Source organism: Pseudoalteromonas sp. MTN2-4 (assembly GCF_042848605.1).
GTDB lineage: Bacteria > Pseudomonadota > Gammaproteobacteria > Enterobacterales > Alteromonadaceae > Pseudoalteromonas.
Map to the genome: position 1 here is coordinate 230,685 of NZ_BTGK01000001.1, position 57,671 is coordinate 288,355.

47 protein-coding genes and 1 tRNA gene (2 of these 48 cut by a window edge) are annotated in these 57,671 nt (G+C 40.8%); 8 read left to right on the forward strand and 40 right to left on the reverse strand.

What is annotated here, in order from left to right:
* Both ACGHEH_RS01120 and cysS read right to left on the reverse strand, forming a co-directional pair.
* Window positions 1-34: the start of a helix-turn-helix transcriptional regulator gene (locus ACGHEH_RS01120; RefSeq protein ID WP_349286229.1), read on the reverse strand. The gene continues 266 nt to the left of window position 1, outside the view; the window shows 34 of its 300 coding nt (coding positions 1-34); its start codon is at window positions 32-34; its stop codon lies beyond the left edge, outside the window.
* Between the two features lie 259 nt (window positions 35-293).
* Window positions 294-1,673 (reverse strand): cysteine--tRNA ligase, encoded by a 1,380-nt coding sequence (gene cysS / locus ACGHEH_RS01125; RefSeq protein ID WP_390441028.1) that lies wholly within the window; start codon window positions 1,671-1,673, stop codon window positions 294-296.
* A gap of 183 nt (window positions 1,674-1,856) precedes the next feature.
* On the opposite strand from cysS, the gene ACGHEH_RS01130 reads away from it, so the two are divergent.
* Window positions 1,857-2,348: a peptidylprolyl isomerase gene (locus ACGHEH_RS01130; RefSeq protein ID WP_058030227.1), complete on the forward strand. Its 492-nt coding sequence runs from the start codon at window positions 1,857-1,859 to the stop codon at window positions 2,346-2,348.
* An 87-nt stretch (window positions 2,349-2,435) separates the two neighbouring features.
* Window positions 2,436-3,176 (forward strand): UDP-2,3-diacylglucosamine diphosphatase, encoded by a 741-nt coding sequence (locus ACGHEH_RS01135; RefSeq protein WP_390441031.1) that lies wholly within the window; start codon window positions 2,436-2,438, stop codon window positions 3,174-3,176.
* A 61-nt stretch (window positions 3,177-3,237) separates the two neighbouring features.
* Here ACGHEH_RS01135 and ACGHEH_RS01140 read toward each other — a convergent pair whose 3' ends face one another.
* Entirely contained in the window at window positions 3,238-3,759 is a 522-nt protein-coding gene (locus ACGHEH_RS01140; protein ID WP_390441033.1) for a YdcF family protein, read from the reverse strand.
* Between the two features lie 35 nt (window positions 3,760-3,794).
* On the reverse strand, window positions 3,795-4,553 hold the full coding sequence (gene miaE / locus ACGHEH_RS01145) for a tRNA isopentenyl-2-thiomethyl-A-37 hydroxylase MiaE (RefSeq protein ID WP_390441035.1): 759 nt from the start codon (window positions 4,551-4,553) through the stop codon (window positions 3,795-3,797).
* Between the two features lie 231 nt (window positions 4,554-4,784).
* On the opposite strand from miaE, the gene ACGHEH_RS01150 reads away from it, so the two are divergent.
* Window positions 4,785-5,384 (forward strand): Yip1 family protein, encoded by a 600-nt coding sequence (locus ACGHEH_RS01150; protein WP_349286235.1) that lies wholly within the window; start codon window positions 4,785-4,787, stop codon window positions 5,382-5,384.
* Between the two features lie 102 nt (window positions 5,385-5,486).
* On the opposite strand, the gene purF is transcribed toward ACGHEH_RS01150, so the two are convergent.
* The 9 genes from purF to ACGHEH_RS01195 all read right to left on the reverse strand — a co-directional run bounded on the left by purF (window position 5,487) and on the right by ACGHEH_RS01195 (window position 19,524).
* Window positions 5,487-7,013 carry an amidophosphoribosyltransferase gene (purF, locus tag ACGHEH_RS01155; protein ID WP_390441038.1) on the reverse strand — a complete coding sequence of 509 codons (1,527 nt, stop codon included), beginning with the start codon at window positions 7,011-7,013 and terminating at the stop codon, window positions 5,487-5,489.
* A 32-nt stretch (window positions 7,014-7,045) separates the two neighbouring features.
* A complete protein-coding gene (locus tag ACGHEH_RS01160; protein WP_058030237.1) occupies window positions 7,046-7,540 on the reverse strand; it encodes a CvpA family protein in 495 nt (164 codons plus the stop codon).
* Between the two features lie 61 nt (window positions 7,541-7,601).
* A complete protein-coding gene (locus ACGHEH_RS01165; protein WP_390441040.1) occupies window positions 7,602-8,279 on the reverse strand; it encodes an SPOR domain-containing protein in 678 nt (225 codons plus the stop codon).
* A gap of 11 nt (window positions 8,280-8,290) precedes the next feature.
* Window positions 8,291-9,553, reverse strand: coding sequence for a bifunctional tetrahydrofolate synthase/dihydrofolate synthase (folC, locus tag ACGHEH_RS01170; protein WP_390441042.1), 1,263 nt, complete (start codon window positions 9,551-9,553; stop codon window positions 8,291-8,293).
* Window positions 9,554-9,576: 23 nt separating this feature from the next.
* Window positions 9,577-10,458 (reverse strand): acetyl-CoA carboxylase, carboxyltransferase subunit beta, encoded by an 882-nt coding sequence (accD, locus tag ACGHEH_RS01175; protein ID WP_138480922.1) that lies wholly within the window; start codon window positions 10,456-10,458, stop codon window positions 9,577-9,579.
* Between the two features lie 164 nt (window positions 10,459-10,622).
* On the reverse strand, window positions 10,623-11,420 hold the full coding sequence (gene truA / locus ACGHEH_RS01180) for a tRNA pseudouridine(38-40) synthase TruA (protein ID WP_138480924.1): 798 nt from the start codon (window positions 11,418-11,420) through the stop codon (window positions 10,623-10,625).
* 147 nt (window positions 11,421-11,567) lie between these two features.
* Window positions 11,568-17,099, reverse strand: a complete 5,532-nt coding sequence (locus ACGHEH_RS01185) for a FimV/HubP family polar landmark protein (protein WP_390441044.1) — start codon at window positions 17,097-17,099, stop codon at window positions 11,568-11,570.
* Window positions 17,100-17,371: 272 nt separating this feature from the next.
* The gene (locus ACGHEH_RS01190) at window positions 17,372-18,388 is read right to left on the reverse strand and encodes an aspartate-semialdehyde dehydrogenase (protein ID WP_390441047.1); all 1,017 of its coding nucleotides are present in this window, start codon (window positions 18,386-18,388) and stop codon (window positions 17,372-17,374) included.
* Window positions 18,389-18,399: 11 nt separating this feature from the next.
* Window positions 18,400-19,524, reverse strand: a complete 1,125-nt coding sequence (locus tag ACGHEH_RS01195) for a 4-phosphoerythronate dehydrogenase (protein WP_390441049.1) — start codon at window positions 19,522-19,524, stop codon at window positions 18,400-18,402.
* A 213-nt stretch (window positions 19,525-19,737) separates the two neighbouring features.
* Between ACGHEH_RS01195 and fadE the strand changes: the two genes are divergently transcribed.
* Window positions 19,738-22,188 carry an acyl-CoA dehydrogenase FadE gene (gene fadE, locus ACGHEH_RS01200; RefSeq protein ID WP_390441051.1) on the forward strand — a complete coding sequence of 817 codons (2,451 nt, stop codon included), beginning with the start codon at window positions 19,738-19,740 and terminating at the stop codon, window positions 22,186-22,188.
* 84 nt (window positions 22,189-22,272) lie between these two features.
* On the opposite strand, the gene ACGHEH_RS01205 is transcribed toward fadE, so the two are convergent.
* The 23 genes from ACGHEH_RS01205 to ACGHEH_RS01315 all read right to left on the reverse strand — a co-directional run bounded on the left by ACGHEH_RS01205 (window position 22,273) and on the right by ACGHEH_RS01315 (window position 45,646).
* Window positions 22,273-22,662, reverse strand: a complete 390-nt coding sequence (locus tag ACGHEH_RS01205; RefSeq protein WP_130255750.1) for a MerC domain-containing protein — start codon at window positions 22,660-22,662, stop codon at window positions 22,273-22,275.
* A 79-nt stretch (window positions 22,663-22,741) separates the two neighbouring features.
* On the reverse strand, window positions 22,742-25,219 hold the full coding sequence (locus ACGHEH_RS01210; protein ID WP_390441053.1) for a TonB-dependent receptor: 2,478 nt from the start codon (window positions 25,217-25,219) through the stop codon (window positions 22,742-22,744).
* 154 nt (window positions 25,220-25,373) lie between these two features.
* Window positions 25,374-26,447: a DUF6136 family protein gene (locus tag ACGHEH_RS01215; protein WP_390441055.1), complete on the reverse strand. Its 1,074-nt coding sequence runs from the start codon at window positions 26,445-26,447 to the stop codon at window positions 25,374-25,376.
* A gap of 5 nt (window positions 26,448-26,452) precedes the next feature.
* Window positions 26,453-27,037, reverse strand: coding sequence for an ATP-binding cassette domain-containing protein (locus ACGHEH_RS01220; protein WP_390441057.1), 585 nt, complete (start codon window positions 27,035-27,037; stop codon window positions 26,453-26,455).
* A 75-nt stretch (window positions 27,038-27,112) separates the two neighbouring features.
* Window positions 27,113-27,187: transfer RNA gene (locus tag ACGHEH_RS01225), tRNA-Arg, on the reverse strand.
* A 95-nt stretch (window positions 27,188-27,282) separates the two neighbouring features.
* The gene (locus tag ACGHEH_RS01230; RefSeq protein WP_390441059.1) at window positions 27,283-27,945 is read right to left on the reverse strand and encodes a FlgO family outer membrane protein; all 663 of its coding nucleotides are present in this window, start codon (window positions 27,943-27,945) and stop codon (window positions 27,283-27,285) included.
* Window positions 27,946-27,954: 9 nt separating this feature from the next.
* Window positions 27,955-28,629, reverse strand: coding sequence for a FlgO family outer membrane protein (locus ACGHEH_RS01235; RefSeq protein WP_390441061.1), 675 nt, complete (start codon window positions 28,627-28,629; stop codon window positions 27,955-27,957).
* Between the two features lie 13 nt (window positions 28,630-28,642).
* Window positions 28,643-29,266 carry a FlgO family outer membrane protein gene (locus ACGHEH_RS01240; protein WP_390441063.1) on the reverse strand — a complete coding sequence of 208 codons (624 nt, stop codon included), beginning with the start codon at window positions 29,264-29,266 and terminating at the stop codon, window positions 28,643-28,645.
* 54 nt (window positions 29,267-29,320) lie between these two features.
* Window positions 29,321-30,112, reverse strand: coding sequence for an SPOR domain-containing protein (locus ACGHEH_RS01245; protein WP_390441065.1), 792 nt, complete (start codon window positions 30,110-30,112; stop codon window positions 29,321-29,323).
* Entirely contained in the window at window positions 30,093-32,924 is a 2,832-nt protein-coding gene (locus ACGHEH_RS01250; protein WP_390441067.1) for a hypothetical protein, read from the reverse strand. Before ACGHEH_RS01250 ends, ACGHEH_RS01245 begins: the two co-directional genes overlap by 20 nt.
* A gap of 98 nt (window positions 32,925-33,022) precedes the next feature.
* Window positions 33,023-33,742 carry a molecular chaperone gene (locus tag ACGHEH_RS01255; protein ID WP_390441069.1) on the reverse strand — a complete coding sequence of 240 codons (720 nt, stop codon included), beginning with the start codon at window positions 33,740-33,742 and terminating at the stop codon, window positions 33,023-33,025.
* A 99-nt stretch (window positions 33,743-33,841) separates the two neighbouring features.
* Window positions 33,842-34,276, reverse strand: a complete 435-nt coding sequence (locus tag ACGHEH_RS01260; protein WP_390441071.1) for a hypothetical protein — start codon at window positions 34,274-34,276, stop codon at window positions 33,842-33,844.
* Between the two features lie 14 nt (window positions 34,277-34,290).
* The gene (locus ACGHEH_RS01265) at window positions 34,291-34,908 is read right to left on the reverse strand and encodes a hypothetical protein (RefSeq protein ID WP_390441073.1); all 618 of its coding nucleotides are present in this window, start codon (window positions 34,906-34,908) and stop codon (window positions 34,291-34,293) included.
* A gap of 162 nt (window positions 34,909-35,070) precedes the next feature.
* Window positions 35,071-35,634 (reverse strand): hypothetical protein, encoded by a 564-nt coding sequence (locus tag ACGHEH_RS01270; RefSeq protein WP_390441076.1) that lies wholly within the window; start codon window positions 35,632-35,634, stop codon window positions 35,071-35,073.
* Window positions 35,635-36,121: 487 nt separating this feature from the next.
* A complete protein-coding gene (locus ACGHEH_RS01275) occupies window positions 36,122-36,523 on the reverse strand; it encodes a hypothetical protein (RefSeq protein WP_390441079.1) in 402 nt (133 codons plus the stop codon).
* A 294-nt stretch (window positions 36,524-36,817) separates the two neighbouring features.
* Window positions 36,818-37,030, reverse strand: a complete 213-nt coding sequence (locus ACGHEH_RS01280; protein WP_390441082.1) for a hypothetical protein — start codon at window positions 37,028-37,030, stop codon at window positions 36,818-36,820.
* A gap of 646 nt (window positions 37,031-37,676) precedes the next feature.
* Entirely contained in the window at window positions 37,677-38,510 is an 834-nt protein-coding gene (locus tag ACGHEH_RS01285) for a thymidylate synthase (protein ID WP_390441085.1), read from the reverse strand.
* A gap of 15 nt (window positions 38,511-38,525) precedes the next feature.
* Window positions 38,526-39,314, reverse strand: a complete 789-nt coding sequence (gene lgt, locus ACGHEH_RS01290) for a prolipoprotein diacylglyceryl transferase (RefSeq protein ID WP_390441088.1) — start codon at window positions 39,312-39,314, stop codon at window positions 38,526-38,528.
* Between the two features lie 9 nt (window positions 39,315-39,323).
* Window positions 39,324-40,136, reverse strand: coding sequence for a sulfite exporter TauE/SafE family protein (locus ACGHEH_RS01295; RefSeq protein ID WP_390441090.1), 813 nt, complete (start codon window positions 40,134-40,136; stop codon window positions 39,324-39,326).
* 84 nt (window positions 40,137-40,220) lie between these two features.
* Window positions 40,221-42,494: a phosphoenolpyruvate--protein phosphotransferase gene (gene ptsP, locus ACGHEH_RS01300; RefSeq protein ID WP_390441093.1), complete on the reverse strand. Its 2,274-nt coding sequence runs from the start codon at window positions 42,492-42,494 to the stop codon at window positions 40,221-40,223.
* A gap of 15 nt (window positions 42,495-42,509) precedes the next feature.
* Complete coding sequence (gene rppH, locus ACGHEH_RS01305; protein WP_390441095.1) at window positions 42,510-43,037, reverse strand: RNA pyrophosphohydrolase; 528 nt, start codon at window positions 43,035-43,037, stop codon at window positions 42,510-42,512.
* A gap of 525 nt (window positions 43,038-43,562) precedes the next feature.
* On the reverse strand, window positions 43,563-44,591 hold the full coding sequence (locus ACGHEH_RS01310) for a methionine synthase (RefSeq protein ID WP_390441098.1): 1,029 nt from the start codon (window positions 44,589-44,591) through the stop codon (window positions 43,563-43,565).
* Window positions 44,592-44,671: 80 nt separating this feature from the next.
* On the reverse strand, window positions 44,672-45,646 hold the full coding sequence (locus ACGHEH_RS01315) for a DUF1852 domain-containing protein (RefSeq protein ID WP_390441100.1): 975 nt from the start codon (window positions 45,644-45,646) through the stop codon (window positions 44,672-44,674).
* Between the two features lie 479 nt (window positions 45,647-46,125).
* Between ACGHEH_RS01315 and ACGHEH_RS01320 the strand changes: the two genes are divergently transcribed.
* From ACGHEH_RS01320 to mutH, 4 genes are all read left to right on the forward strand, one after another.
* A complete protein-coding gene (locus tag ACGHEH_RS01320; protein ID WP_390441103.1) occupies window positions 46,126-46,932 on the forward strand; it encodes a sulfite exporter TauE/SafE family protein in 807 nt (268 codons plus the stop codon).
* A gap of 177 nt (window positions 46,933-47,109) precedes the next feature.
* Window positions 47,110-49,113, forward strand: coding sequence for a methyl-accepting chemotaxis protein (locus ACGHEH_RS01325; protein WP_390441105.1), 2,004 nt, complete (start codon window positions 47,110-47,112; stop codon window positions 49,111-49,113).
* Window positions 49,114-49,122: 9 nt separating this feature from the next.
* The gene (locus ACGHEH_RS01330; protein ID WP_390441107.1) at window positions 49,123-49,482 is read left to right on the forward strand and encodes a hypothetical protein; all 360 of its coding nucleotides are present in this window, start codon (window positions 49,123-49,125) and stop codon (window positions 49,480-49,482) included.
* A gap of 229 nt (window positions 49,483-49,711) precedes the next feature.
* Window positions 49,712-50,386, forward strand: coding sequence for a DNA mismatch repair endonuclease MutH (gene mutH, locus ACGHEH_RS01335; protein WP_390441110.1), 675 nt, complete (start codon window positions 49,712-49,714; stop codon window positions 50,384-50,386).
* A 6-nt stretch (window positions 50,387-50,392) separates the two neighbouring features.
* Here the strand turns inward: mutH and ACGHEH_RS01340 are convergent, their stop codons facing one another.
* The 4 genes from ACGHEH_RS01340 to ACGHEH_RS01355 form a co-directional block, all read right to left on the reverse strand.
* The gene (locus ACGHEH_RS01340; protein ID WP_390441113.1) at window positions 50,393-51,400 is read right to left on the reverse strand and encodes a glucokinase; all 1,008 of its coding nucleotides are present in this window, start codon (window positions 51,398-51,400) and stop codon (window positions 50,393-50,395) included.
* A 2-nt stretch (window positions 51,401-51,402) separates the two neighbouring features.
* A complete protein-coding gene (locus ACGHEH_RS01345; protein WP_390441116.1) occupies window positions 51,403-53,949 on the reverse strand; it encodes an exo 1,3/1,4-beta-D-glucan glucohydrolase in 2,547 nt (848 codons plus the stop codon).
* Window positions 53,950-53,953: 4 nt separating this feature from the next.
* Entirely contained in the window at window positions 53,954-55,201 is a 1,248-nt protein-coding gene (locus tag ACGHEH_RS01350; protein WP_390441119.1) for a sugar MFS transporter, read from the reverse strand.
* Window positions 55,202-55,327: 126 nt separating this feature from the next.
* Window positions 55,328-57,671, reverse strand: the 3' portion of a protein-coding gene (locus ACGHEH_RS01355; RefSeq protein WP_390441121.1) for a TonB-dependent receptor. The gene runs 614 nt beyond the window's last position; 2,344 of the gene's 2,958 nt are visible here — the last part of the coding sequence; its start codon lies beyond the right edge, outside the window — the gene reads right to left on this strand; it ends in the stop codon at window positions 55,328-55,330.

Consider the following 57,671-nt stretch of genomic DNA (forward strand, 5'->3'; position numbering starts at 1 on the left):
TAAAGGTTTTCCTTTTGCGCTCAGTTGCTTTCATTATTTCCTATCCATGAAAAGCTAGGTCCTAAGCTTTTCAATAAAACAATTTTAAGAGTTGAGTCACAGATGACTGAAATTAACAGCATAGTAACAGAGCAGTTTCATAATTGAAACACCCTTTAGGTACTTCATTAGACAATGATTTATCATACTAAAAAATAAAAAGAGTTCTTATTAACTTTAAGGCAAACATAAAAAAGGCTCAATATATCAATATCGAGCCTTTTTTATGTTTTTAGCTAATAGCTGATTTAGATTTATGCTTTACGCCAAGTTGTTTTACCTGCACTGTCTTCAAGTACAACACCCATCGCCGTTAACGCATCACGCGCCGCATCCGCAGCCGCCCAATCTTTATTGGCACGCGCTGTTAGGCGCTGCTCAATTAACGCCTCAATCTTAGCAACTTCTTCGTCGTCTTGGTCGCCTTGTAAGAATTGCTCTGGCTGTTGCTGTGCAATACCTAGCACTTCAGCTAACTTAACAAGAATAAACGCGTGCTCGCCCGCCGCTATTGCATCCTTTTCTTTTAGCAAGTTCACTTCTTTTGCTAATTCAAAGATGACTGGCAGCGCTTCTGGTGTATTGAAGTCATCGTTCATCGCTGTTTCAAAACGCTTGGCAAACTCTGTTTGCTTATAATCAACTTCAACGAGCTCTACACCACGTAACGCTGTATAAATACGCTCAAGAGAAGAACGTGCTTGATCTAGGTTTTCTTGTGAGTAGTTAAGCTGGCTACGATAGTGACCGTTAATTAAAAAGTAACGTACAGTTTCGCGGTCGTATTGCTTTAAAACTTCACGAACAGTAAAGAAGTTACCCAACGATTTAGACATCTTCTCTTTATTTACTTGCACCATACCTGTATGGATCCAAGTATTCACGTAGTTACCGTTATTCGCGCAGCATGACTGGGCAATTTCATTCTCATGGTGCGGAAACTGTAAGTCTGAACCACCACCATGAATATCAAAGTGCTCACCTAAATGTTTCTGGCTCATTGCACTACATTCGATGTGCCAGCCAGGACGACCTTCGCCCCAAGGTGATGACCAAGAAGGTTCACCTGCTTTGGCTTTTTTCCAAAGTACGAAATCTAGAGGGTCATCTTTGCCTTCAGCGACTTCAACTCGTGCACCCGCTTGCAGCATATCTAAATCTTGCTGAGACAATTGCCCGTATTGTTCAAATGTAGACACATCAAATAATACATCGCCGTTTTGCGCAACGTAGGCGTGTTTCTTCTCAACAAGGCGTTCGATCATTTCGATGATCTCATTCATATGACCCGTTACCGTAGGCTCAATATCAGCAGGTAACATATTCAATGCTTCGAAGTCTTCGTGCATTGATTTAGTCATACGCACCGTTAAGTCGTTAATCTCTTCATTATTTTCAGCTGCGCGCTTAATAATTTTGTCGTCTACATCGGTGATGTTACGTACATACGTTACATCAAACCCTAAATAACGTAGGTAGCGATTCATCACATCGAATGAAACATAAGTACGCGCGTGACCCACGTGGCAGAAATCATAAATGGTGATACCACACACATACATGTCGACTTTGCCTTCGACAAGAGGTTTAAACGGCGCTTTTTCACGAGTAAGTGTGTTGTATATCTGCAACATTGAGTCTGTTTCCTAATCCAATAATAGACATAAGCCGCAATCATAACACTTGAATTCGCCCTGCTCTATACCCGATTGCAGCTATTTCCCGATAAATACGCCATTAACACAAAGCTTTAACCTATTTATATTCTCCTATAAAATACATTCCTTTAATAAACATATATCGAATAGGTAACCACAATGGTTGTACTTCAAACAAACTTTGGTGAAATCAAAGTAAACCTTTTTGCAGAAGAAGCGCCTGCAACAGTTGAAAACTTTTTAAACTATGCAAAGTCAGGTTTTTATGACGGCACTATCTTCCACCGCGTAATCGACGGTTTCATGGTTCAAGGTGGTGGTTTCGCTCAAGGTATGGAACAAAAGTCTGTACAAGCTCCAATTCAAAATGAAGCAAACAATGGTCTGAGCAATAAAACTGGTACACTTGCTATGGCGCGTACACCAGATCCACACTCAGCAACAGCTCAGTTCTTCATCAACGTGAACGACAATGACTTCTTAAACTTCTCTAGCGAAACTTCGCAAGGTTGGGGTTACTGTGTATTCGGTGAAGTTGTAGAAGGCATGGACATCGTAAACAAGATCAAATCTGTTGCTACAGGTTCTGCGGGCTTCCACCAAGACGTACCACTTGAAGATGTGATCATCGAGAAAGTGACTGTTGCTTAAATCTGAGTGTTAAGCAATTAAGGCTAGGTATGCATCTAGCCTTGTCTTTTTCACTCTCACTATTCATTTTCTTTCTAGGCTTTTTGAATGGCATCTCGCAAAACCTACTTTATATCTGACTTACACTTAACCGAAGACCGACCTGATATCACCAATGCATTCAAGCTTTTTCTTGAAATGCACATGACTGATGACGTCGATGCTTTGTATATTCTTGGAGATTTTTTTGAAGTATGGATAGGAGATGATGGTCATACAGCCCTAACCGACGAAGTTGCCTCTCTGTTGAAATCTTTGTCAGACAAAGGCATTTCAGTCTTTTTTACCCATGGTAATCGAGATTTTTTACTTGGGAAGAAATATGCCAAGCAAGCAGGTATAACATTACTACCTGAACAACAAGTCATTGATTTATACGGTACGCCTACAGTGATATTGCATGGTGATGAAATGTGTACACAAGACATTGCCTATCAAAAATTTCGTAAGAAAAGTCGAGGCTGGTGGTGGCCTAAACTAATGCTAGCCATGCCACTCAGTTATAGAAGAAAAGTCGCCAAACAAGCGCGCCAAAAAAGTATTGAGAGCCAAAAAGGCAAGCCATTAGATATTCTAGATGTGACTGCTGATGCAGTTTTGGACATGTTTGCGAAACACCATGTAAAACACATGATCCACGGTCATACACACAGACCAAATGTGCACACAATTGAAAACAATGGCGACATCTTAACCAGAACCGTACTCGGTGATTGGTATTCGCAAAGCTCTTATTTAGTTGTCACTGATAATGAGCAAACGCTGTATCAAGGTAGCCCTTTTAACTGATAACTACCCTATGTAGAATCTGAATAGAGCGACCTAGGCTTTATCCTCGAGATGACCAAGGTTATTGAGCATTGGTATCAGCACTAGCCAATAATGTATCTATATTTTTAGCTTCTCTTTGTAACGCCTTTACTTCATGTGCTAATAACTTTTCTAGTTCATGATCACAAACAGGCGTTGGTGCTTCGACACATTCAAGCAAAAGTTCAGGACAAAGACGGTTGAAAATGTACTTTGCTCTTTTCATATGAAAACTCGAAGTGATCAGTACAACTTCAGAAATCGCTGCCTGTTTTAGGATTGGCTTTGCAAGCAAAGCATCTTCTAGCGTAAAACGGCTTTCGGCAATGGGTAAAAATTGAGTATCGGGGACACCCAACGCTGTTAAGTAAGCCTTTACGTAGTCTGCATGGGCCTGTTCAGTCACATTAAAATGCGCACCAAACCCGCCAGTACAAAGGATCTTTAACTCTGGATAATTTAAATGGTATTCGAAAGTTGTCTTACATCGTGATTTGACAATTTCAGACAACTCCCCTTGAGCATTATTTGGTCCGCCTAGTAAAACAATCGCTTTTGACATTTAGTCCCTTTAATCTGTCTTTTAATTAAGCCTTTTTAAGCTAACGTCGGCGCACCTGAATGGAATTTAAAGTCTTCATCAGGAGAGGCTATCAATTCAGCTTCTACTTCACCAAAAAATGCGACGCGCTCAGAGATGTCTTTACCTGCAATTTCTTCTGCCAGTGTCAGGTAGTCCTGATAATGACGCGCTTCAGAACGAAGTAAAGACACATAAAAATCACCGAGCTTTTTATCTACATGTGGAGCCAATTTTGCGAATCGCTCACAAGAGCGGGCTTCGATATAAGCGCCACAGATCAGTTTGTCGATGAGTTTTTCAGGCTCATAAGTGCGAACATGTTTAAGTAGTCCACTTGCGTAACGGCTTGATGCGCAATATTCGTATTCAACGCCGCAGTCATGCATTATCTCTAATACTTGATAAAAGTGATGTAACTCTTCTTTGATAAGCAAGACCATTTTATCAATTAAATCTTGGCCATAAGCGGTCTGTGCTTTAGGCACCATAGATTTATTCAGCTTATTGCAATCAGCTAAGTCTTGCCAACTGCCTGTTTTACGATAGGTAAAATCTTCATAGGGCTTAAGCCATTCTAGAAGCGCCGTGCCACTGTCTTTATCTACTGCATATTTACGAATTAAATACATAGCAGATTGCGCTGCTTTTAGCTCGCAGACCATATGGTCAATTAAAATGACTGGTAGGTTTTTAGGGTCTTTTGCTGCTTCAATCCAACTAGTTGGGGTTTCGCATTGCAAGAATTGATTTATTGGCTCTAAAAGCTTATCCAAGGCTGACTCTCAAAGTGACTTAAATAAAAATTATCGCCAATTGTATCATAAAACTCGCTCAGGCTAATGCATTGGATCAAAGGAAGATTATTGCGTTCAAAGAATTCAAAACTTTTCAATTAGACGAAAGTTTAACCATTCCTTGACAAAGAAATGCTTCTTACGCATAAATAACTATGAAAGATGTATAAAAAACACACACCCTTTGCCAAATTCTGATAAGGAGGCCTTATGATTTTAAATCATTTATGGGGCTTGTACGCTCACCCACTCGAAGAGTGGCAAACCATAGATAATCGTCATGAGAGCATGAAGTATAGTTTATCTCATATCGCGCTTATCGCATTAATCCCAAGTATTATGGGATACATTTCTTCTGTACACATTGGCTGGCGCATCGGCACATCAGACGTCGCATTTCTAACACATGAAAGTGCCTTATTGATTGGTGTCGCTATGTATTTTGCACTGATTATGGGGGTATTTGCTCTAGCCTATTTAGCGCATTGGATGGCGGTTACATTCGGAGCTAAGCCAACGTATACACAAACATTAGAACTTGCAGCTTATACAGCTACGCCGTTATTTATGTCAGCTGTTTCTGCTGTTTTTCCTGAGTTATGGTTTGTAGTGACTGTCGGTATGGCCGCACTGGCTTACTCTGTTTACTTACTTTATACCGGTGTGCCTATTTTAATGCACATCCCTGAGGAGCGAGGCTTTATCTATGCCAGCTCTGTAGTGACTTGTGGATTGGTCTTAATTGTAATTATTATGGCTGGAACGGCTATTTTATGGACTAATGGCATAATTAGCCCTACCTTTAGTTAGGGTACTCTGTTGAGTCCCTAAATTTTTGCTTTTATCCAAAAGTTAAAAGGAGCGAATAATCGCTCCTTTTTATATGTCTAATAAAAGTGAATAATTAAATAATTACTCGCCTTCTGACTCTTCTTGGTTATGTAACTCAAGTGAAGCAGACATTGCTTGCTCACGTGTCGATTTTGCAGAGTCATTACGTAACGCATCAATACGATTTAGGTATTCTTGATCGATATCACCTGTGATGTACTGACCATCAAATACTGATGTTTCGAATTCTGTTACATCTGGGTTTTCTTGACGAACTGCAGCGATAAGATCTTCAATAGATTGATAGATTAAGCCGTCTGAACCAATACTCTGGTTGATATCATCTACTTCACGACCGTGTGCAATTAGTTCTGCAGCTGATGGCATGTCGATACCATATACGTTCGGGAAACGAACTTCTGGAGCAGCTGAAGCAAAGTATACGTTTTTCGCGCCTGCTTCACGAGCCATCTCAACGATCTGAGCTGAAGTTGTACCACGTACAATTGAGTCATCTACAAGTAATACGTTTTTACCTTCAAATTCTCTGTCGATCGCATTTAGTTTACGACGAACCGATTTCTTACGCATTTCTTGACCCGGCATGATGAATGTTCGACCGATATAGCGGTTTTTAACGAAGCCTTGACGGTATGGCTTGTCTAAAACCGTTGCTATTTCTAGCGCAACATCACATGACGTTTCAGGGATTGGAATAACCACATCGATGTCTTTATCAGCCCATTCGCGTGCGATCTTCTCACCTAACTTTGTGCCCATATTTACACGTGTCGCGTAAACTGACATGTTATCGATTACAGAGTCAGGACGTGCGAAGTATACAAACTCAAAAATACACGGCGCATGTTGTGTATTAACAGCACACATTTGAGAGAATAGTTGACCATCTTCAGTCACGTAAATTGCTTCACCAGGCGCTACGTCACGGACAAATTCAAAGCCATCAGCTTTAAGTGCCACGCTTTCAGAAGCAAACATATACTCAGTGCCGCTTTCAGTTTCACGCTTACCATATACAAGTGGACGAATACCTTTCGGATCACGGAAAGCCACAATACCGTGACCAATGATCATCGCAATACTTGCGTAGCCACCTACAACTAGCTCATTCACATTTGAGATTGCACTGAACATATCTTCAGCCTCAAGTTTTAACTTACCTGATTTGCAAAGTTGATGCGCTAAGATGTTTAAAAGAATTTCAGAATCTGAAGTGGTGTTTACATGGCGGCGAGCTTGGCTAAATAATAACTCTTTAAGCGCTTCTGCGTTTGTTAGGTTACCATTGTGCGCTAAGGCAATACCAAATGGAGAGTTTACATAAAATGGCTGTGCTTCTGCAGAACTTGAAGAGCCTGCAGTTGGGTAACGCACATGGCCGATACCAATATTGCCTTGAAGGCGCTTCATATGGCGGGTATGAAACACATCTTTAACAAGACCGTTTGCTTTTCTTAAGCTAAACGTATTGTTATCGATAGTGATGATGCCTGCTGCATCTTGCCCACGGTGTTGCAAAACAGTTAAGCCGTCATACAAAGCCTGATTAACAGGAGATGTTGCGACTATACCAACGATACCACACATTAAATTTTTCCTCGCCGATTAACGGTTTCCGATTAACGGTTCACTGAATTTAAAAAGCTAGAGTTGTCTTCTAAGTAAGAGAAAAACCACTCAATAACAAAACTAAATTCAGGGATCAAAGTTGATGCTGTCCACCAAGGTGCATCGGGTGCACCGGTAAACGCATCCAGAAAAAACAGTAAGGCGCTAACGACTAATACACCTCGAAGTGCACCAAACACAATACCTATGATACGGTCGGTGCCTGACAGACCTGTACGTTGTACAAGTTCTGACAAAATATAATTAACAAGCCCACCCAACAGTATGGTCGCAAAAAATAATATGGCAATTGCGGCCGCATTTCTTAAAAGGGGTTCTGAAATGGATGTAAGGAAGGTTGCTAGATATTGATAGAATAAACTAGAAATGAAGAATGCGCTGATCCATACAACCAATGACATTGCTTCTTTTACAAAGCCTCGCATTAGTCCGAATAAGGTGGAAAGACCAACTATACCGAGAATCGCGTAATCAACCCAGTTCATAATAACCAACAAGTCGTTAATTTGGGGCGCATTCTATAAGAGCCAAGGGTCAATTACCAGATCATTTTGTTATATCGAATTGGGTTAGTCGGCCTTTTAGTTTTGTAAGCTTTTCTAACTCTGGCAATTTTTGTTCTAAATCAGTCTTATCTAACTGAGGACCAACGAATACTTTGGTTAACTCCCCATTGCGCGTTTTAATGGGTCGGGTAAATGCGGTAAAACCTGCGTTCTTTAGTTTTTTCATCAATGCTTCAACATTGGCTTTATGAGAAAAACTGCCCAGCTGTATGACGTACGCCATGCTGGTTAAGTTAGATTCCTCTGAACGTTGCAAAGGTGCTATTTCTGCCTCTACTACTTGCTGTTGAGATTTTACAACTTCAACCTCTGGTTTTGCCTCTTCAACAAATTGTATTGGTTGTGAGCTTGAATCGTTTGTCGCTGTGTTCACAACTTCTTTGATTTTTGAGCTATCCGCTTTTTCTGTAGAGGCTGCCTCAGCGTCAAGTGCAATCTCATCATACAGAGCTTCAGGTTTAATCTCAGGGGCAAACTCAGCTTTTGCGTCAATCTCTTGCTGAATTTCAATCGTAGTGAACTCAGGGCGTTCAGGAATAGTTTTAAAACCGTCTTTGAAGTGAACCTTTTCACCATCAAGAATATTCGGTATAAAAATGATGGCGGCAACCACCACAATACTAGTACCCACTAAACGGTTTAAAAATCCTGAGTTCACAGCTTATCTCTCTATTTTTGCCAATACTGAATTGCTTCTGCAACAGTAAAGAAGGAGCCAAATACAATCATTGCCGTTTGATCATCAAGTTGCGGTAACTGACTATCGAGTGCCATATGGACCGAATCAAACATGTTTGCGCTTTGCTGTTGTTCTTGCGATAGCAAAGGTAACAAGTTCGATGCTCGCTCTGCACGTGGACCATCTAAAGACGCTAATGACCAAAAATCAATTAGTTCAGACACTTCATTGATTACACTGGCTTTATCTTTATCAGCAAGCATAGCGATTAATGCATGTATTTTAAACCCTTGCTGCTTCAACTCTACTAATTTTTGCTTTAGATAGCGTGCTGATTCAGGGTTATGAGCAACATCAGTAAATACTATTGGTGAGTTACTTAGCTTTTGAAAGCGGCCTTCTACTTTTAAATCAGCTAAACATTTTTCAATCACTGATAGCTCAGGAAGTAACTCTAAACGAGCCAGTAATGTCAAAGCTGTGGCGACATTTTGTGCCGGAATACTTAGCTTTTCAAACTCAAACGAATGCGATTTATAACGCCAAACAAACGATGATTGTTTTGGTTCAAAGAAAAAGTCTCGCTTAGAGAGTATGAGCTCAGCTGAAATCTCATCACCATACTCTGTCACTGTATGTGGAATATTTAGATCACCCACTACCGCAGGTTTATTAGCACGGAAAATACCTGCTTTATCATAGCCAACTAATTCACGCGTATCGCCTAAGTACTCTTTATGGTCAAGGTCGATGGTTGTAATAACGCTTGCAATCGGCTCGACAATATTTGTAGCATCGAATCGACCGCCCAAACCCACTTCAAGTAAGACATAATCGACTTCGCAGCGTTTAAAAATCGCCAGAGCGCCAAGCGTACCAAATTCAAAATAAGTCAGGGGTGTTTCGCCCCGGCCTTTTTCTAACAAGTCAAAAGCATCAACATGATATTGATCGTCTAACTCTTTACCATTTACACGAACACGTTCGTTATAACGAATTAAATGTGGTGAAGCATACGTACCTACTGAGTAACCCTGAGAGAGTAGCAGACTTTCTAAGCAACGTGCGGTGGTACCTTTACCGTTAGTACCGGCAATCATGATGATTTTGGAGGAAGAGTTGAGAAGATTAACTGAATCAGCAACTTGTTTGATGCGCTCCAAACCCATTTCGATATGGGCAGGATGAACACGCTCTAAATAACAAAGCCAATCATCAAGGCTTGATGATTGGCAAGGTATATTTTGTGACATAAAAACAGCTTAAATTAAAAAATTTACGCTACTCTATGCTCTTGTTCAGTAGATGGCAAGTCCATAAACTTCGCTAAATTACGTGCTAGTGTGTCACGCATTTCACGACGGTCAACAATCATGTCGATTGCACCGTGCTCTAGTAAGAATTCTGAACGTTGAAAACCTTCAGGTAATGTTTCACGAACTGTTTGTTCGATAACACGAGGACCTGCGAAACCAATAAGTGCTTTAGGTTCTGCAACATTGATATCACCAAGCATTGCCAGTGAAGCAGATACACCACCCATTGTAGGGTCGGTCATTACTGAGATAAATGGTAAGCCTTTTTCACTCATTTTAGCCAATGCTGCACTTGTTTTAGCCATTTGCATCAATGACATAAGTGCTTCTTGCATACGCGCACCGCCAGATGCTGAGAAACATACTAATGGCATGTTGTGCTCTAAACATTCGTTTACTGCATCAACAAAACGTGCACCTACCACTGATGCCATTGAACCACCCATGAATGAGAATTCAAAAGCTACAGCTGCAACCGGCATACCTTTAAGACGACCTGTCATTGCAACTAGGGCATCTTTTTCGCCACTTACTTTTTGCGCAGCTGTGATTCTGTCAGAGTACTTTTTAGAATCTTTAAATTTAAGTACATCTTGTGGTTCGTGCTCAATGCCAATCTCTTTACGATCAGCATCGTCTAAAAACATTTCAAGGCGCTGACGTGCGCTAATACGCATATGGTGATCACACTTAGGACATACGTTGTGTGACTTCTCTAATTCTGCTTTATATAAAATAGCATCACATGATGAACATTTTGCCCAAACGCCCTCTGGGACTTCTTTTTTGTTATTACCTGATGATTTGGTGGTTCTAGGTAAGATTTTTTCTAACCAACTCATTTGCAATTCTCTTATGCTAATTCTGTGTTGTGGCGTCTGTATTTATTCAGACAAACTGCGCTCATTAAACCATGATTTATTAGACAAAGGTATAAAAAACTGGTCGTATAAGTCTTAAATAAGCCGCCATAATTCATTAACTAACCCAAGCTTTCGCTATAAAATTACTCAATCTCAGTATCTGGCAAGAATAAGGGACCAAGTGGTGTCGAAGGAATTTGCCATTGTTCAGGGTAGTCAACATCGACTAAATACAGCCCATTAGGCTTTGCTGTTGCACTTGCTTGAGTTCTATCTTTGAGTGCAAGTAATTCTGCCATCCATTCAGGTGGATATTTACCCGTGCCAATATCAAGCAAAGTGCCTGTTATGTTTCTCACCATATGGTGTAAAAAGGCATTGGCTTTCACGTCGATGATAACAAAGTTACCTACACGCTCGACACTTAAGTGCAGCATTTTTCTAAATGGCGTGTTTGATTGGCAATGTACAGCACGAAATGAAGTAAAGTCTTGCTCACCTAACATAACAGGACAAGCCGCTTGCATCAGTTTTTCATCAAGCGGATGGTGGTAATGCGTCACTCCACTTCTTAAAATGCCAGGGCGATAAGGATTATTGTAAATCACGTAACGGTAACGGCGTGCTGTCGCGCTAAACCGAGCATGAAATTCATCATCGACCACTTGCGCAAACTGGATCGCAATATCGTCAGGCAGTTGCGAGTTAGCACCTAGCGTAAATGCGCTCATATCTCGCTCTGAGTGAGTATCAAAATGCACTACCTGACCAGTAGCATGAACACCAGCATCTGTTCGACCTGCACACACCACTTCGACTTCATGGTTACAAATGCGAGACAGAACTGTTTCCAACTCTTGTTGAATACTGTTTACATGAGACTGTCTTTGCCAACCACTGTATTGAGCGCCGTTATATTCGATACCAAGTGCTACACGCATGAATTTATTACCTCTGTCTAGACTAGCGCAGCATTCTAAGCCATCGCGACTTTGAATTAAAGAGAGAACTGAGTGCTAGAAAAAATAAAGGAGGCTAACGCCTCCTTTATTACTGATTGTTTGAATGACCAAAACTCAGCGTATACATTAAGGCTGTATTTTGTCTCTTAGTGAGCTCGCTTCAGCTTGGACTGATTCAGGACCAGCGTTTATCACTTCTTCAATAATGGCGAGTGCACTCTCACTGTCTTCAATTTCAATATATGCTCTGGCTAAATCTAGTTTTGCAGAAAAACCGTCAGCTTCTAAATCAACATCAGCGGCATTCTCGCCTGCAAGCAAATCATCAAAATCACCTAAACCAACATCCATATTCGCTTCTTGATAAGGCTCTTCTTCTGTTTCAAAGTCGTCACTTTCTGCGAGTAAGTCATCAATTTCTAGATATTCTTCAACGTCTGGCTGAGAAACCTCATCGCTTTCAATTGCAACATCTAATGTGCCAAGATCTTTATTTAACTCTTCACTTAATAGCGCATCGAAATTAAGCTCAACGTCATCTAATGATGCTGTATCGATTGGATCTGGCTCAGCTAAATCATTGAGCAAAGCGTCAAAGTCAGTATCAGAAATCTCTGACATAAATTGATCTTCAATCGCCGCTTCATCAATGGTTAGTTCAATAGGTGGTTCAACTTCTTCGTTGTTAGCAAGATCATCAAGCTCGTTTAAAAACGCCTCTGGTGATATTGCTTCAAGAGCCGATAAAGCTTGCTCAGTTTGAATATCACCTTCAAGTTCATTTTCAATACTGTCAGCTATTGACGTATCGTCGCTTGGTAGCTCAGAGTCTTCCTCTTGAATGGCTTTATCTTGAGCTGGTGTATCTTGAATTTCTAGCGCTTGTTCTTCTGTTGCAGCTTCTAGCGCGGCATCTTCATCAAACTCCGGAAAATCTTCGATTTCATGCACATTTTCGGTGCCGTCAGCAAGTAACTCATCTCCAGAAGGCAACTCAACTTCTTCTTGAAGTACCTCTTCTTGAGCTGGTGCATCTTGAATTTCTAGCGCTTGTTCTTCTGTTTCAGCTTCTAGCGCGGCATCTTCATCAAACTCCGGAAAATCTTCGACTTCATGCACATCTTCGGTGCCGTCAGCAAGTAACTCATCTCCAGAAGGCAACTCAACTTCTTCTTGAAGTGCCTCTTCTTGAGCTGGTGTATCTTGAATTTCTAGCGCCTGTTCTTCTGTTGCAGCTTCTAGCGCGGCACCTTCATCAAACTCCGGAAAATCTTCGATTTCATGCACATCTTCGGTGCCGTCAGCAAGTAACTCATCTCCAGAAGGCAACTCAACTTCTTCTTGAAGTGCCTCTTCTTGAGCTGGTGTATCTTGAATTTCTAGCGCTTGTTCTTCTTTTGCAGCCTCTAGTGCGGCATCTTCGTCAAACTCTGGGAGGTCTTCGATTTCCAGCTCATCTTCGATGCTGTCAGCTAGTAACTCATTCTCAGAAGACAACTCAACTTCTTTCTGATGTGCTTCTTCTTGGGCTGGTGTATCTTGAATTTCTAGCGCTTGCTCTTCTGTTGCAGCTTCTAGCGCGGCATCTTCGTCAAACTCCGGGAAATCTTCGTTCTCAAGCACATCTTCGATGCTGTCAGCAGGTAACTCATCCTCAGTAGGCAACTCAACTTCTTCCTGAATTGCTTCTTCTTGAGCTGGTGTATCTTGAATTTCTAGCGCTTGTTCTTCTGTTGCAGCTTTTAGCGTGGCGTCTTCATCAAACTCAGGAAAGTCTTCGACTTCTTGCTCATTATCAGTGTCAGATAAACCAACTAATTCTGGCTCATTATCATCTTCTAACAAATCATCAAAAGAAAGTTCATCATCTGTGAGTAAATCATCGTCAAGTGCGCTATTTGATGATACACCTGCTTCTAATGCCTGCGATAATTCCTGCTCAGTTTCACTGATATTTAGAACATCCTCATCCAGTTCTTCATCTAAATCTAATTCTGGATAACTTTCTAATTCAGCACTAGGTGTAACCGCATCAATTTCTGGCAACTCTTCTTCAGATGATAAATCAATGTCATCTGACAGCGGATCATCACCCAGCTCCACTTCTGCGTCATACTCAGCATCATTTTGCCACTCAGCTTCAGACTCTAGCTCCTCAAGCATTTCATCAACGCTTTTCAAAGGGGCCTGTGGTGTTTGAGCTTCTGGCTCCATCGGTATGTCATCATCAACATCTATTGAAGTATGTTGATTCATCGCATTTAGCTCATCAACAATACTCTGCTCAATAGGTTTAGGCTCTAATATTTCGTTTTCAGACGTTGTAGATTCTTCGGCTTGTTTCTCTTCAATTGACTCTTGAGCTTCATCAACTGGTTCATCGATTAAATCACCTTTAAAGGAACCACCTAACTCATCAAGAGCAATGTCATCTTCTGAAGTTACAACTTCCCCAGTTGTTTCAGGTGTGGCTGTCTCTTGAATTTCATCAACGGTTTCTTCACTTAACTCTTTGTCAAAGTCTGGCTCGTCGATTAAGTCATCAAGGACTGTATCAAGCTCGCTTTCATCTGTTGATGTGGGTTCTGTTAATAAATCATCTTCAAGAAGGTCATCTAGATCATCGAGTGCGATATCATCTTCTGAAGTTACAACATCCTCTGTTGCTTCAGATGTATCTGTATCTTGAACTTCATCAACAGTTTCTTCACTTAACTCTTCTTCAAAGTCTGGCTCGTCGATTAACTCGTCTAGCGCTGCATCAAGCTCGTTTTCATCTGTAGATGTTGGTTCTGTTAATAAATCATCTTCAAGGAGGTCATTTAGATCATCGAGTGCGATATCATCTTCTGAAGTTACAACATCCTCTGTTGTTTCAGCTGTAGCTGTATCTTGAACTTCATCAACAGTTTCCTCACTTAACTCTTCTTCAAAGTCTGGCTCGTCGATTAAATCATCAAGCGCTGCATCAAGCTCGTTTTCATTTGTTGATGTTGGTTCTGTTGATAAATCATCTTCAAGGAGATCATCTAAATCATCGAGCGCAATATCATCATCTGAAGTTACAACTTCCTCTGTTGTTTCAGCTGTAGCTGTATCTTGAACTTCATCAACAGTTTCTTCACTTAACTCTTCTTCAAAGTCTGGCTCGTCGATTAAATCATCAAGCGCTGCATCAAGCTCGCTTTCATCTGCAGATGTTGGTTCTGTTAATAAATCATCTTCAAGAAGGTCATCTAAATCATCGAGTGCAATATCATCATCTGAAGTTGCAACTTCCTCTGTTGCTTCAGGTGTAGTTGTCTCTTGAAGTACATCAACGGTGTCTGCACTTAATACTTCTTCAAAGTCTGGCTCGTCGATTAATTCATCCAGTGCGATGTCATCTTCTGAAGTTACAATTTCCTCTGTTGCTTCAGGTGAAGTTGTCTCTTGAAGTACATCAACAGAGTCTACACTTGTGTCTACACTTAATACTTCTTCAAAATCTGGCTCGTCGATTAATTCATCCAGCGCTGCATCAAGCTCGCTTTCATCTGATAAAGATTCTGACACTAAGCCATCTTGAAGGAGGTCATCTAGATCATCGAGCGCGATGTCATCTTCTGAAGATGCAACTTCTTCGCTAGGGTCATTCGCTCCTGTAATTTCCTCAACGGCTTCTTCTTTTAATTCTTCTTCGAAGTCTGGTTCATCAATTAAATCATCAATATCCAAGTCATGTGATTCTGACGGCTCTTCATTAATCGATAAATCATCTTGGTTTGATTCTGCTATTAAAGAATCAATGTCATCTAAATCAACATCGGCTTCTTCTGTTTGCGCTTTATCAAGTTCATCTTGCCCTTGAGTTTCATCTAGTAGCGCGTCTATGTTATCGGCATCTAGGTCTTCTGAAGCGACATCATCAAGTAAACTATCAATATCGTCAGCATCTAACTGTTGCGATTCATCGCCTGTCGTATCTGGAGCCTCTTCAGCTGTACCGCCTACTTCGTCTAAAAGATCATCGATATTATCAATATCAAAATCGTCTTCATCGTTGATCTCAACGGCAGGCTCATCAGTTTGTGCAACTTCATCTAGTAGGTTATCGATATCATCCAGATCAAAGTCTTCATCTGTTCCATCAGAACTTTCATCCTTTGGGGGCTGATCTGCAACCTCATCAATTAGGCTGTCAATATCGTCTAAATCAAAGTCTTCGTCTGTACTTTCAGGCTCTTCTGTCGCAGCCTCGTCTAAAATTGAATCTATATCGACATCTTCTTGCTGTTCAGTGGCAAGTTCTTCACTTAACGCTGCCAAAGCATCATCACTCACGTCTAATTCGTCATCGGATGAGTCATCAGTTTCATTAAATAGATCATCAAGGTCATCAGAGCTCAAAATATCGTCGCTGTTTGAACTACCAACATCTAAGTCAACCATATCATCGAGCGAATCGTCAGCATCGAAGTTCTGCTGTAAGAAGTCATCTAGATCATCATCTTCAGAACCATCATCGAAAGCAACATCGTCTCCTAACAAGCTATCTAGCTCGTCTTGATCAAGCGTGTCATTGCCAGCTTCAAAGCTATCATCATCTAAAGAATCAAACATAATGTCATCATCTTCAGGCAAAATGTCATCGTCTAGCTGTACGCTCTCTTCAACTGGTACGTTACTATCTAACGGCGGTACATCTAAATCTAGTGGATCAGCCGCAGCCGCAGCTGCACCTGCGACTCCCGCGGCTGCGGCGGCTGCGGCGGCTCCTGCTGCAGCTGGTGCCTGGGGTAGGAAATCATCTTCATCATCCGTGCTATTAGCATTCTTACGTTTACGTAAGAACATCACTAAACCACCAATGACTAATAAGGCTGGTAAAGTTGCAAGCACCCCAATCATCACGGGGTTTGAAAGTAGATCAGCACTTTGTTCTTCTTGTTGCTGTGCTCTTTGACGCTCTATCAAGGCGTTTTGAAGTTCGATGACCGACTGTAGCTGTTGCTGAATTTCAGAATCTTGCCCAAGTTGATTGCGAACATTTTGCAGCTCTTCAGAAATGTTTGTTAGCTGGCCTTTTAGCTTGTTGTTTTCTTCTAGTATTTCTTCAACACTGCGAACCGAGTTCTTAAATTGTGATTGTAGCTCTTGTAACTTAGCATCTTGCTCCATTTGTAATGATTTAAGCTGCGAAGTGAGTTGCTGTTGTGCATTATCAACATCGATTTTTCGCGCTTGTGTAACTTTTTTTTGTGCTTCTTCAATGGTTTGGTTGTCGAGCATGCCGCTCTTTTTTAGCTCCCACAAGTCATCGTCTTGATCAGAGCGCTGCTTTGCAATGGCTGGGTTTTCACGACGCATTTCTGCAATGGTCGGTATTTTAAGATACGCGCCGTCGCGCATGTGATTTAGGTTTTTATCTAAAAAAGCATTGGGGTTTTTGCGATAAAGGGCGCTCATTACTTGATAAACAGTAACAGAGCCGTCATCAGGCCTAATTTTTTGCGCAATTCGCCACAAAGTGTCCGAGGGCTTTATTGGGCCAATAGAGCGACCCATTTGACCATAATCGGCATTCTTAGGGCCCTTTAAAATGGTACCGTCTTGTGTGTAGGCTGGTATGGTTATCAATGCAAATGCAAAGAAACAAATAAACACTAAACCGCGCATGTTGATCCTTTAGATATCATGTCCAACATCGTGCTAAACATTAAAATATTGCTAATGGTGGCTTTTGCAAGCTCTATTCCAACTGCAAACTATAAACCAGTTACATTGGAATATCTATGGCAAAGCTTTGATAAATAGTGCCTAGAGCGTACTAAAGTATGAGAAGATGTGAACAAAGAATATTGTTTATAGTCAATATATTGGCTGGTTTTTAAACGGGCAGCTGTAAAAAGCGGCAAAACCCTGCCGAAGCAGGGTTTTTTCATTGCGAATTATAGGTAGTTATTTACTAACTCTTCAGCTATTTGCACGCTGTTAGTCGCTGCACCCTTGCGAGTGTTATCAGAAACCACCCATAGGTTTAAACCATGTGGGTGAGATATATCAGCGCGTAAACGACCAACATACACAGTATCATTACCACTAGCGTTTGAAACAGGCGTCGGGTAATCGTTTTCGTCTTCAATGAGTTCAACACCAGAGGCATCGTTAAGTAACTGCTTAACCTGCTCTAGGTCATATGGCATACGCGTTTCTAAATGAATGGCTTCAGCATGACCAAAGAACACTGGCACACGTACCGCTGTTGGATTCACCATTACCGAGCTGTCACCTAAGATCTTTTGCGTCTCCCACACCATTTTCATTTCTTCTTTGGTATAGCCATTTTCTTGGAAGGCATCGATTTGCGGGATCACGTTAAACGCAATTTGCTTAGGGAAAATGTCGTTTTCCATCGGACGTGCATTCATTAGGTTAGCTGTTTGCTTTGCCAGCTCATCGACCGCTTCTTTACCAGCACCAGAAACCGCTTGGTATGTAGATACGTTAATTCGGTCAATCCCATAAGCATCGTAAATTGGCTTAAGCGCCACTAGCATTTGAATCGTAGAACAGTTTGGGTTTGCAATAATGTTACGATTTCTGAAGTCTGCCAAGTTATGTGCGTTTACTTCAGGCACAATCAGAGGAACGTCATAGTCGTATCTGAAATGTGAGGTATTGTCGATTACAACACAGCCCGCTTCTGCAGCGATGGGCGCATATTTTTCTGATACGCTGCCACCTGCAGAGAATAAACCAATATGTGCGTTCGAAAAGTCAAACTCTTCTACATCTAAAACCGTCACTTTTTCACCGTTAAAGTCAATTTCTTCACCCGCACTTCTGCTGCTTGCAAGCGGGAAAAGCTGATCAACAGGAAACTTACGTTCAGCTAATGTTTCGATGATTTGACGACCCACAAGGCCTGTTGCGCCAAGCACGGCGACATTAAATTTCTGAGACATTTGACCTCATCCTATTCTGAAACTTTAAAGCCAAGTGTTGCGAGTTGTTCCGCAAACTGACTACCATTATTTTTTACTGTCACTGTACTGAATTCTCGTCTTACAGGATAAGACTTACGAAGGTGATCAAAACCCTTCTCTGACAGTGACTTTCTTAAAATGCCATCATCTCGTCTAAGATCGTAAACCAGATGAACAAGTCGACCTAAGTCGCCTTGGATAAAATTATCTTGTAATGTGACTTCTGTGATCACAGGTTTTGGTAAAAAGTCACTTAACTGTTTCTCTGCTGGGATGCCTAATAACTCGCATACTTTTTGATAAAGCATTTGCGTACCACGAGCCTTGCCCTCAAGAGTATGCCCTGCGATATGTACACTGCTATAGCGTACAAAAGGCAATAACTCGGTTAAAATGTTTGGTTCGTTTTCCCATACATCTAACACCAGCTCCAAGTGCTTACCTGCTTGCATACTTTCAAGCAGTGCTTGATTGTCGATGACTTCGCCTCGGCACGCATTGATCACCAGCATATTATCTTTTAACTTCGCAATACGCGCTGAATCAATTAAATGCAGGGTCTTATGTTTACCTGTTTTAACTAATGGCACGTGAAATGACACTATGTCAGATTGCGCTAATAGGTCGTCTAACTCAATATGTTCTTCAAGTTCACCATTTTCAAATTTGATTGGATCACATAACAGTAAATTGATACCACTGCCTTGCAGTTTTTCACGTAAACACTGACCAATGTTGCCTACTCCGACAATACCTAACGTTTTACCTTGCAAGCTTGTTGATGTTTCTTGTGCATAGGCATAAAGTGCACTTATCACATACTCTGCAACAGCAATGGCATTACAACCAGGTGCGCTGCTAAACGCTATTTCTTTGTCATCAAGAAATTCAGTATCAATATGGTCGATACCTATGGTTGCAGTACCCACAAATTTTAGCTTTTTAGCATACTGTAATAGCTCAGCGTTTACTTTCGTCACTGAGCGAGTCAGCAAAATATCAACCTCTTCGATTTGTTCTGGCTTGGCATTGCGCCCATCAAATCGCGTTACACTGCCTAAATCAGCAAAATACTCCTCAACTAAAGGCATATTTTGATCTGCCAAAATTTTCATCTATTTTTTCCGTGGTAACTGCAAAAGCGCATTGTAACCGCGGTATCAATAAATTGCGACTCAGTGACTTTGATTAGGCTGCTTTATTGGCCAGATAACTGGACAAAACCACTAAATCGTGCAAATTTCAAACTCATCAGATGACTTGCAATCATTAGCAGTTAGAGCTAGTCTAAGACTTAGTGGTCAGACCACCATAACAAGGAAAACAATATGACTCTGATTTTTGTATTAATTTTAATCGCGCTACTCAGTGTCGCTAGCTATCATAGAGCTAGCTGGCATAGCTGTGTAGCGGTAGCTGGGGCAACCTTGCTAGTCGGTACTATTGCTGGTGCATTTGGTGCTTTAACTTGGCTAATTTTCTTAGCTATCGTATTGCCTTTATCACTAAGTAATATTCGTCAACAGTATATCAGTGGCCCGCTTTTCAAAGCATTTAAAAAGGTCACACCAACTATGTCAGAAACCGAGAAGTCTGCAATCGATGCGGGTACTACTTGGTGGGAAGCAGATTTATTCTGCGGCAACCCAGACTGGCGTAAGCTTCACCAATACCCTAAACCTCGTTTAACGCCTGAAGAACAAGCTTTCTTAGACGGCCCGGTAGAAGAAGTATGTGCCATGCTTGACGATTGGAAAGCAACGCACGAATTAACAGATCTACCAGAAGACGTTTGGCAATATTTAAAAGACAACAAATTCTTCGCGATGATTATCAAGAAGCAATATGGCGGTCTTGAATTTTCAGCTTATGCGCAATCTTGTGTGCTTCAAAAGCTAACCAGTAAATCGACCCTTCTATCTTCAATTGTTGGTGTACCAAACTCTTTAGGTCCGGGTGAGCTACTACAGCACTATGGTACGCAAGAGCAAAAAGACCATTATCTTCCTCGCCTTGCCAAAGGTGATGAAATTCCATGCTTCGCATTAACGTCTCCTGAAGCGGGTTCTGATGCCTCTTCAATTCCTGATTTCGGTGTGGTTTGTAAAGGCGAATGGAATGGCGAAGAAACGTTAGGTATTCGTTTAACTTGGAATAAGCGTTACATCACGCTTGCCCCTGTTGCGACTGTATTAGGTTTAGCGTTTAAACTACGTGACCCTGATGGTTTACTAGGTGATGACAAAGAGCCTGGTATCACCTGTGCGCTAATTCCAACTAACACACCAGGTGTTAAAATTGGCCGACGCCATTTCCCTCTGAATGTGCCATTCCAAAATGGTCCAACGCAAGGTGAAGATATTTTCGTGCCTATCGACTACATCATTGGTGGCGCAAAGATGGCTGGTCAAGGCTGGCGTATGCTGGTTGAGTGTTTATCTGTGGGTCGTGTTATCACACTGCCTTCAAACTCTACAGGTGGCATCAAGTCGTTAGCGCTTGCGAGTGGTGCATACAGCCGTATTCGTCGCCAGTTCAAGTTACCAATAGGTAAAATGGAAGGTATCGAAGAAGCATTGGCTAAATTAGGTGGTTATGCCTACAGCACTGACGCTGCAGTTACAATGTCGACAGGTGCAGTCGATCTAGGTGAAAAGCCATCTGTTGTTTCAGCTATTCTTAAATACCATTTAACTGAACAGATGCGCGACTCTACCAAGCATGCGATGGATATCCATGGTGGTAAAGGTATCTGTTTAGGTCCTAACAACTATTTAGGCCGTGGCTACCAAGGCGCTCCAATTGCGATTACCGTTGAAGGTGCAAATATCCTGACTCGTAATATGATTATTTACGGTCAGGGTGCTATTCGCTGTCACCCATTCGTACTTGCTGAGCTTAATGCAGTGTCAATGGAAGACAAACGCGAAGCGCTTAACAGCTTTGATAAGTCGCTAATGGGCCATATTGGTTTCACTATTTCGAACCTTGTGCGTACTAAGTGGCTTGCATTAACTGGTGCGCGTTTTACGAAAGTACCTTTCAATGACGAAACAGCTGATTACTACCGTAACGCAGCGCGCTTTAGTGCAGCTTTAGCATTCATGTCTGATATCTGTATGGCTGTATTTGGTGGCTCACTAAAACGTAAAGAACGTATCTCGGCTCGTTTAGGTGACTTACTAAGTTATTTATACCTAGTATCTGCAACACTAAAACGCTACAACGATGAAGGCCGTCAAATTGAAGACCTTCCGTTTGTGCAGTGGAGCTGTCAAGAACACTTATACCTATGTCAACGTGCATTAGCAGATCTGATCAACAATATGCCATTTGCACCACTGCGTTTTGCGCTTAAATTAATGCTATTCCCATTCGGTCGCCCTGTTCGCAAGCCAACCGATAAGCTAGAGCAAAAAGTAGCGCATTTACTGCAAACACCAAATAATGCTCGTAATCGTTTAGCAGCACACATCTACACAACTGATGAACCGTTAAACCTTATTGGCAAACAAGAACAAACGCTCAAAGATATCTTAGATATTGAGCCATTGTTCGATAAGATTTGTCGTGCAAAAGGTCAGAAAATACCATTCATGCAATTAGACAAAGTGGCTGCAGATGCACTTGAAGCAGGTATTATCTCTAAAGATGAAGCTGACAAGCTTGCAGCTGTTGAAGTTAAACGTCTTGCAGTTATTAACGTAGATGACTTTGACCCAGCTGACTTATTAGCTGGCAAAGCTCGCGTGACTGAGACGAACTCAAGCGCAGCATAAGTTTGCTACTAATATAAAAAACGCCAGCAAATGCTGGCGTTTTTTATATTTAATTCTTCGTTTACTTGTAGGTCTGGTTTCAGATTAGTGACACTTTCCAGTTTGGCACGCATTAAAGTTTTTATAATGACTGAAAGCGACGATTAAACTGCCAAAAATAGTTAGTAACTTCTCGCCTTCTGCAGGCATTAAATCGTGTGCAAAAAAAGCAGCAAATAAAAGGACAGTTATACCTAAAGAACCATATCCAAATAGCTGCCATTGTTTGTGCTTTTTACACCCTAAAGTAAGGCCTCCTAAGCTAGTCAGTAAAACCCCCAAAAGTAACCAACGATGGAACGACTCGTCACTGAAAAACATCGCGCTCACTGCTGGTAAAAGTGCCGTAATTAGAGGAAGTAGCAAGCAATGCACCACACAGAGTGCAGAAAAACTGATAGCAAACTTGTCTAACTTACTGGTTAAATCTCTCATTATGTATTGCCTTGTCCTATTTTCTAAAAACGATACCTAGCGGTTGAGTTTACACTAGGTACCGCAATCGATAGTTTACTTAAAAGACGCCTCTAACACCCAGAGCGAAACTTCTGCCAGGTCGTGGCGCTAACTCTTTCAAGAATGAGCTATGTACTCTCGCTTCTGTGTCTGTCAGGTTGTGACCTTTTGCATAGAAAGTAACTTCATGCTCACCAACTGGCAAATGGTAGGCAATAGACGCATCAACCATAGTGTATCCATCTGTGGCTGTCTCAAGGTAGGCAATCTTATCTTGCTTTTGATAGCGAATAACGTCTAGGTTTGCACTGAATTGACCTGTCTGATAGTTAAATTTAGTGCCAAAACGCAGTGGTGGGATCATAGGTAAATCACCACCTTTATCTAAACTCGCATTCACATAATCAGTGAAAAACTCAGTTTTTAGCTCGCTCGTTACTTGCCAAGCAAATTGTGCTTCGAAACCATATAAGGTGACATCATCTGTTTTGAATACATATACAGGTAATTCATCAGAATGTTCATCATGACCTTCATGATCGCCATGGTCGTGTTCACCATGTTCACCATGTTCACCATGTTCACCATGTTCACCATGTTCACCATGTTCACCATGTTCACCATGTTCACCATGTTCACTGTGATCATGATGTTCATGACCGCTTGGCGCAAAAAATTCTGTCGGTGTCTGATAATAGTAATTATCAACTTTGTTATAGAACACATTGACTACAACACCAAAATCTCCCTCAAGCTTTCTAAAAGTTAGATCGATGTTGTTCGCCGTTTCTAGCTCAACACTCTGTTTTGTATCAAAATCAAAGTGCACATTTTCTGTTTCGTGCAAATCAAACATTGCACCAACTTCAAAAGTACGAGTGCCGATGTGAGGCCCAAATGAGAATAGTTCAGCAGCTGAAGGTGCACGTTGAGAGCGAGAAACCGATACACCTAAGTTATACCCCGGCGTAAAGTCCCACACTAAGCCTGCAGACAGGCTAACAGGATTAAACTCTTGATCGACTGCGAAAACGCGACCCTCGGCGTCATGGTCATGGTCATGGTCATGGTCATGGTCATGGTCATGGTCATGGTCATGGTCATCATGCATATGTAGCTCGACTTCAGGCAACACTACTTTTGGTGCATCAAGAGTTACACGCTCAACTCGTGCTCCTAGCTGTAATAAAACATCGTCAAAATGACGCTCTTCCATCCAAGCAAAAGCCAGAGTTTCAGTTTCTGAAGGCGGCGTAAATGCTTCAGCACCCTGCGCTGAAAAATCACTGCGCTTATAATGAAGACTAAAGCCACCTCGCCAGCCATTCATATCACGATGAAGTGCATCAAACTTTGCTTCAACTGTTTCATTAGCGAAAATAGTACCCACTACTCCATGCTCTATTTCAGCATGTTCATAATCTGTGTAAGCAACACGTGTGTGTAAGCTATCAATGAGGCTATCTGTAAATTGCAGCTCACTTAATAACTGGATCCTGTCTTGATCAAGTTCAGCAAACACAGGCACTTCTTCATCACCATGGCTATGTCCAGGAATGCCATATTCACGTTCTAGCTTACCAACAGATACACCCACATAACCATTATCTAGGATATAACTTGCACCTGCTGTAGCACCTTTTGATTCTTCGCCACTATTGGCAATTTTATCGCTGCCTTGCTCATCTGTTACTGGTACTTTGTAGTCATCTGACTCTCTATAAAAACCATCAAAATGTACTGCGATATTATCGCTACCAGCATTAATATTTACCGATGCTAGTTTCTGATTATCTACTGAGTCATGCTCTATAAGCCACTCGCCAGATTGCTCGATATCTCTTGGCACACGCTTATCAACAACATTGACAACACCACCTATTGCGCCGCTACCATAAAACAAGGTTGCAGGGCCTCGAAGCACTTCAATTTGCTCAGCTGTTGATGCTTCTGATGACACTGAGTGATCTGGGCCAACACGAGAAGCATCACTAACATCTAAGCCATTTTGGGTAATTAAAACACGAGGGCCACTTAAGCCGCGGATAATTGGTGTGCTCGCCACGCCAGCATGGAAATTAGTATGTACACCCACCTCTTTGGCTAAGCTGTCACCTAAAGTTGCAGACTGTTGATTACGAAGCGCATCACCTGATAAAACACTCACTGGCGTCGCTGACTCCATGTTTGATGCATGAAATGGACTTGCAACCACGTCAATCACTTCAATAGCTGAAGGTGTCAACGACACTTTTATATTTTTTAACCCTGATTCAGTTAAGTCGTAGCTCGAGTTAAAATGTGCAAAGCCAGAAGCTGCTGCATGTAATTCTACTTTTCCAGGCTTTATGTCAGCTAAAACAAATTCACCTTTTGAATTAGTTTCAACAGTTTGCAAACTGCCCATAATAGAAACTTTAGCTTTAGCAACTGGTTGATTATTCTTATCTAAAACAGTGCCTGAAACTTGGTTTGCAATTGCATTATAAGGAAGTGCTGCTGAAAGTAGCAACATTACGGGTGATAACTTAAACATCAGTGCCTCAAGAAGAATTGGTTTAAAATTGATACAATATAACATATCTAAAATACACTATTTCTTGAGCTGCTAAAACCCGTTTTAAGAATTATTATTATTTAAAAACAATAAAGACCCTTTCGGGCCTTAAATTCAATTGCATAAATTCATATTAGAAGATGACCATTAGCATGATGAAACTAATTGCCAATGAAGCCCAGACCACAGCCATAAATTGCGGCCTATTCTTACAAAATATTAGCACAAAAGGCGTGATCAATAAGCTCATCCACATACTCAAATGCGATGAAAAAAGGCTAAGCATAGGTAAAGTCAACATGCTAGATAACGCAATCAAGTACATATACTGAGTTCGTTTTATTTGCGTGAACTGATTTAAACTCTTCCAAAATAGCTGATGCTCTCGAACATGCTGGTTCGTCTCTATAAATAAACTTGACCACCATAGCTGGTTTATTAATGCACCACCTAATGCATACCAATGCACAAGATCAGAACGCTCAGTCACTATTATAAAAACCGCCCAAAACACTAGGCCGCTCATAGTAAAGCGCCAAGTGAGTGACCAAATGTTGTCTTTAAAATAGCTCAGCCAAAATGTCCAGGGTGTGATAGTTATGTGATAAGAACAATTGAGCCGTTTTGGTAAATATAATGAAATTAATAGCAATGCATTTAGCACTAAAAAGAATGCCAAAGTTGATTCAAAAACGAATAGGCCAGAAAATGCGAGCATACTTGCCCAGATGACTGCTGCAGGTCTATACATTAATACAAGCGCAAAGCTAAGCTGAGTAAAGGCAAATGCAATATAATGTGGTGCACGGCTTAGCTTGTCCGCTCCCATTGATATCATTAAGAACACACTCAAGCCAAACAACAGATGGCACATCATTAAAGCTGTAATATCACTGAGTATTTGCGGCAACTTATTTTTAAGTAATGTGATATGAAAAGTGCGATGTTTTAGATCTAAAATCGCAGGTTTTAACACAGTCAGTAACAAAGACTGAAAAATTAAGTATGCCAAACCGACTTGCATACTGACCACTTCACTGCTGCTTTGTACAATTTTACCTAAGCCAAAAAATAAGCCCGCAATAAGCCCTGGTAAAAAAATATAAAACATTGTCATGAGCATAAGCACAAACTGCTGAAGCTGTTTAAATAGCTCACTTATGGCAAGACTAAATGCCTGATGGCGGTATGAAAAGTAATGCTTCATAACGCTTACTCTGCAAACAAAGGTTGTTTATCGAAGCCAATTTCAACGAAGGGTTCTGGCTCATGACAACTAATTATTAATTGCCCTTTATACTGCTCAATCCACGCAAGTAACGCTTTTACACTATCGGCATCAAGCGCTGCACTCGGCTCATCTAGAATTAAATAATCACAGTGACGCATCATGGCATTAATTAATTGCAGTTTCTTTTGATTACCCGATGACAGCTCACCCACTTTAGTATCGAGAAACTGATTGAAGTGTAACATCTCACAAAGCGTATCTGGCCATGCACATTTCCAACTAGATTGTGTGAGCGTTAATATTTGTTTCGCTGTTAAAAAGGTAGGAAAAGGGATTTTATCTGAAGCTATAGCAACCTGATTTTGTAATTGCACAACCTTTTCGCCATCTAATAAAATGTCTCCACTGTAATGTGGATCAAGGCCAGCAATAATGGTAAATAACGTTGTTTTCCCCAAGCCATTTTCGGCTTCAATACACAGCTTATTTGCTTTAAAAGCGCTTGAGTAATTTTGAAAAACGATTTTATTTGCAAAGCTCTTGGTAAGATTTTTTACTTCAATCACACGGTACTCCTTTTTGAAGAGCATGACTGTAGCATATTTCGGGATAAAAATACGGGAAGAATAAAAGAAGTTTACTGGCAGCCTCTACAGGAATCGAACCTGTAACTACCCCTTAGGAGGGGGTCGTTATATCCATTTAACTAAGAGGCCAAGCCATTGATATTTATCATATATAGCTAATCGATCAGATTCAAGCCCACTGGGCTTACTAAACTAATATTTTAGCGACCAGAATTCAATTTAGTTTATCGTGTAGACACCAAAATGTTTTCAGACCTTAAAACATACCAAGGGATCATTTTGCTTGATGTAGCGATGACTTTCTTACTTTCAAGTGACATAACACGCGCATTCACTCGCACCCCTTTCTCACGATAAAGCATAGTACCTGACAGCACGTATTCAGCATCATCAGAGTTAAACTTTGTTTTAGACTTTCGGCTGAATACGTAATCACCCGTACGAGAAATATGTCCGTTATCCATTAGTTTAGTATCGACAACTTGATAGCCAAAACGGTGAAGTTGATGCATAAATGTTTCAGCTAGTTGGTTTCCTAACTGATCACTGGTTTGCAACGTGCCATCTAAACGAACAAATGAAGCCACAGCGAGTTCTGTCGACATATTCTGTGTTTCACTCAGTAAATCAGATAACTCAATGGCCATCTGCTCCACATAATTGTCAAGTTTTACAAAATGGTTCATTGGCACATAATCAGGCTTGGTTTGCTGCATTTCTTCGAGTTCAGGCTCAGGCTGCATTTGAGCAGTCATCTCATCAATGGCCATTGACTGCTCATTCATCACAACTACTGATTGGCTCATGGTTGGCTGTCCCATTAATAAACTGCAGCCAGATAACATAAGTGATGCAATTGGCACTGAAAGCAAAATGAGAGATTTCATAAGGGTCCCCTATCGCGCGCTCGATTTCAGCATAATACCGTCAGTGCGCTCGCTACTACCTAGCGCATCTAATACGGCTTGAGGAATTAAACCTTGGGCTGAACCCACAACAGCTTTACTTTGCAAGCCAACCACACGGATGTTAACTAATACACCCCCTTTGTGATTGACTAAAGTGCCAGCCATCACATACTGAAAGTTTTGCTCTTCATCTAGTTCTAGATAATCACGACTGAATACGAAATCGCCTTTTGGCGTGACGCGCATGTAGTCAGTTGTTTTGAAGTCGATAACAGGAATGCCGTATTGATAAAGTTCATGCATAAAGCTTTCTGAGATCTGGTTACCCAGTAGCGTACCCTCGTCGTACTTATCATCCAAAAATACAAAACTGGCAACAGCCAATGGCGTGTTTTGATTTACATATTTTAAGTTCGACGCTAAGTCTTGCATCATGCCGCGAACATAATGGTTGATGTTTTTCTTAGGACCATTATGTGCGCCAAACATTTGCTTTTGATCTGGGGCTTCTGCTTGGAAAAACTGATTGGTATTGAGAGGTGACTGAATACTACGCGTTACTTTGCTCGAATGGATAGTTTGCGCATTACTTTCATAACTCTCTTGCATTGCAGCGCAGCCCACAACAGATAATGCTAATAATGATGTTAACAGTGCTTTCATGTTCTGCTCCTAATTAATACTCTGCTCGGTATAGTTTGTCGTTGCGCATTTGTACTTTTTCGTCTGTCCACATGACATTAATCGGCACCTCGGTGAAAGCTGCTGATATCACTTGCCCGTTAAGCACGTTAACCAAGCGTGCATTAATCATGTTTGCATGCTCTTGTCGTGTGATCGTACCAAGGATCACGTAGTCAATGTTTTGACGAGTTCGAAGGCTATTGAGATCTCGAGTCAGCATATCTTCATGATGTTCACTGACAGTGATTGAATTACTCAGTCTATGCTCAACCATGCTGTAACCCAATTGCGTCATTTGGGTTATCAGACTTTCTTGAATTTGCTGGCTCAAGCCACTGCTTTGTTGAACGGCAGTTTTTTGCCCCAACTCAGTTGCCATAGTGAAGCTCATTACGGCAATGCTGGCATTTCTCAATCTGCCCGCCTCACCTCTATATAACTGTGAAGCTAAGTTACTGGTATATTGATGAAGTGAGAAACTAGACATGCCCTTTACCTCCATAGGTAATGACCCCTCTACCCCCTTGGGGTTAGCTAGTTCTTCTTCTCGTTTAATTTCATTTAATAACTGGCAGCCACTTAATAACGTGAGCAGGGCTAATATACACAGGCGCATGACAACTCCGCATAACTCTTTTCTTTGTAAAAGCAAGAATCACGCCACAAGAAACTACAGCCAATCTCTTTGATTAAGGCCGCCAAACTGTGAAACAAAACAACTCACTTGATATTTCTGCCATTGCGAACAGACTGCTTGTGCTTGTTCTTTTGTTGCAAACGCACCAAATTTGAGTCGATAAAATTGTTGCTGACCAATTTGTTTAAGCTCAAGTTTCGCCACTTGTATTACTTCGTCATAACCTGCTAACTTTATTTTTAATATTTCATACACTCGTTTCGCTTTTTGCATGCTGGTTACAGACGCAACCTGCACAGAATATTTTGCAGTTAATAAGTTGTTGCTAGGTTTTTGGCTCGTAACTGTGCCCTGAGCAGGCTGCTTCAAAACCAATGCCTGTTCTCGAACAGGCTTATCTGCCTTGAAAAGAGAAATAACGACCTCTTCTTTTTTGTCTTTACCAGACACTGGTGATTGCGAAATAGCTGCACTGTTAGGCTTACGCGATGACGCTTTGCTTTTACCTTGCTTATGTTGATTCTTATCGGCCAAAGTGAAATTTGCTTTATCATTATTTGCAACAAGACGATTCAAATCACGAACTAACACACCCAAAGTTTGCTCATAGGCAAGTAAGCGGTCTATGCCAGCCTTGTTTTCTTGCCATTGTCGAGCCATTTCTTTTAGTTGCAAATACTCCTGCTGAGTTAAAGTGACTGTTTGACCGTTTGAGCTTGCTTGCTGCTCTTTGGACATTGAAGCACAGCCATTAAGCGTAATTGTACACACTAAAAGTAAGAAGCATGCCTTTATTTGCGATTTATTATTGTGTGAACTGAACATATTTAACCTCACAAGGTAACCCTTTACTTACTGCATCTACGCACAGTGCAGTGATTTTATCTTTATCGTCATGATCATATGAAACAGACAACAACCATGCACCATCGTTTTGTTTTATAAAAAACGGCGAGACACCCAGTATGTTGCGCCATTTATTTTTCACAAGCTGCCAGTACGCCTTCAAAATATCTAAATTATTGAACTGACCAACGACTGCAACGTAACCTGAATAGCGCTGTAAATTTTTGAGCTGAATATTAACATCTGAAAGTACATCACCACGCGGTGACAATGTCACTTTTGCTTGCGTGTTATACCCTAGCTGCTTTGTTTCTAACTTATGTTCATCAATAAAGATGTCGTACTCTCCTGGTCTAAGATCTGTGAACAAGTAATAGCCATCAAATTCAGAAATCGCTTCAGCCACGACTGTTTGATGCTTATCTTTTAATATCAGCTTAGTGTGCGCAACCGGTTTGCCATTTTCATGGTATAAAACACCTTCAATTTCACCGGAATATACGACTGGAATATCTAATGACGCCATTGCCCCAGCCCTCGGCGTAAGAGAGTAACCTTCATTAGCTGGCAACATGAAAGGATCTGTAAAACTGGTTTCGACGACTTCAATATCAGTGCGACGATTTGCCATAACACCAGCTAAAACAGCCACGCCCCGCTCATCTGTTTTTGCTTTTCGATACGACTGTATGGCTCTTACTGTGACATTTTCTAAAGGCGTTTCTGAGTCATCAAAGATGCCATTGTCATTTTCATCAAAGAAAACTCTAACAATAATGGTGCCTTTATCTGAGAGCCTTTGCTTAGAGCCAAAAAACTGTTCATTCATTTGGTTATAACCAAAGCTAAACCTAGTAGACAGTTGTAGCTGCCAATCGTCATCACTGTCATATTGCGCTGACATGTTTAAAATAAAGTCATCAAAAGAGAAGTTAAGCCCAAGCTCGGTGCTTTCGAGGCCTGAATCAACGGCGCGCTTAAACCTGAGTTGCCCTCTTAAGGTATTATTGAAGTTGCGAATAAAGTCAGCTGAGTAATTACTTACTTTCAACTCTGGGTAGATATAATAACCAAGGTTAAACCTGACATATGAACGTCTTAAATTAGCTTTAAAATTTAAGTTCCCAGTGCCATACTCATCTGTCCCACGCCAATACCAGTCAAGTTGATTACCCAAAGCATATTTTGAAAAGCGAAAGTTAATATTTTGACTCAACCGAGTTGCGCGCTTTTCATTCGTATTTGTCACTTCAAGACTAGTTAAATAATTTAATCGTGTGCGCTGTTTTTTATAAATATCACCAGCAAGGGTAGCCTTAAGCGTATTCACAGCGACCTCAGAAAAGCGTTCTCTGCTTAATGCGAATCTGAGGCGTTGCTCTGATACTAACAACCTCGCTGTGGCTTCACTCAAATAATTTTCAGAGTTACGACCTTGATGTGACAAATTGAACAACATCTTTCCATTGGGTTTATAACTTAACCCTGACGCAAATTCCTGAGTTACTTTAGCCTCTTCGGTAAATCTTGAAGCCCCGACATAAGCACTTAATTGATGAGAGAAAACATGTTCGAATCGACCTGAAAGTCTCACTTCACCGACATCAAAACCATTTTGTGTATCACTTAAGACACGCTTGCCATCTCTATTGATTGAAATAGCATAGGTGCTCTGTCCTACCTCTTCGACACCCTCACTGAAATAGCGCTCAGTGTATTTTTCAACTTGGCCTTCGGTCCCATACTTAATGACTTCAAAAATATTTTCACCGAACAAGAGTTCAATATTGTCGAAAAAGAACACACCAGCTTGAATATCAAGCTTTTGATCTATTAAGATGCCATTTTGATATAGCTCTATATCCCAGCCATCGTCTGCAGCTCCATTAATTGACACACGCCCTGAGCTCGTTTTTGCTAGCAGAGGAGCATTCGTTAAGCTCACCCCTTGCGATAAACTACCAATTGCACGCTCGCCAAATATGATAGGTTGAATATCTCCAAATTTAATTTCACTGGCATTCAAGCCAAAAAGTGCACCTTGAGGAGATTGACGACTAAAGGTAAGCCTTGAATCTTGAAGTAGATCTCCGCTCTCTCCAGATAAGAAATATTCCGACCGCAAATAAGCTAATTCGTTTGAGCCCGTCAGTGCATAACTTAATAAGTGATCATTATCAGAATATCGATAACGTGTATTTAAATCGAATAAAGGAGTTGATAGGGCTTGGTAACTACTATCAATCTCAGGAAATAAAGCACCACCTTGCGAAGACGTAGTGTTAATTTGCTGAGCTTGTCTGGCTAGTGCTTGTTCAACAGGAAAATAGCCTTTACCTTTGATTGTTAAAGACTGCTGAACATAGTCTGTGCTTAATTCAAAATCAAACCATGTTTGCAACTGGCGAATATCAACATAAAGTGACCCACTCTCAAACAACAGTGCGGTCTGCCCAAGCTGTTGCTTTTCACTATTAAGCACTAACTGAGATGATTCAGCGTCAAGTAAAAAGCTATTATCAGGATCTTTAAACCAGCCTTCAGCTTTATTGTTTGTATAAGATATTGGCAGAGAAAATAAATCTATAAAGCTCTCTAGCTCAACATAATACGCATGCGGGTTTTTAATCGCCGTTAGCTCGCCAATATAGTTTTGGTTTAAATTTGCTGATAAAAACAGCACTTCACCGACTGGAATATGCTCTCCTGATTGGGCATCTATTTGTTTGCTTGTCTTGGTGTTCTTTGCATCCGATAAGGTATTTTGTATAGAGCTCAGTAACTTGATCACTGAGCGTACATCAGTCGAGGCCTCAACTGATATAACAGAAGAAACCAATAACAGGATACTGAGATAAGGCAAATAAAAGCGCACGAAAGAGATGATGATTAGTTAATATCAATTTGCTGTTCGAAAAATACCTCTCCCTGATATTCTTTTTGTCCTGAGTACTTAAGCGTAAGTTTGCCAGCACCAGATAAACGATATCCATCAAGGAGTGTCATTTGTAATAAAGCCCGCTCAAGCTCTGAATGGATACTGTAATTTTCAATGATTCCAATTCGCTGTTTTTCAGCTTTCCCGCTTGGTGTAAAAAAAGCCTCGACCTTTCCAAAGCTGCTAAAGTGACCTTGCTTTACCATTGAGATTTTAAGTGTATCGTTTTCTTCTGCTCGCTTAAGGTCAAGCCCTGCCAATGAAACAACAGGTGTTTCTCTTCCGACTCGTAAAATAATGGGTAATGAATAATTAACTTGTATGTCTATATTAATGCCCTTTATACCCGCAGATGTCTGCTCAAGAGGTAAGGCACTCAATAATAAGTGAGAGCGGTATTCTCCCGGCGCTAGTGTTTTAGTTCGTCGCACTGAGAGTTTAATAATTTGTTTTTGACCTGGTGCTAAGCGTATTTGGCTTGGGCTCATTCTCACCATTGAACTTAAAGATTTATCATGCGTACCCTCTAGGCTTTTATACCCTCCTTCAGGCAAAGCAGCCCTTTCTTGCCAAGATAATCGGTAGCTCTGCACTTTATCTGAGTTATTCACCACTATTAATCGCTCTGCTCTTTGTCTTTCTTCGAAAGCGACTCTGGTGGGTGAAATCAAAATATTTGCACTCGCAGCAAACGAAGATGAAAGGCATGCTAAAAATATAAATAAAACTGAAAGGTATCTAAACAAGGTTATAGCCTTAAAATCGAGAAGTTAGTATGAGAGTTCAATACTGACAGAGCCTTGATACTCTCCGTCACTATATATAGCTCCGTCCCCGGAGGTTTGTAAAATTGCGCCGATAACTAGCTCAATCTCACCATATGCATTAGTCTGAACCGTAGGCTTGAATAGTAATTGGTTAATAGAAAATGATGCCACACTTCCCTTTAACTCATAATTCATATTTGAACTACTAAAGCTAATTAAGGTATTGGCCGGCAAAGCCTCAAAGAAGAGCCTTGCAGGATGGCCTCTTTCCATAATATGTATGTCATTGGTTGATGACATAGCACTATTAGTAGGCAATTTAAGGGTACTTACTCTGTCATTACTTGCGACAACTATGGTGCCAAAATCAAGTGATTCAAGCACATCAGCGAATACTGATGTGCTCACTAAAGAAAGCAAAAATATACTTCTAACCAATGACTGACCTTAAATTAATAACTTACCGTAACAGCAACTGTACCTGTATATTCACCATCTACGTATTCTCCATCAATATCATCAGTCGTCAGCGTCGCACCTAAGTTAAACTCTGCGTTACCTGTACCATCAGTAGTTATAGTGCCTTGGTTTGTCGTTATAGCGATGTCTTGGTTGGCGTTTTGCCCCACGGTGGCATAAAGCGTAAATGCGGTGATCTTAAACACTGGAGTTGTACCAGGTCCCGTTGTCGCAAGCTCTACCGGTGTCGTACCAACATCTGGCAATTCAATCGTTAATGGCGTATATTTCGTGGCCTCTGCGATTGTAAGCTGAGCAGGTTGTGCCGAGGCAGAATCTAAAATATCCATAATAGCTGGATCAGAGCCGCCAGCAGCCGTTGTTGAAATTTGTAAATTCGGATTAGCCGGTACACTTAATGCTGCCGCTGAAGATGCCTTTGATACGGCCCTTACTGTGCCGAAGTCTAACGTCTGCTTTACTTCAAGCTTAAAAGTGTTTTGAACGATTACTTTTGCATCAACATTTTGAGTCTGTGTGCTTGCGAACGATGAGATAGTGAAAAATGAAAGAGATAACCCTAATGAAAGAGCGATAAAATTTTTTGTCATAACCGTGTCCTTAATTAAATGCTAATAAGCGCCCTGTTAATCTAATGAGTTTTCGTTTTCCTTTAAACTCTTTGATAACAATCAAGAAAATAGTAATAGCTTCTTGAGAAGAATCAATATAACAGAAAAGAGCTATAATTCTAAATTTAGTACTTTAGTTTATTATCTATTTTCTTCAACTGTGCACAATACGCCAATGTTATTAATAAAGGCACAGAGCTTAGTTGCATCATCTCTGTTTTTTACAGTCATTAAAGTAGGCACAAACCTACTCTGTGACCTATGGGTTAGTTTTAATATTGAGCTAGTTAAAAGAGTATCTAATTTAGGTAGATGTGTATAAACCATATTAAGTTGCACTTGAGCACTGCTTTCACTGAATACCGGTTGTAAACTAAGCTTATATCCATGCAATTTTTTTGTGTCTGAAGTTTTTGAATAAAGGTTTTTATTTGTTTTGTGTTGTTCAATTTTTGGTTTGCTTCGCAAGGAGGCTGGAAGGCTTTGTAAATCACTTTGTTCAGATAATGCAGCTATTAAAATTTTAAGATCTTGTTCCATAGAGACCAAGCGCTTTAATTCTTCTTTGTTGTTCTGAAGCTCCATTAAAAAGGCATCATCAGCAGTTTTTTTATTTGATTGAGTTATTGAAATAGATTCGTTGTGAGAGCTTGTACAAGCAACTAAAACACAAAAAATAACAAATAACACCATGTGTCTCAGCATAAAACCTCTTAAGATCAGACAAAATTAAATCCCTTGATATTTTACAATGTCACAGCATCAGATTCTAGAGAGCGAGTTAAGTAGTACACAACTTAAACTGCTCATTCATATTATGATAGGAATGGAAGTGTGCCAACCGAGACTGAGGCATCGCACACCAAATTTCACCTATTCATTTCATCAACTAAAGTAATTAGTTAATCGATCAAAAGTACTCACTACACCAACCAACAAAAATGGCAATGCAACTATCAAGTTAACTTTTTTGTTTTTAATCGAAATAATTAAAACCAAAACGACTAAAGAAAATAAAAAAGAATAAATAGTATAAAAAACCAATTAATAAAAATTCACCATTGATTTAAAAAATACACTTAAACCATAATAAACAAGACATCATAAATTAGTAACTTATTTATCTCATCATTTTCTTAGCACCGCCTCTCCCAAGCACAATTAGGTACTCTTAACAATTAAAACTTAAAATCTAGAGAATATATTTTTTAGTAAACAAAAAGCTAAATAAAGTAGAAAAAGCAATACAGCCTAACAGTAGCAGGAAATGCCTTACTGTCTCTCCAAATAAAAGAAAAGAAGTAATCATAGATATTCCAAATACAGAACTTGCTAATAAAACGTTTAAAGAGGCTTGATTTTGGGAGGATGCAATATGTTTATCATTGAATAAAAAAGATAAGAACATGAGTATGGGAATAGCCTTATATGAATCTTTTAACTTCTGTCCTTTCTGAAATTTATAAACCTTAGAACTCACAAACAGCATAAAAATGAATATAAAAAAAGAAAAAAAGTAATTATAACCTTTTAACGCATCATACATAAAAACCGAAAAAATCAACAATGTAACATAACAATATATTTTATTCATTCCTTAACTCCTAATTAAATAGGTGAGTTGTTTTAACAACTCACCACAATTATTCTAACTTTCTTCGGTATAATCCATTACAGCATCCGCAGCGCCCACAATCGCTCCGACTCCCATTCCAATTAAACCACCTACTAGTGCTCCAGGTGGTCCGCCAACGGCTCCACCAATAGCAGCTCCAACTCCAGCCCCAGTAACGGCACCTCCAGCTCCTCCTTCACCAGCGGCCTTACTGATACTTCCACCTGTGACAACATGTAATTCTTCTACTTTAAGTTCTCTCATGACAACATCTCACTCTGAAAACCAGCTATAAACAGCACCGACAGCTGCACTGACTGCTATTACACCTATTGTTACTGGTGCTGCTACTGTTGCACCAACTGCAACCGCAACCCCTACAGCCCCAGCGCCAACACCTGCACCTGTTAAACCTCCACTAGCTGCATCCCATCCATCACCACCACCATTCACAGCTTCAATTTCTTTTACGTTTAATTCACGCATAGTATATACTCCGTATATCCGAGTTTTGTGATAGACTCGGAACAGTTAAGTGCTATCCTTATTTAATAGCGTTTAATTTGGCTAGTTTTAGTTTCATTCTACGCTGACTAAAACTAGCCTCCCTTCTCCTAGACTCGCAAAAATATAACGAGTAAAGAAAATCCATTTTTGAAAAAAATAACTACTTTCCTCAAAAGTCATAAATAACTAGAAACTCAAGAATAAAGTAATAATGTAAAAAGCTTTTTCTTGAATAATAAAAAGGTAGGATGGTGTAACAAAAACGTCAAATTAGCATTTAAATAAAATCTTTAAATAAAACATAAAAAGCGCAAACACGAGAGGCAAACCACTGAAATAAATAAACTTTAAAATACTATGAAATATTTACAAGATGAAATTTAAAAATAAAATCTAGGGACTTAATATAAAGGAAAACAAAAAATTATTTAATAATTTTTAACAAAGAAAAATACAGATTAATTAAACAAAATCATTATTGCCATTTACCAAAAAAAACTTTTTAAATTATAAGGGACATATTTCTTTAAAATAGATAATTAATAATCTTTGTAGATTTTACTTTGAGGTAATTTCAATAATTTGAATAATAAAGCTAGGGTATTGTAACCCTAGCTTTGTTATTTTAAATAGATACTGGTGCTTTGATATGCGGGTGAGCTTGGTAATCAACTAGCTCGAAGTCATCAAACTTGAAGCCAAAAATATCTTTTACTTCTGGGTTAATTTTCATTGTCGGTTTAGGGAAAGGCGTACGACTTAATTGCTCATCAACCTGCTCTAAATGATTAAGATATAAATGTGCATCACCGAAAGTGTGGATAAAGTCACCAACCTCTAAGTCACACACCTGAGCAATCATCATGGTTAACAGCGCATAGCTTGCGATGTTAAATGGCACACCTAAGAAAATATCAGCACTGCGTTGATAAAGCTGGCACGACAACTTGCCGTCTAATACGTAAAATTGGAACAGTGTATGGCATGGCGGCAGAGCTTGCTTACCCATAGCCGCATTTTCACTTGGAGAGTACTGAGTATCAGGCAATAATGCCGGGTTCCAAGCACTTACGATTAAACGACGTGAATCTGGGTTTGTTTTAATTTGCTCTATCAGCTCTTTAATCTGGTCGACTACTTCACCATTTGGGCCAGTCCATGAACGCCATTGAGCACCATATACAGGGCCAAGTTCGCCTTCTTCCGTTGCCCAACCATCCCAAATACTTACGCCGTTATCTTTTAAGTACTGGATATTTGTTTCACCATTTAAAAACCAAAGTAACTCATGAATAATTGAACGTAAGTGACACTTTTTAGTGGTGACTAACGGAAAGCCTTCTTGCAGATTAAAACGCATCTGATAGCCAAACACACTGATTGTGCCTGTGCCTGTTCTATCTTCTTTTTTAGTGCCATTCTCTTTAACATGGCGCATTAACTCTAAATATTGTTTCATAGCGTTTTATAACTCTTACTTTTGTGCAACGGGTTGGGTTTTATATGCCCAAATCATAATACCAAGGCCAGCAATGATCATTGGCATTGATAGAATTTGACCTTGTGAAATCAGGCCGCCATATAAACCAATATGGGCATCAGGTTCGCGGAAATATTCGATACAGAATCTAAAGAAACCATAACCGAATAAGAATAGACCAGCGACACTGCCCGTTGGGCGTGGCTTTTTAGCAAACCAGATGAGCATAATAAATAACACTAGACCTTCGAAGAAAGCTTCGTATAATTGCGATGGATGACGCGGTAATGGCCCACCAGTTGGGAATACCATCGCCCAAGGCACGTCTGACGTACGGCCCCATAATTCACCATTGATAAAGTTACCAATACGGCCTGCCAATAAGCCAACAGGAACCAATGGCACTACAAAGTCGCCAACCGCAAAAGGTGAACGTTTAGTACGCCAAGCGAAAATAAAAATGGCAGTAATTACGCCCAAGGCGCCACCATGGAATGACATGCCGCCTTCCCAGATTTTGAAAAGGTAAAGTGGGTTTTCTAATAAATAGGAGAATTGATAGAAAAGCACATAACCAACTCGACCACCTAAGATCACACCTATCATGCCGTAGAATAATAAGTCATCAACTTCTTCTGTTTTCCAACCTGAGTTTGGTTTTGCTGCTTGACGCTTACCAAACCACATTGCAAACGCAAAGCCGATTAAATACATGAGTCCGTACCAACGGACACTTAAAGGCCCAATCGAAAAAATGATGGGATCAATTTGTGGAAACTCCATAGCCTTTCCTTAATTAACAATCATGTTGGCAGCGATAACCATGAGTAGCGCTGCAAAGATTTTTTTTATTGTTGAAACAGGTAAATATTGCGTCGACTTTGCGCCTATTGGCGCCATAAACCAAGAGGTTGAGACAATGCCTATGAGAGCCGGTAAATAAACAAACCCAGCAAAGCCTTGTGTCAATTCAAAATGCTGACTTCCTGCACTGATATAGCCAAGCGACCCAAATAAAGCGATTACGATACCACAAGCAGATGCACAGCCGATGGCTTTTTTCATATCCATTGAGAAAAACGTCAACAAAGGTACAAGTAACGCCCCCCCTCCGATACCTATCATCGCAGAAAGGCCACCTGTAATACTGGTAAAAAAAGTTAAAATAGGGCCATTTGGTAAGGCTCTCGAAGGCGGTGTCGCTGCTTTCCTGCTGCTGTAGAGCATTTTTAAAGCAATTAGAACTACACAAACAGAGAAAATAATTCTAACCACCGCTTCAGGTAGAAGAGAGGCCATAAAGCCACTCACTAAAGCCCCTAATGCCACACCTGACATGATCCAAGGTGCGACTTGCCACGGTACATTACCATTTTTATGATGAGCTAAAGCCGAAGACGTCGAAGTAAATAGAATAGAAGCCAAAGAGGTAGCGATCGCTGCAATCACTACCTGTTCTGCTGGAAGAACATCAAAATGCAACAAAATAGCACTTAATACAGGTACTATGATAAGACCACCACCTATCCCTAATAACCCGGCTAAAAAGCCTACACCACTGCCCAAAATGGCACAGTAGAGGACAAGCAGTAACAAGTCATTCATGAACGCATTCTCTTATTATAATTTGCGCGCTATTTTACCCGATTTGAAATTGATTAAACACCTGAAATAAACCTTAACAAACAGTTAGTGTTTAGATTGGTAGAGCAGTTCACTAAACTCATTCTCAATCATAAAACTCTTAAGTAAACGGTGAACTTGTTTGGTGGTCGATTGCTTTAAACATTCACCTAAAAGCGCTTCCATGTCAGCGACTTTTAAACGCCTGAGTACCCACTTCACCTTACTCATTGTTGAAATGTTCATACTTAATCGGCGATAACCCATTGCTATCAATAAAATAGCGCCTTCAGGTTCACCGCCTAACTCGCCACATAAGCTAAAAGGCAGTTCTAGATTTTGGCATTGCGTAGCCACTTGGTTAAGTACACGTAGTACACTTGGGTGGAATGGGTCGAAGAGATCAGCCACTTGTGCGTTATTTCTATCAACTGCAAGCAGATATTGCGTTAAATCATTACTACCGACCGAGCAAAAGTCGACTTTATCAGCCCACTCAGGAAGTAAATAAATGCTAGAAGGCACTTCAAGCATGACGCCGATTTCAGGTTTCTCGATTTGAATAAATTGATCAGCCCACTCTTCTTGCAACTCGAAGTAAGCTTGCTCCAGCAATTTAAGTGCTTCATCCACTTCTTCAGTATGGCTGACCATAGGTAACATGATTTTTAAGTTACCTAAGCCCGTATTGGCCTTTAACATGGCTTTGAGCTGATCTAACAACAGCTCAGGATGATCTAGAGAAATCCTGATACCTCGCCATCCCAGAAATGGGTTTTCTTCGGTAAAATTGAAATAGTCGAGTACTTTATCACCGCCAATGTCGAGGGTTCTCATCACCACATTTTCAGGGTGATAGCGAGTTAATACTGCTCTGTACCATTGCTCTTGTTCTGCTTGCGTCGGAAATTGGCCTTTTTGCATAAACCAAGCTTCAGTTCGGTATAGGCCAACCCCATCACAATATTTGGCAATTTCTTGCTCTGTCGATAAATCTAAACCTGCATTCACTAACAAGCTAATATGCTCACCGTCGAGCGTTACTGCTTCTAAATGGTGCTCTGCTTCAAACTTATCGTGTAGTTTACTTTCTTGAAGATGTAACTGTTTATATTCTTTTTTAAGCGCAGGCGTGGGCGAAATATAAACTCGCCCAGCATAAGCATCTAGAATGATGTCTTTGTTTTCAAATTGTAATAGCGGAATGTCTTCAATACCCCAAACAGCTGGAATACCCATGGCTCTGGTAAGTATAGAAGCGTGTGAATTTGCAGAGCCATTCACACTGATCACCCCTTTTAAGCGCTCTTTTGGCACTTCAGCCAACATGGTCGGGGTCAATGTGTGCGTAATTAAAATAGTATCTTTTGGATAGGATTTAACAGCTTGCTCTGTACTCATAAGGTGGTGCAAAACACGTAACCCTATTTCTTTTACGTCTATTGCCCGCTCTTTTATGTAAGGGTCAGACATAGCATTAAATTGGCTCACCAAACTTTCAATGACATATTTAAGTGCGCTTTTTGCACTCCAGCCTTGCTCAAGCTGCGCTTCAACCTGTCGGCCTAAACTCCGGGCATCCAATAATTGCTGATACACTTCAAAAACCGCGACGGCTTCTTTAGGCATAGAATCGCTAAATGTTGAAGCCATAATATGAAAATCTTGCCGTGTTGCAGAAACCGCTTGTGCAAAAAGCTTTTTCTGTTGCTCCACATTATCGCTTTTTTGCATATCTATGCTTTCAAAATCAAGCTTCGGGATCACAACAAACCCGCGCCCTAAAGCAATGCCCGGAGAGCCAGAAACCCCTTTCAAAACAGAAGTTTTCTTAGCTGTCGTTTCTACAGATAAAATTGATTTTGCCTCGGTGTTAGCAAGTTGAGATGCTAATTGAGCAGATAAAGTAATTAGAAAAGATTCTTCGTCGTTACTGAATGAACGCGCTTGCTTTTGCTGTACAACAATAACACCAATGACTTTTCTTTGGTGAACAAGCGGCACCGATAAAAAAGCATTGTAGCCTTCTTCATGAACTTCAGGAGAGAGTTTGAATCTTGGGTGAGACTGCGCATGGGCAATATTGATAGGCTCTTCACGTTGTGCAACTAACCCAACCAAGCCCTCTGTAAAGCCAATTCTAAAATTACCGATTGCTTGAGGGTTGAGTCCATCACTGGCCATCAAGATAAAATTATCTTGGCTGTAATCAGCAAAATAAATAGAGCAGCACTCTGTAGCGAGTGCTTCTTTGACCATGGCGACAAAACGATTAAGTGCTTCAGTTAGTGTGGGCTGTTGCGCCACCGCTTCAACAATGGCTCGTAATGTCGCAAGCACAATCTTCTCCTTAATTTAACGGCGATGTCGCCAATGATTTTGCTCTTTTGATGTATGCTCTTTTCGATTAAAAGGCATCGCAAATGGCGCAAACTCTTTCATTACTCGGCGATATACATCACGCTTAAAAGACACCACTTGACGAACCGGATACCAATAACTCACCCAACGCCAATCATCAAACTCAGGGTGATGCGTATGTAGTAAGTCTACATCTTCATCTTTACAACGGAGTTTCAATAAAAACCATTTTTGTTTTTGACCGATACAAACCGGGCTTGAATCTTTCCGGATCAAACGCTTAGGCAGTTTGTACCTTAACCAATGTTTAGAGCTCGCAACAATCTCAACATCTTCTGGTTTTAACCCAACTTCTTCATGTAACTCTCGGTACATGGTTTGCTCTGGGGTTTCACCATCGTCTACTCCACCTTGTGGAAATTGCCATGAATGTTGTCCATAGCGTCGTGCCCAAAAAACCTGACCTTGATTATTACAGATCACAATTCCGACATTGGCACGAAATCCTTCGGCATCAATCACCTTAGTGCCTCATTTCTTAAGTCGATATTTTTTGATTGTTCCACAACTTAGTGCCTACAGCAAATATAATTCCAGCTTTCTACCACCTTATCCACAGGTTAACCTTAAAATTGAACAACTTTTGATTTTTATAAATTAAGTCCACAAAAATACTGTATAAAACTCACTTTCTCCACAGATTCTGTGGATAACTGTGTTTATATTACTGTATTTATCCAAAGGCACAAACTAAAGCAGCGCAGCAAGTAAAAAAACAACTAAAAAAAAACCATATATTTCAGTTAAGTAGAACAAACCACTGTATAAACAAGCGGTTTTTTATTGAGCAAAAATCAAAAAAATAGCACCTTTTGAATCCTGCTCACTTTTCAAACAAACCTATCATATAAGTTAAAGATCAAACGTTTCAGCAAGTTGCAAGCGTTATATGGTGAGATTAAAGAAGAGGTTTACGAGGTATATTAGACTAGAAATTTAAAAAACCTTTCTCACAAAGTGAGAAAGGTTTTTATATTGAGTATTAATTTATGCTTGTAATTCTTTGCGAACAATTTCAGCGCCTTTAGCAAGTGCTGCTAACTTGCCTCTTGCGACTTCTCTAGCAAGCGGCGCTAAACCACAGTTTGTACTGGGGTAAAGTTTGTCGGCATCTACGTAACGCAACGCTTCACGTAATGTGTTGGCCACTTCTTCTGGCGTCTCAATGGTATTGGTTGCCACATCAATAGCGCCAACCATGACTTTTTTACCGCGGATCAAAGAAAGCAGTTCTATTGGTACACGAGAGTTATGACATTCAAGAGAGATAATATCTATGTTTGATTGCTGAAGCTTTGGAAATACCTCTTCATATTGACGCCATTCTGAACCCAGAGTTTTCTTCCAATCAGTGTTGGCTTTAATGCCATAGCCATAACAAATATGTACTGCCGTTTCACAGTTTAAGCCTTCAATGGCACGTTCAAGGCATTTAATGCCCCATTCATTTACTTCTTCAAAAAAAACATTAAACGCAGGCTCATCAAACTGGATAATATCGACACCAGCCGCTTCAAGCTCTTTGGCCTCTTGGTTAAGGATCACAGCAAATTCCCAAGCCAATTTTTCGCGACTTTTGTAGTGGTCGTCAAATAAAGTATCAACCATGGTCATTGGACCCGGTAAGGCCCATTTAATCGGCTTATCTGTTTGCGCACGCAAAAACTTTGCGTCTTTTACAAATACAGGTTTTTGGCGTGAAACAGGTCCATAAACCGTCGGCACGCTGGCATCATAACGGTCACGAATTTTAACTGTGCGGCGGTTTTCGAAATCAACACCGTCAAGATGTTCAATAAAGGTCGTGACAAAGTGTTGTCTGGTTTGCTCACCATCACTTACAATGTCTAAGCCAGTTTGATACTGCTCTTGTAATGACACACGTAATGCATCGTGTTTGCCATCAATTAATTCTTGTCCTGATAACTTCCATGGTGACCAAAGCACTTCTGGTTGTGCTAACCAAGATGGTTTTGGCAAACTGCCTGCTGTTGATGTCGGTAATAATGTTTTCATTTTACTAATTCTTTTCTAGGGTGATTAAGCACTCGACCTTACCTGTGTCTAAGGTCGTTATTTTTTAAGCAAATAAATAATTAAGCGAAGTTTGCCGACCACTGAGCCAGAATATTTTGGTAAGGCTTTATAAAATACTCTTCAGCAAACTTACCTTGCTCTTTGGCTAAACGACTGCGCTCTTCACGGTCATAGATGATTTGTGTCAGCGAGTGATCAAGGTTTTTTAGGTTCGGTTTATAAACCTTGCCAGCAACCGCGTTGGCGTTATAAATCTCTGGACGATAAATCTTCTGAAACGTCTCCATCGTGCTAATGGTGCTTATAAGCTCGAGGTTACTATAGTCGTTTAGTAAGTCACCAAAGAAGTAAAATGCAAAAGGCGCAACACTGTTTGGCGGCATAAAATAACGCACTTGCAAGCCCATCTTTTGGAAGTATTGCTCAGTCAGTGACGACTCATTCGGTAAATATTCAAAACCTAGCACTGGATGCTGGTTTTCTGTTCGACGATACGTTTTATTATCTGATACTGATAAACAGATCACTGGTGGCTTTTTGAAATTGTTTTTATAAGTCTGTGAACTTACAAAATACTGGAACAACTTACCGTGCAGGTCGCCAAAGTCTTCAGGGATGCTAAATTGAGGCTTATCTTTATTATGATTTAGAAGCAACACGCTAAAGTCATAGTCACGTACATAAGACGAAAAGTTGTTGCCCACTATGCCTTCAATTCGCTCGTTGGTTTGCTTATCTAAAATGTAGGTTTTCAGTACCTCAATCGACGGGAATGCCTCATCACTTCCCGTAATATCCATATCTACTGACACAATTTCTAACTCAACAGCATAACGGTCGGCATTGGGGTTATCCCAATGGGCAAGTGCGTTAAAGCGGCTGTCAATCATGGTTAAGGCATTACGTAAGTTTGCCTGACGACTTTCGCCACGGGCTAAATTTGCAAAGTTCGTAGTGATACGTGTGCTGGTTGATGGCTCATAATGTTCATCAAGGCGCTGCGTTTTGATGCTGAAGTTAAAATCGTGACTCATGTGTTCTGTATCCTTTTTAGTGAGATAAATTGCTGCTCCCCTTACTTACCTAGCCTTTGATGAATATCTAAGTAAATCATGCTTATCTTTTACAAACTTAAAAACAACCTACTAAGGAATACTTAAATTCGTTTGGTCTTGCGTTCGGAGCCCTATTAGTTATACGTATTCTGCAACTTGAAGAAAAACGGTTTAATTTCACCTAAAACTTGAGTTTGATTCACGTTGCAGGGGTCATACTTACCCTTGTTGAACAATGAAAAGTCAGATTAATGATAAAATCACAATAGAAATCCAGACGTCTAAAAAACCTTCATTCCTATATCTATTTCTTTCATACAAAACATGAGGATTTTTCAAAGCTTATCTCTCATTTAAGAAAAACAAGCCATTAAGATGTTGATATACTCGCGAGAAGTCTGGATGTCTATTTACCAATCACATCTAAGCAATGGTTAACTTTAATAAGAGAAAATGGAATGAGTGAATTAATACTATTGGTGTTGTACTGCGCATTACTTGGTAGTGTTGTGGGCTTTTTAGCGGGATTATTAGGTATTGGTGGCGGTTTAGTTATCGTGCCAATATTGAGTATTATCTTACTGCATTTTGAGGTGTTGCCTGCTGAACAAGTGGTTGTAGCAGCTATTGCGACTTCTTTGGCTTCAATCTTGTTCACCTCGACTTCTTCGGCTATTGCGCATCACAAAAATGGTAACGTGCCATGGGAATTAGCCCCTTGGATCATGACAGGTGTCGCCCTTGGCGCGCTAATAAGCGGCTTTATGGCAGCGCTTTTACCTGAACACATTGTCAGAATTGTATTTGCAGTGAGTGTAGTACTTATTGCACTAAAAATGTTTTTAAGCAGTAAAACTGACGCCCCAAGCGAGCGTACTTTACCAAACAAAGGTGTATTAACTATATTAACTACCATTACTGGGGGCCTTTCAGCCATGATAGGTATTGGCGGCGGTGCCCTTTTAGTGCCACTTTTGAGCTTTTTTTCGGTCGATATGAAAAAGGCCATTGGCTGCGCATCAGCTTGCGGCATCGTTATCGCTCTATTTGGGTCAATTGGTTATATCAGCTCAGGCAGTAGCCATTTTGCAATGACTGATGGCTTTGCCGGGTTTGTATATTTACCTGCGCTACTTGGTATTGTTTGCACGTCTTGGTTTACCGCCCCCCTTGGTGCCAAGGCTACTCAGAGCTTACCGGTATCTACCATTAAAAAAGCGTTCTCAGGGCTGTTAGTCATAATGGCTGTAAACATGGTCGTTTAATCATTTTAGGGGCTTAAAAGCCCCTAATTACAGCATCATCACAAAACCAGTCATTGCGAAAGCTAGAGTTCTACAGGCTATAAATCCAGCTCAAATTTATCACCAATTAAAACTTGTTCGAAAAACACACAAATTACTGCTATACGTTAAACAATCTCTGAAAAGTGTAGAGTTAATATGAAACTAACAGTATCACTTCGCATATTTGGTGGTTTTGCAATATTACTTTTGCTCTCCATAGTTATTTATCTAGTTGCCTTAATGGGAATTCGCTCGATTGGTATTGGGGTGGAGCAAGTGAGTGAAAAAAGCGTGCCGACACTTATTGCTGGTGCAGATCTGGCACAAAACATATTAATCACTGAGTTATCACTGATAGAGCTTTCCACGACTGAAAATGAGCAAGAAGCTACTCGATTACGTGATTTAATAAAGCAAGCAAATCAAAGTAATAACTTAGCCATTCAATCACTCAGTCAATTTATTGAACCGAATAGTGACTCATTCGCTATATTAAAAGAAACTAAAGCATTAAACACTACCTTCCTTGAAGCGAGTGTTCAGGTTATTACTGATTACTTTAAGTTACTTACGTTACTCTCTATTACACAAGAACGCGCTCGAGAGTTTGGAGACATGGGTGACGAAAGTTTAAGCCTTGCATATGATTTAGAAGGGTTAAGTGAAGATGAGAGTATCAATGACTCTATCACTGAATTTGTCACGCTCATAGAAAGCAGTGTAGATGAAGCGAACGCTGCTTTAACTTCAAATATCACTTTTGAAATACTCAGTATCGAATCTGCTTTAAAAGACTCTAAGGAGGAGTTAAAAGGTTTATTTAATAAATTTTCACAATCGTCAGAACTCAAAGACGATGAGTCTGTTTCTTTGATGGCTGACAATTTAGAGCGATTTTTAGCTGCACTTGTCGGTGACAAAAGTGCTATCAAAGCAAGGTTGGATAGCCTAAATCGCCAAAAAGAAGTGTCAGAGCAGCTTAAACAAGCTAAGCAGCTAGGTGACAATGCCAGAGAAGTACTGATTAGGTTAAACGACAAAATTAAAATAACCACCAACGAAATAAAAAATGATGCGCTTGAATCGGTAAGTCAAAATCAGTTAATTACCACTGTTTTAACGCTGATCACTCTATGCTTATCTGCATCTGTCGCCTATTTTGTGACTAACTCCATCAAAAAGCCTCTACATCATGCAGTTACACAAATAAAGCAGGCTGCAACAGGAGACATGACCGTTCACTTCACAAAAATGCGTGATGATGAATTAGGTGAACTCGCTGATAATATGCAAAGTTTGGTCAATACCTTAAGGCAGACATTAAAAGAAATAGCCCATAATTCTAATAGCCTAGCGACCACAGCAGAAGAAACTAATACCATCGCAAAACAGAGTTTTGACAGCGTCTCTTCTCAAAACAACAAAATGCAGGTAATGACTCACTCAATTGCAGAAATGACTGACACTGTGCAGTCAGTGTCTAATAGTATTCATCACACTTTGGAACAAGTTGAAAAATCGAATAATGATGCTGAACAAGGACAAATATTACTTAGTCAAAATATAGACAACATTCACTTACTTGCCGATGCCATTAAGCAATCAGCGACAGTGATAGAAACCCTGAACGATGACACGAATAACATCAGCTCTGTGTTAGACATTATTCGGGGCGTTGCTGAGCAAACTAACTTATTGGCTTTAAATGCAGCCATTGAGGCAGCTAGGGCTGGAGAACAAGGTCGAGGCTTTGCTGTTGTTGCCGATGAGGTGAGAACCTTGGCAAGCAAAGCCCATGATGCAACACAAGAAATTCAACAAGCGATAGAGAACCTGCAACAAGGTGCCAAGCAAGCTGTTGCAACCATGTCTAAATCGCAGCAAGAAACTCAGCAATGCGTCGATGGCATTCAAAATGTAGATGAGATGCTTGGTTCAATTTTAAGTGGCATCACGAACATTAAAGATATGAGTCAACAAATCGCGACCGCCGCAGAGCAACAGAGTATTGCAGCTGTCAAGCAAAATGAAAATATGAAAGAGATGCAACACATCACGGAGCTTTCTGCTTCTCATGCTGAAGAAAATAATCAAGCAAGTCAGCAGTTAGCTTCTATGGCCGAAACCCAAAGAGAACTTTTGAGTAAATTTAAAACCTAGGAGCAACCCATGCGATTATTTTTATTATGTTTAATCATTGTCGTCCCTTCTTTTACCTACAGTGGCGCAACACAGGCCGGTACTTGCGAAATAAAGTACACGCGAACGGCTTGCCCTGGCAAAGAGAAAATTAGTTACAAGAAATGTAAAGGGAAACAAAAATGTTCAAAATTCAAAGAAGCCGCAACTGCAGCTGAGTGTGGCACAATGGCTGTTAAATCATGTCGAAATAAGCGCCTAACGGTGACGAAATCTAAAGTCATCAATGCACTGTTTGATGGGCAACAAATTAAAGCAAGTAATGGTAGTGATGACTTTTGTACGGTTTATGAAAAAGCCAGCGAAGAATTTAATAAGTGTGATGGGTAATAAAATACCTAAGCTTTTTATCGCTTTTCATCGCTTTTTAAAAAGACTTTTCGAGTAGGCATGGTGCCTGAGTGAATCTGGGGCGTATTTATCTTTTAAGTTAAATTTGGACACAATTCAAACTTTAAAGGCAAATACGCCTTAGCATTATTGGTTTCAATAAAATTTAAATTAGCTGCTTGTCATAGCATTAGTTACAATAGTTTTGTTATAACTAAGAGATATTTCAATGCTAAAACCTTCTCCGCCACTCACCATTAATGAACTCATGCAACGCGTTGAGCAAATTGCGGGGCTGACCCTAGGCGAGATTTCAGCTGAGTTTAACTTTAAAACCCCAGAACATTTATTGCGTGAAAAAGGCTGGCAAGGTCAATTATTAGAATATGTGCTGGGCGCCACAGCAGGCTCAAAACCTGTACCAGATTTTGAGCACTTAGGCATTGAGCTTAAAACCATACCTGTAGGTTTTAATGGCAAACCACTCGAAACGACCTATGTGTCAATTGTTCCGCTCACTAACCTGACAGGTATGACTTGGCAATCGAGTACCGTAAAGAAGAAGCTAACCCATGTTTTATGGCTGCCGATTCTTGCTGAAAAAACCATTCAACCGATAGATAGAACTATAGGATCTGGATTTTTGTGGCAACCAAGCTTAGCACAAGAGCATCAATTGCAAAGAGACTGGGAAGAGCAAATGGAGCTGATCGCACTTGGTCGAATAAATGAAATATCTGGCCATTTAGGTGAGGTGATGCAAATTAGACCAAAAGCCGCGAACAGCAAAGCGTTAACTGATGTCATTGGGCCAAATGGTACAATGACGCAAACTTTGCCGCGCGGTTATTACTTGAAAATTCCATTCACTGCCCAGATCCTAGCAGAACAGTTTGGGCTTTAAGCTCAGCTAGGTTATTTCCTGATTCAAGAATACAGCCGCGCCTAACAAGCCCGGTTGTGGCTCTGTGATCACAAACACAGGTGTCTGCTCCGCAATATGAGAAAGGCGCCCTTTTGCAATAAAACGTTCGCCAAAGTCACCTTGTTTTAAAAATTCGATGAACCTAGGCACAATACCTCCAGCGATATAGATCCCACCAAAGCTACTATTAAGTAATGCAAGATTGCCTGCAAAGCTGCCTAGCACTTTACAAAATTGTTGAAGTGCCAAACGACATAAACCACAATTTACTGTAATAGCATTATGCGAAATCTCAGCCGCGCTCAAACTGGTTTTGTTTACCGCAGCATGACTCCCCTCTATAGTGTTTTGGTAATCTACAATCGCACTATAGATCTGCTCTAACCCATAGCCTGATAATAGTTGCTCATAAGAGATCCGTGGTTTTCTGCTATCGAGGTAGTTGAAAATGATCAAGTCCAGCTCATCTACCGGCGCAAAATCAATATGCCCGCCTTCTGAGTTAATACAATGCCAGAAATGATTGCCTTGCATTGTAACCGATGTGAGGGTCGCAACCCCAAGCCCAGTACCTGGCCCACAAATCGAAATGGTGCTATTGGCTCGGCCCTGCTGTGGCCCTCGAATATGACACTTTTGCTCATCATTTAAAATAGGTACTGACATCGCGATGGCTTTGTAGTCATTAATTAAATACAAGCTTTGTAAGCCCAACTCTGCCTTAAGCGCAGTTTGCGAAAACGCCCACGGCAAGTTTGTCATTGAGATCCAATCTTCATCAGTTGGACAGGCAATCGCAAGACAAGCATGTAAAGACTTGCCTGCGATTTCTAGTTCAGCAATATACAATTTAAGCACATCTGACAGTTCAGCAAAGTCAGCACATTTATACGTGCTGACATGCGATAACTGATTGTCTTTCGTTGCTTGCGCAAGGCGGATATTGGTACCACCAATATCCGCAACAAGTCTAATTTCAGTTACATTATCCATAATCACTCACACTGAATGCTGGCAGACTTTCCTTGCTCAGGCGCAAAGTGAATGTCACTGATAGAAAGATTTGCCTTACCGCTAGTGGAAATTGCAAATGGCATAATCACTTGGCTATATTTCAAACCTTGTTTAGCAAAGCAATTTAAGTCGATTGATAAGTTCTGCCATTGCGTGTCTGGAAGTCTATTTAACTGCTCAGTGATATCTACCTGTGCTCGACAGCTACCTGGTTTATCGCCTTCACTTTCACAATGACTTGAAATAATCACAGGCTGCTCTGCAAGGCCATCGCGCATGAGCTCAATCACTAGTGCGGCATTACCGGCTTGCATCATAGATAAGTCTTCTCTAAACCAGCTTTTGCTGACAAACTCCATCCCCGCACTTTCAAGGCCTGTCCAAACCAGTTTGAAAGCGTCTTCTTGGATATGTTTATCTATTGTGCGGTACTCAAGGCCTTTTAGAGCGATACTGCTCGACATCACAGCTTGATTGTTTGCTCCTGAGAACAAACGCATTTGCCAAGGCGCGAAAGTCTTCCCTTTGAATACATAGCTGTTTGCATCTGCACCGTTATCAAGCTCAACTGTTTCACTCAAGCTATTCGATAACACAGACTTATCACCGTACTGCAAGCCAAAGCCATAAGGCAGTAATGGTTCATAATCTGCGTCATATCGATTTACCGGCTTGCTTGGATGACTAGGCCAAGAGAATGACAACTTACCTTTAAAGTCATTTTGCACCTTACCCGATTTATCTGTCAGCAGCACATCTGCAACTGCATCGCCTTCAGAACCAGGTAGCCAAGCAGCGACAAAAGCATCACTGGCATTTAGCTCTGGATTAACCCAAAGTGGACGGCCACTGATAAACACTGAAATCACCGGTATGCCTTGCGCTTTTAGCTTTTTCAGTAAGGCTAAATCACGTTTATCACCTTGTTGATATACGAGGTTTTCTTTGTCACCATGACCTTCCGCGTATGGCTCTTCACCAAATACCACAATGGCAACATCAGGTTTATTTTCAAAACTACCGTCTTCGCTTAGCGTGACCTTACCACCAGCTGCTTTGATTTGTTCGGCAAGACCGTCGTAGATTGAAGAGCCACCAGGAAAGTCGGCGTTTTCATTGTTGGTGCCCTGCCAAGTAATTGTCCAGCCACCCGATTGCTTACCAATATTGTTCGCCGCATCGCCCGCAATCAAAATATTTTGCTTAGGAGAAAGTGGCAGTAAGTTATCGTTATTTTTAAGCAACACTAGAGATTCACGCACTGCCTGCTTTGCAACCTCACGGTGCTCAGCATGACCGATCAAATCTGTTTTATTGGCATATGGACGATTTGCAGGACTTGCTTTATCGAATAAGCCTGCACGGAATTTCACACGTAAAATACGCGTTACCGCATCGTCAATACGCGACATTGGAATAACTCCAGCACGCACTTGTTTAATGGTGTTTTCCATCAAGGGTTTCCACGCATCCGTTGGTACCATATACACATCAAGACCTGCATTCACCGCTTGTGGACAGTCGTGGTTGCTACACCCTTTTATTTGACCATGGCCGTTCCAATCACCTACCACAAAACCATCAAAACCCATTTTGTCTTTTAAGACATCGGTAAGTAGATATTTATTGCCGTGAATTTTCTCACCATTCCAGCTATTGAAAGACGCCATTACAGACTGCGCACCCGCAGTTAAACCACCCACATATCCTTGAGAGTGAATGTTGAATAAATCCAACTCTGAGTCGATGTTATTACCTTGGTCGTCGCCTCTTACCGTGCCGCCGTCACCCACAAAGTGCTTAACCGTACTGATCACGCGGTCATCGCCTAAGAAGTTATCGCCTTGTGTACCCTGCAAACCATGAACAATTGCAGCAGCATATTCTTTCACTATTTCAGGATCTTCAGAGTAACCTTCGTAAGTTCGGCCCCATCTGTCATCGCGAACCGTAGCGACGGTTGGCGCGAACACCCAATCGATACCAGTTGCCATCACTTCTTTTGCGGTCACTTCGGCAATTTTTACAATCAAGTCTGGGTTATTTGCGGCGCCTAACCCGATATTATGCGGGAACAGCGTCGCGCCAATCACATTGTTGTGGCCGTGAACAGCATCTGTGCCCCACATGGTTGGAATGTTGATGCCGTCTAGAGAATCATCAACCGACGCTTGATACATGGCCTCAGCTAAATCAACCCAATCTTTCACACTTGAGTGTTTATTGTTATTTGGAAACGCACCACCACCATTGAGGTATGAACCAAAGCCATAGCGACGCATATCTTCAACTGTTATATCGCGGATCTCAGGTTGAATCATTTGCGCTATTTTTTGCTCTAGCGTCATTTTCGCCAACAGTTCAGCGACTTTAAGCTCAATCTCTGGGTCTTTTTTAACTTCAGAATTAATCGTCGGCCAAATATTTAAATCAGACTTTTCTACTTCAATAGTGTCATTTTGTTTTGCACATGATGCCAACAAACCTGTGACCATCACTGCTACTAATGATTGCTTTAAACGCTTCATGTTATTACCTCTCAGAAGAGCTATTTACAGGTTTATGGCCTTTTAAGCCGAAGTAGCCAATGAACACATAACACAGTGCTGGCAATAAGAAAGACAACTGTACGCCGACCACATCGGCAAGCATGCCTTGGAATAATGGCACGATTGCACCACCAACAATGGCAAGACAAAGTAAGCCTGCGCCATGACTCGCTGCATCGCCTAATTTATTGATTGCTAAACTGAAGATGGTTGGGAACATGATTGAATTGAATAAACCGACAGCCAAAATTGACCACTTCGCCACAGCGCCGTCCGACATCACTGCAACCACAAGCAAAACAATGGCCATCACAGCATTGAATGCCAGTACTTTACCCGCTGCGACTTTTTGCATCACGACGGCACCAATAAAGCGGCCTATCATGGCACCGCCCCAGTAGTAGGCGATTAACTTAGCGGCTTGCGCTTCATTCAAACCTGCAATATTTGGGTCGTGTAAAAAGTTCACTAAAAAGCTACCGATAGCGACTTCAGCACCCACATATAAAAAGATGCCAATCGCGCCGAGCTTAAGATGCGTATACTTCAGTGCGGTTTTAATTGAGGGTGTTGATTGTTCACTTTTACCCAGCTCAGGTAACTTAATAAACGTAAAAACCACAGCTAAAGCCAATAGCGTGAGAGCTAAAAACACATAAGGCATTTGTACTGCAGTCGCATCAGTTTGCGCAGCTGCATTTGTCTCTGAGAATATCAGCCAAGCACCAAAAAATGGCGCGACGGTTGTACCTAAAGAGTTAAACGCTTGCGTCATAGTTAAACGTGAAGAAGCGGTTTTTGCAGGCCCAAGTGCGCTAACAAAAGGGTTTGCTGACACTTGCAAAACCGTGATACCTGCAGCCAGTACAAATAGCGCTCCTAAGAATAAGGCATACACACCCAAGGCAGCTGCAGGATAGAATAAAAAGCACCCAAGACTTGCTATTGCAAGGCCTGTGATTATGCCCTTTTTGAAGCCAATTTTACTCACTAAAGTGCCTGCAGGGATAGACACAATAAAATAAGCGCCAAAGAAGCAAAATTGCACTAGCATGGCTTGGGTGTAAGTGAGGGAGAAAGCGTTTTTTAAATAAGGAATTAGAATGTCATTAAGACACGTAATAAACCCCCACATAAAAAACAAGGTGGTTAAGGTGATCAACGCAAAAGTATTATTCTGCGGTTGTTCAACCTGATTATTTGTATCAAAAGTACCTGTTGAGCTTGCCATAGTCATATTCCAGCATGCCGAACCCAAAGCGCTCACGTAAAATATTTGCTAGCACTTGGGGTTTAATTAATCTTGAATGGCTTACCTCAAAAAAAGAGGTAAGCACTTGTTATGAGTTATATTGAATTAATTGAACGAGTAACGAACACCCACCGCGTAGCGTGGACCATATTGTCTTGCATACAAGAATTGACGCTCGTATCGGCCATAGGCCTGCTCTGTCTCATTGTTAAGGTTTAACCCTTCAAAGAACACCGTCACTTGATCGTTCACGTCATAGTTCACGCTCATGTCCAACTGTTGGAATTCTCTAGGGTTTTGCGGAGGATTATCAGAAGAACCTTGATCTTGGCCAACACCGAGTAAAAAGTCTTCACGCCACGCATAAGTGAATTTCACAGACAAACCATGTTTTTCATAGAACACTTGGAAATTAGCTGAATCACTTAGACCTTCTAATGGAGATTGTTGGTCTAAGCTATCAGCATTGTATTCAACATCGCCATTGACTGTGGTAGCGTTTACGCCAATACCGAAGCCTGATTCACCAAAAATATGCTGAATCGCAATTTCAAAACCATCAATATTTTTCACATCCGGTGCATTGAAAGGCCTTCTAATATCCCATGTCATCAATGGATCATCTGCATTGGGTGTAATATAGCCTTGTTCATTTAGGGTAGCGCCATTAGCCTGCATTTGAGCAAATACTGCATCGTTTGTTGCCTGCTCACCGCGCGCTTCAATATCAGCGACAGCTTGGTTCCAGCGAGGGCCTTTATAAATGTCATTGAAGCCTTCAATTGTGGTAGACACTATCTGGCTACTTAAGAAGTTTTTCACAGACTTATCATAGTAGCCAATAGACGCATAACTACCTTCTGCATAATACCACTCTAAACTTAAATCAAAGTTCGTTGATTCATATGGCTGTAAGTTCGTATTACCTTCGCTACCGCTTCGAGAACCAATTTTTGGGCTACCAGATAAAATTCGTCCACCAGCAAGATCTCCAAGCGGTGCGCGAGTAATCGTTTTACCCCATGAAACACGAGAAACTATGTCGTCGGTCAGATCAACACGAATATCAAGCATAGGTAAAAACACATCATGCTCACCATTCAGAGTTAGCGTGTTATTTCCACCAGGTAGATACTGGGTATGCCACTCACTACCACCTTTCCACCAAACCTCTGTAGGCACATCCTGCAAAACTTTACTGGTTACATCGGTTTCTTCATAGCGCACACCAGCATTGATCTGAACCGGGTAGTCTGCAATATCAAACTCCCAAAAGCTTGATAGATAAATACTAGAAGTTTCTTCAAGTACCGAACTCTTCGAGAATGACCCCATATCGTGATAGGCCGTGGTCGCAAAATAATCGTCACCGCCCAACAATTCATTGGTTAAAAATGCTTCTGATCGAGCAACCACTTCATCAAAGCTAAACGTGTAGTAGTAATGCGGATTTAAATCACTACCGCCACCAGCAAAGGCATCCAGGAAATTACTGGTATCATGTTTAGTAAACATGCCATCAGGGAACATTTCTGGCCAAGATGGGTTAAATAAGAAACCACCAATTAGACCACTCCAGGCATTTGAGCCACCCATTTCTTGTTCAGTACGTGCGACACCGAACTTAATATTTACAAGGCCTATTTCCTCGTAATATGCATCCCAAATGCCATCAAGTTGTAACTGTTTTACATTTGTTTCACCCGGAGAATGAACAAATTGGCTAAAATGTGAGTCCATTTCACTCGCCATAAGTTCATTTGTACCATTCTTCCAGATAATTTCAGCATGTGGGACTTCACCTTCTCTAAAATCATAAATCTTAGTTGTGAGCTGATCTGAGCCAAGTACCACAGAACCATGACTTCCCAAGCCTTTGTCTGCGCCATTATCAGTTTCGCTTTGTGAATCATGATAATCTAGGGTTAGCTTAAGAGAGTCAGTCACCTGCCAGTCGAAGTTAAAACCTAAAGAACGCTCTTTAACTTCAGTGGTCGCACGAGATGCCGTAAACGAGCCATCATTACCACTGATATCTGCATAAATCACGGTGCCTTGCTCATCGATTTCATAGGCATTGATATTGCCACCAAAATCATTCCACATGCCCCAGCTAATTGAATTCATGCCGGTAACAACTTTAGTCCCAACGTAGTCTAATGTGAACACCATATCATCGGCGGGTGCATATTGGAAAACTGCGTGGCCGTTGCTTCTCTCGCGTTGGTAGTCACTTATTCCATAATTCATATCCCTCGGGAAGAAGTGATTACCTACGCGCTTACCATCTTCACCAATTGGTCTATGATCAACTACTTTGCTCTCATCCAAATTAGTGGGTAAATCCACATTTGCTAGCCAACCCTGTATATGAGCACTTTGTTGTTGAAAGTCTCTACGGTGATGGTTCATCGAAAAAGAGAAACCCACTGTTTCATCTAAATATGCA

Bases quoted from the DNA above. Each gene is read 5' to 3' on its own strand.
- ACGHEH_RS01195 (WP_390441049.1), bottom strand. From the start codon at position 19,524: ATGAAAATTTTGGCAGATCAAAATATGCCTTTAGTTGAGGAGTATTTT.
- ACGHEH_RS01140 (WP_390441033.1), bottom strand. From the start codon at position 3,759: ATGTCAAAAGCGATTGTTTTACTAGGCGGACCAAATAATGCTCAAGGG.
- ACGHEH_RS01130 (WP_058030227.1), top strand. From the start codon at position 1,857: ATGGTTGTACTTCAAACAAACTTTGGTGAAATCAAAGTAAACCTTTTT.
- ACGHEH_RS01210 (WP_390441053.1), bottom strand. From the start codon at position 25,219: ATGTTTAAGTTATCACCCGTAATGTTGCTACTTTCAGCAGCACTTCCT.
- ACGHEH_RS01295 (WP_390441090.1), bottom strand. From the start codon at position 40,136: ATGAATGACTTGTTACTGCTTGTCCTCTACTGTGCCATTTTGGGCAGT.
- ACGHEH_RS01135 (WP_390441031.1), top strand. From the start codon at position 2,436: ATGGCATCTCGCAAAACCTACTTTATATCTGACTTACACTTAACCGAA.
- ACGHEH_RS01150 (WP_349286235.1), top strand. From the start codon at position 4,785: ATGATTTTAAATCATTTATGGGGCTTGTACGCTCACCCACTCGAAGAG.
- ACGHEH_RS01215 (WP_390441055.1), bottom strand. From the start codon at position 26,447: ATGAAGCATTACTTTTCATACCGCCATCAGGCATTTAGTCTTGCCATA.
- ACGHEH_RS01235 (WP_390441061.1), bottom strand. From the start codon at position 28,629: ATGAAAGCACTGTTAACATCATTATTAGCATTATCTGTTGTGGGCTGC.
- ACGHEH_RS01320 (WP_390441103.1), top strand. From the start codon at position 46,126: ATGAGTGAATTAATACTATTGGTGTTGTACTGCGCATTACTTGGTAGT.
- ACGHEH_RS01240 (WP_390441063.1), bottom strand. From the start codon at position 29,266: ATGCGCCTGTGTATATTAGCCCTGCTCACGTTATTAAGTGGCTGCCAG.
- mutH (WP_390441110.1), top strand. From the start codon at position 49,712: ATGCTAAAACCTTCTCCGCCACTCACCATTAATGAACTCATGCAACGC.
- fadE (WP_390441051.1), top strand. From the start codon at position 19,738: ATGACTCTGATTTTTGTATTAATTTTAATCGCGCTACTCAGTGTCGCT.
- accD (WP_138480922.1), bottom strand. From the start codon at position 10,458: ATGAGTTGGTTAGAAAAAATCTTACCTAGAACCACCAAATCATCAGGT.
- ACGHEH_RS01345 (WP_390441116.1), bottom strand. From the start codon at position 53,949: ATGAAGCGTTTAAAGCAATCATTAGTAGCAGTGATGGTCACAGGTTTG.
- ACGHEH_RS01265 (WP_390441073.1), bottom strand. From the start codon at position 34,908: ATGACAAAAAATTTTATCGCTCTTTCATTAGGGTTATCTCTTTCATTT.
- folC (WP_390441042.1), bottom strand. From the start codon at position 9,553: ATGTCACAAAATATACCTTGCCAATCATCAAGCCTTGATGATTGGCTT.
- purF (WP_390441038.1), bottom strand. From the start codon at position 7,013: ATGTGTGGTATCGTTGGTATAGTCGCAACATCTCCTGTTAATCAGGCT.
- ACGHEH_RS01190 (WP_390441047.1), bottom strand. From the start codon at position 18,388: ATGTCTCAGAAATTTAATGTCGCCGTGCTTGGCGCAACAGGCCTTGTG.
- ACGHEH_RS01340 (WP_390441113.1), bottom strand. From the start codon at position 51,400: ATGGATAATGTAACTGAAATTAGACTTGTTGCGGATATTGGTGGTACC.
- ACGHEH_RS01205 (WP_130255750.1), bottom strand. From the start codon at position 22,662: ATGAGAGATTTAACCAGTAAGTTAGACAAGTTTGCTATCAGTTTTTCT.
- ACGHEH_RS01245 (WP_390441065.1), bottom strand. From the start codon at position 30,112: ATGTTCAGTTCACACAATAATAAATCGCAAATAAAGGCATGCTTCTTA.
- ACGHEH_RS01315 (WP_390441100.1), bottom strand. From the start codon at position 45,646: ATGAGTCACGATTTTAACTTCAGCATCAAAACGCAGCGCCTTGATGAA.
- lgt (WP_390441088.1), bottom strand. From the start codon at position 39,314: ATGGAGTTTCCACAAATTGATCCCATCATTTTTTCGATTGGGCCTTTA.
- ACGHEH_RS01275 (WP_390441079.1), bottom strand. From the start codon at position 36,523: ATGAATAAAATATATTGTTATGTTACATTGTTGATTTTTTCGGTTTTT.
- ACGHEH_RS01310 (WP_390441098.1), bottom strand. From the start codon at position 44,591: ATGAAAACATTATTACCGACATCAACAGCAGGCAGTTTGCCAAAACCA.
- cysS (WP_390441028.1), bottom strand. From the start codon at position 1,673: ATGTTGCAGATATACAACACACTTACTCGTGAAAAAGCGCCGTTTAAA.
- ACGHEH_RS01185 (WP_390441044.1), bottom strand. From the start codon at position 17,099: ATGCGCGGTTTAGTGTTTATTTGTTTCTTTGCATTTGCATTGATAACC.
- ACGHEH_RS01160 (WP_058030237.1), bottom strand. From the start codon at position 7,540: ATGAACTGGGTTGATTACGCGATTCTCGGTATAGTTGGTCTTTCCACC.
- ACGHEH_RS01280 (WP_390441082.1), bottom strand. From the start codon at position 37,030: ATGCGTGAATTAAACGTAAAAGAAATTGAAGCTGTGAATGGTGGTGGT.
- ACGHEH_RS01350 (WP_390441119.1), bottom strand. From the start codon at position 55,201: ATGGCAAGCTCAACAGGTACTTTTGATACAAATAATCAGGTTGAACAA.
- ACGHEH_RS01285 (WP_390441085.1), bottom strand. From the start codon at position 38,510: ATGAAACAATATTTAGAGTTAATGCGCCATGTTAAAGAGAATGGCACT.
- ACGHEH_RS01230 (WP_390441059.1), bottom strand. From the start codon at position 27,945: ATGAAATCTCTCATTTTGCTTTCAGTGCCAATTGCATCACTTATGTTA.
- truA (WP_138480924.1), bottom strand. From the start codon at position 11,420: ATGCGTGTAGCACTTGGTATCGAATATAACGGCGCTCAATACAGTGGT.
- ACGHEH_RS01270 (WP_390441076.1), bottom strand. From the start codon at position 35,634: ATGCTGAGACACATGGTGTTATTTGTTATTTTTTGTGTTTTAGTTGCT.
- ACGHEH_RS01330 (WP_390441107.1), top strand. From the start codon at position 49,123: ATGCGATTATTTTTATTATGTTTAATCATTGTCGTCCCTTCTTTTACC.
- ACGHEH_RS01325 (WP_390441105.1), top strand. From the start codon at position 47,110: ATGAAACTAACAGTATCACTTCGCATATTTGGTGGTTTTGCAATATTA.